The sequence below is a fragment of the Streptomyces sp. NPDC004051 genome (assembly GCF_053604275.1).
Genome location: NZ_JBSGHG010000010.1, coordinates 113,852 through 170,198 on the forward strand (window position 1 = coordinate 113,852; position 56,347 = coordinate 170,198).

Annotated in this window: 49 protein-coding genes and 1 pseudogene (2 of these 50 cut by a window edge); 19 read left to right on the plus strand and 31 right to left on the minus strand. The window is 72.6% G+C overall.

The window, feature by feature from the left end; all coding sequences use genetic code 11:
* The 3 genes from ACWEQO_RS13905 to ACWEQO_RS13915 form a co-directional block, all read left to right on the plus strand.
* Window positions 1-32, plus strand: the final stretch of a protein-coding gene (locus ACWEQO_RS13905; RefSeq protein ID WP_452982506.1) for a response regulator. 631 nt of this gene lie to the left of the window's left edge; 32 of the gene's 663 nt are visible here — the last part of the coding sequence; its start codon lies off the left edge, out of view; its stop codon occupies window positions 30-32.
* A gap of 488 nt (window positions 33-520) precedes the next feature.
* Window positions 521-1,039 carry an SRPBCC family protein gene (locus ACWEQO_RS13910; protein ID WP_452982509.1) on the plus strand — a complete coding sequence of 173 codons (519 nt, stop codon included), beginning with the start codon at window positions 521-523 and terminating at the stop codon, window positions 1,037-1,039.
* Between the two features lie 57 nt (window positions 1,040-1,096).
* On the plus strand, window positions 1,097-3,394 hold the full coding sequence (locus tag ACWEQO_RS13915) for an FdhF/YdeP family oxidoreductase (protein WP_452982512.1): 2,298 nt from the start codon (window positions 1,097-1,099) through the stop codon (window positions 3,392-3,394).
* Here ACWEQO_RS13915 and ACWEQO_RS13920 read toward each other — a convergent pair.
* From ACWEQO_RS13920 to ACWEQO_RS13980, 13 genes are all read right to left on the minus strand, one after another.
* Complete coding sequence (locus tag ACWEQO_RS13920) at window positions 3,387-4,727, minus strand: amidohydrolase (protein WP_452982515.1); 1,341 nt, start codon at window positions 4,725-4,727, stop codon at window positions 3,387-3,389. The two genes, ACWEQO_RS13915 and ACWEQO_RS13920, sit on opposite strands and share 8 nt — an antisense overlap.
* Window positions 4,728-4,787: 60 nt before the next feature.
* Entirely contained in the window at window positions 4,788-6,746 is a 1,959-nt protein-coding gene (locus ACWEQO_RS13925) for a TOMM precursor leader peptide-binding protein (protein ID WP_452982518.1), read from the minus strand.
* On the minus strand, window positions 6,743-7,498 hold the full coding sequence (locus ACWEQO_RS13930; RefSeq protein WP_452982521.1) for an ABC transporter permease: 756 nt from the start codon (window positions 7,496-7,498) through the stop codon (window positions 6,743-6,745). Before ACWEQO_RS13930 ends, ACWEQO_RS13925 begins: the two co-directional genes overlap by 4 nt.
* Complete coding sequence (locus ACWEQO_RS13935) at window positions 7,495-8,466, minus strand: ATP-binding cassette domain-containing protein (protein WP_452982524.1); 972 nt, start codon at window positions 8,464-8,466, stop codon at window positions 7,495-7,497. Before ACWEQO_RS13935 ends, ACWEQO_RS13930 begins: the two co-directional genes overlap by 4 nt.
* Window positions 8,467-8,511: 45 nt before the next feature.
* Window positions 8,512-9,657, minus strand: a complete 1,146-nt coding sequence (locus tag ACWEQO_RS13940) for a peptidase M50 (RefSeq protein WP_452982527.1) — start codon at window positions 9,655-9,657, stop codon at window positions 8,512-8,514.
* Window positions 9,654-10,787, minus strand: a complete 1,134-nt coding sequence (locus tag ACWEQO_RS13945; protein WP_361458415.1) for a lantibiotic dehydratase C-terminal domain-containing protein — start codon at window positions 10,785-10,787, stop codon at window positions 9,654-9,656. The genes ACWEQO_RS13940 and ACWEQO_RS13945 overlap by 4 nt, the downstream gene beginning before the upstream one ends.
* Complete coding sequence (locus ACWEQO_RS13950; protein ID WP_452982530.1) at window positions 10,775-13,627, minus strand: lantibiotic dehydratase; 2,853 nt, start codon at window positions 13,625-13,627, stop codon at window positions 10,775-10,777. Before ACWEQO_RS13950 ends, ACWEQO_RS13945 begins: the two co-directional genes overlap by 13 nt.
* 19 nt (window positions 13,628-13,646) lie before the next feature.
* Window positions 13,647-15,293, minus strand: a complete 1,647-nt coding sequence (locus tag ACWEQO_RS13955) for a nitroreductase family protein (protein WP_452982533.1) — start codon at window positions 15,291-15,293, stop codon at window positions 13,647-13,649.
* Window positions 15,294-15,353: 60 nt separating this feature from the next.
* Window positions 15,354-17,309 (minus strand): TOMM precursor leader peptide-binding protein, encoded by a 1,956-nt coding sequence (locus tag ACWEQO_RS13960; RefSeq protein ID WP_452982536.1) that lies wholly within the window; start codon window positions 17,307-17,309, stop codon window positions 15,354-15,356.
* The gene (locus ACWEQO_RS13965; protein ID WP_452982539.1) at window positions 17,299-19,554 is read right to left on the minus strand and encodes a TOMM precursor leader peptide-binding protein; all 2,256 of its coding nucleotides are present in this window, start codon (window positions 19,552-19,554) and stop codon (window positions 17,299-17,301) included. The genes ACWEQO_RS13960 and ACWEQO_RS13965 overlap by 11 nt, the downstream gene beginning before the upstream one ends.
* Window positions 19,555-19,698: 144 nt before the next feature.
* On the minus strand, window positions 19,699-21,612 hold the full coding sequence (locus ACWEQO_RS13970; protein ID WP_452982542.1) for a BTAD domain-containing putative transcriptional regulator: 1,914 nt from the start codon (window positions 21,610-21,612) through the stop codon (window positions 19,699-19,701).
* A 526-nt stretch (window positions 21,613-22,138) separates the two neighbouring features.
* Entirely contained in the window at window positions 22,139-22,309 is a 171-nt protein-coding gene (locus tag ACWEQO_RS13975; protein WP_031128743.1) for a thiazolylpeptide-type bacteriocin, read from the minus strand.
* A 324-nt stretch (window positions 22,310-22,633) separates the two neighbouring features.
* Window positions 22,634-23,695, minus strand: coding sequence for a LacI family DNA-binding transcriptional regulator (locus ACWEQO_RS13980; protein ID WP_361458425.1), 1,062 nt, complete (start codon window positions 23,693-23,695; stop codon window positions 22,634-22,636).
* Window positions 23,696-23,928: 233 nt separating this feature from the next.
* Here ACWEQO_RS13980 and ACWEQO_RS13985 point away from each other — a divergent pair, with 233 nt between their 5' ends.
* From ACWEQO_RS13985 to ACWEQO_RS14020, 8 genes are all read left to right on the plus strand, one after another.
* A complete protein-coding gene (locus tag ACWEQO_RS13985) occupies window positions 23,929-24,924 on the plus strand; it encodes an asparaginase (RefSeq protein WP_452982546.1) in 996 nt (331 codons plus the stop codon).
* A 107-nt stretch (window positions 24,925-25,031) separates the two neighbouring features.
* Entirely contained in the window at window positions 25,032-25,925 is an 894-nt protein-coding gene (locus ACWEQO_RS13990; protein ID WP_361458429.1) for a polysaccharide deacetylase family protein, read from the plus strand.
* Window positions 25,922-27,313: an MFS transporter gene (locus ACWEQO_RS13995; protein WP_452982550.1), complete on the plus strand. Its 1,392-nt coding sequence runs from the start codon at window positions 25,922-25,924 to the stop codon at window positions 27,311-27,313. Before ACWEQO_RS13990 ends, ACWEQO_RS13995 begins: the two co-directional genes overlap by 4 nt.
* An 80-nt stretch (window positions 27,314-27,393) precedes the next feature.
* On the plus strand, window positions 27,394-28,197 hold the full coding sequence (locus tag ACWEQO_RS14000) for an SDR family NAD(P)-dependent oxidoreductase (RefSeq protein WP_361458433.1): 804 nt from the start codon (window positions 27,394-27,396) through the stop codon (window positions 28,195-28,197).
* Window positions 28,198-28,301: 104 nt separating this feature from the next.
* Window positions 28,302-29,051 (plus strand): SDR family NAD(P)-dependent oxidoreductase, encoded by a 750-nt coding sequence (locus ACWEQO_RS14005; RefSeq protein WP_452982554.1) that lies wholly within the window; start codon window positions 28,302-28,304, stop codon window positions 29,049-29,051.
* Between the two features lie 50 nt (window positions 29,052-29,101).
* Entirely contained in the window at window positions 29,102-29,704 is a 603-nt protein-coding gene (locus ACWEQO_RS14010; protein WP_452982557.1) for a hypothetical protein, read from the plus strand.
* A gap of 146 nt (window positions 29,705-29,850) precedes the next feature.
* A complete protein-coding gene (locus ACWEQO_RS14015; protein ID WP_361458439.1) occupies window positions 29,851-30,435 on the plus strand; it encodes a TerD family protein in 585 nt (194 codons plus the stop codon).
* Window positions 30,436-30,661: 226 nt separating this feature from the next.
* Window positions 30,662-31,915 (plus strand): helix-hairpin-helix domain-containing protein, encoded by a 1,254-nt coding sequence (locus ACWEQO_RS14020; RefSeq protein WP_452982560.1) that lies wholly within the window; start codon window positions 30,662-30,664, stop codon window positions 31,913-31,915.
* On the opposite strand, the gene ACWEQO_RS14025 is transcribed toward ACWEQO_RS14020, so the two are convergent.
* The 9 genes from ACWEQO_RS14025 to ACWEQO_RS14065 all read right to left on the minus strand — a co-directional run bounded on the left by ACWEQO_RS14025 (window position 31,843) and on the right by ACWEQO_RS14065 (window position 39,156).
* Complete coding sequence (locus ACWEQO_RS14025; protein ID WP_452982563.1) at window positions 31,843-32,229, minus strand: ASCH domain-containing protein; 387 nt, start codon at window positions 32,227-32,229, stop codon at window positions 31,843-31,845. The two genes, ACWEQO_RS14020 and ACWEQO_RS14025, sit on opposite strands and share 73 nt — an antisense overlap.
* 114 nt (window positions 32,230-32,343) lie before the next feature.
* Entirely contained in the window at window positions 32,344-32,709 is a 366-nt protein-coding gene (locus ACWEQO_RS14030; protein ID WP_452982566.1) for a hypothetical protein, read from the minus strand.
* Window positions 32,710-32,848: 139 nt separating this feature from the next.
* Window positions 32,849-33,637: an ABC transporter ATP-binding protein gene (locus ACWEQO_RS14035; RefSeq protein ID WP_452982569.1), complete on the minus strand. Its 789-nt coding sequence runs from the start codon at window positions 33,635-33,637 to the stop codon at window positions 32,849-32,851.
* Window positions 33,634-34,434 (minus strand): ABC transporter ATP-binding protein, encoded by an 801-nt coding sequence (locus tag ACWEQO_RS14040; protein ID WP_452982572.1) that lies wholly within the window; start codon window positions 34,432-34,434, stop codon window positions 33,634-33,636. The genes ACWEQO_RS14035 and ACWEQO_RS14040 overlap by 4 nt, the downstream gene beginning before the upstream one ends.
* The gene (locus tag ACWEQO_RS14045; protein ID WP_452982575.1) at window positions 34,431-35,276 is read right to left on the minus strand and encodes an ABC transporter permease; all 846 of its coding nucleotides are present in this window, start codon (window positions 35,274-35,276) and stop codon (window positions 34,431-34,433) included. Before ACWEQO_RS14045 ends, ACWEQO_RS14040 begins: the two co-directional genes overlap by 4 nt.
* Window positions 35,273-36,238, minus strand: a complete 966-nt coding sequence (locus tag ACWEQO_RS14050; RefSeq protein ID WP_361458453.1) for an ABC transporter permease — start codon at window positions 36,236-36,238, stop codon at window positions 35,273-35,275. The genes ACWEQO_RS14045 and ACWEQO_RS14050 overlap by 4 nt, the downstream gene beginning before the upstream one ends.
* The gene (locus ACWEQO_RS14055) at window positions 36,238-37,758 is read right to left on the minus strand and encodes an ABC transporter substrate-binding protein (protein ID WP_452982579.1); all 1,521 of its coding nucleotides are present in this window, start codon (window positions 37,756-37,758) and stop codon (window positions 36,238-36,240) included. The genes ACWEQO_RS14050 and ACWEQO_RS14055 overlap by 1 nt, the downstream gene beginning before the upstream one ends.
* A 62-nt stretch (window positions 37,759-37,820) precedes the next feature.
* Window positions 37,821-38,567: a DUF1684 domain-containing protein gene (locus ACWEQO_RS14060; RefSeq protein WP_361458457.1), complete on the minus strand. Its 747-nt coding sequence runs from the start codon at window positions 38,565-38,567 to the stop codon at window positions 37,821-37,823.
* 232 nt (window positions 38,568-38,799) lie between these two features.
* Window positions 38,800-39,156: an ArsR/SmtB family transcription factor gene (locus ACWEQO_RS14065; RefSeq protein WP_452982582.1), complete on the minus strand. Its 357-nt coding sequence runs from the start codon at window positions 39,154-39,156 to the stop codon at window positions 38,800-38,802.
* Between the two features lie 165 nt (window positions 39,157-39,321).
* Here ACWEQO_RS14065 and ACWEQO_RS14070 point away from each other — a divergent pair, with 165 nt between their 5' ends.
* Window positions 39,322-40,446, plus strand: a complete 1,125-nt coding sequence (locus ACWEQO_RS14070) for an oxidoreductase (RefSeq protein WP_452982585.1) — start codon at window positions 39,322-39,324, stop codon at window positions 40,444-40,446.
* A 60-nt stretch (window positions 40,447-40,506) separates the two neighbouring features.
* Here ACWEQO_RS14070 and ACWEQO_RS14075 read toward each other — a convergent pair whose 3' ends face one another.
* The gene (locus ACWEQO_RS14075) at window positions 40,507-41,433 is read right to left on the minus strand and encodes a LysR family transcriptional regulator (RefSeq protein WP_452982588.1); all 927 of its coding nucleotides are present in this window, start codon (window positions 41,431-41,433) and stop codon (window positions 40,507-40,509) included.
* Between the two features lie 48 nt (window positions 41,434-41,481).
* On the opposite strand from ACWEQO_RS14075, the gene ACWEQO_RS14080 reads away from it, so the two are divergent.
* Together ACWEQO_RS14080 and ACWEQO_RS14085 are read left to right on the plus strand one after the other, a co-directional pair.
* Window positions 41,482-42,441: a nitrilase-related carbon-nitrogen hydrolase gene (locus tag ACWEQO_RS14080; protein WP_452982591.1), complete on the plus strand. Its 960-nt coding sequence runs from the start codon at window positions 41,482-41,484 to the stop codon at window positions 42,439-42,441.
* Between the two features lie 158 nt (window positions 42,442-42,599).
* Complete coding sequence (locus ACWEQO_RS14085) at window positions 42,600-43,805, plus strand: cysteine desulfurase-like protein (RefSeq protein ID WP_452982594.1); 1,206 nt, start codon at window positions 42,600-42,602, stop codon at window positions 43,803-43,805.
* A gap of 9 nt (window positions 43,806-43,814) precedes the next feature.
* Here ACWEQO_RS14085 and ACWEQO_RS14090 read toward each other — a convergent pair whose 3' ends face one another.
* Window positions 43,815-44,627: a GMC oxidoreductase gene (locus tag ACWEQO_RS14090; RefSeq protein WP_452982597.1), complete on the minus strand. Its 813-nt coding sequence runs from the start codon at window positions 44,625-44,627 to the stop codon at window positions 43,815-43,817.
* Window positions 44,628-44,630: 3 nt separating this feature from the next.
* Between ACWEQO_RS14090 and ACWEQO_RS14095 the strand changes: the two are divergent.
* A pseudogene (locus ACWEQO_RS14095) lies at window positions 44,631-44,975 on the plus strand (P1 family peptidase); the annotation flags it as partial.
* Window positions 44,976-45,047: 72 nt separating this feature from the next.
* Here ACWEQO_RS14095 and ACWEQO_RS14100 read toward each other — a convergent pair.
* The 6 genes from ACWEQO_RS14100 to ACWEQO_RS14125 form a co-directional block, all read right to left on the minus strand.
* Window positions 45,048-45,332, minus strand: coding sequence for an MGMT family protein (locus ACWEQO_RS14100; RefSeq protein WP_452982600.1), 285 nt, complete (start codon window positions 45,330-45,332; stop codon window positions 45,048-45,050).
* Window positions 45,333-45,339: 7 nt separating this feature from the next.
* The gene (locus ACWEQO_RS14105) at window positions 45,340-45,867 is read right to left on the minus strand and encodes a DUF488 domain-containing protein (protein ID WP_452982603.1); all 528 of its coding nucleotides are present in this window, start codon (window positions 45,865-45,867) and stop codon (window positions 45,340-45,342) included.
* Between the two features lie 80 nt (window positions 45,868-45,947).
* Entirely contained in the window at window positions 45,948-46,157 is a 210-nt protein-coding gene (locus ACWEQO_RS14110; protein WP_361461286.1) for a hypervirulence associated TUDOR domain-containing protein, read from the minus strand.
* 14 nt (window positions 46,158-46,171) lie between these two features.
* On the minus strand, window positions 46,172-48,043 hold the full coding sequence (locus tag ACWEQO_RS14115; RefSeq protein ID WP_452982606.1) for a SpoIIE family protein phosphatase: 1,872 nt from the start codon (window positions 48,041-48,043) through the stop codon (window positions 46,172-46,174).
* A gap of 645 nt (window positions 48,044-48,688) precedes the next feature.
* Window positions 48,689-49,174 carry an Asp23/Gls24 family envelope stress response protein gene (locus ACWEQO_RS14120; RefSeq protein WP_361461291.1) on the minus strand — a complete coding sequence of 162 codons (486 nt, stop codon included), beginning with the start codon at window positions 49,172-49,174 and terminating at the stop codon, window positions 48,689-48,691.
* Between the two features lie 110 nt (window positions 49,175-49,284).
* Entirely contained in the window at window positions 49,285-50,526 is a 1,242-nt protein-coding gene (locus tag ACWEQO_RS14125) for a PP2C family protein-serine/threonine phosphatase (protein WP_452982609.1), read from the minus strand.
* A gap of 274 nt (window positions 50,527-50,800) precedes the next feature.
* On the opposite strand from ACWEQO_RS14125, the gene ACWEQO_RS14130 reads away from it, so the two are divergent.
* The 4 genes from ACWEQO_RS14130 (at window position 50,801) to ACWEQO_RS14145 (ending at window position 56,033) form a co-directional block, all read left to right on the plus strand.
* Complete coding sequence (locus ACWEQO_RS14130) at window positions 50,801-51,895, plus strand: carboxylate-amine ligase (RefSeq protein WP_361461296.1); 1,095 nt, start codon at window positions 50,801-50,803, stop codon at window positions 51,893-51,895.
* Between the two features lie 618 nt (window positions 51,896-52,513).
* A complete protein-coding gene (locus tag ACWEQO_RS14135; RefSeq protein WP_452982613.1) occupies window positions 52,514-53,740 on the plus strand; it encodes an FAD-dependent oxidoreductase in 1,227 nt (408 codons plus the stop codon).
* Window positions 53,737-54,468 carry a methyltransferase domain-containing protein gene (locus tag ACWEQO_RS14140; protein WP_452982616.1) on the plus strand — a complete coding sequence of 244 codons (732 nt, stop codon included), beginning with the start codon at window positions 53,737-53,739 and terminating at the stop codon, window positions 54,466-54,468. Before ACWEQO_RS14135 ends, ACWEQO_RS14140 begins: the two co-directional genes overlap by 4 nt.
* A 56-nt stretch (window positions 54,469-54,524) precedes the next feature.
* Entirely contained in the window at window positions 54,525-56,033 is a 1,509-nt protein-coding gene (locus ACWEQO_RS14145; protein WP_361461322.1) for an FAD-dependent oxidoreductase, read from the plus strand.
* Between the two features lie 9 nt (window positions 56,034-56,042).
* Here the strand turns inward: ACWEQO_RS14145 and ACWEQO_RS14150 are convergent, their stop codons facing one another.
* Window positions 56,043-56,347: the 3' portion of a DUF5914 domain-containing protein gene (locus ACWEQO_RS14150; protein ID WP_452982619.1), read on the minus strand. 700 nt of this gene lie beyond the right edge of the window; the window shows 305 of its 1,005 coding nt (coding positions 701-1,005); its start codon lies off the right edge, out of view; the stop codon is at window positions 56,043-56,045.

The window sequence follows — 56,347 nt, forward strand, 5'->3', positions numbered from 1 at the left end:
AATCAGGCCTGGTAGCCCCACGTAGCCCTTGAACACGCGTTACGTACACCAAGGCCGTCCCGAGCGGCAAGGGTGCGCTCGACGTCTCCACCTGCCCTGGGATCCCGAGCATCTGTGCCCCTGGAGCCGTCAGCAGGCCGCCGGACGCCTTGGCCGGGGTGCCGTCGTTTCCCGTGGACATCGAACACGATGGGGTTCGAGCGCCTCCCGAAGAACCGGACACCCGCTGTCGCCACCCGTGAACGGAGCCGGCCGGGACGACACCGACGGCACGGTCCGCACGGGAACCGACGGAGTGCCGTTGCCGCTGTTCTTCGACACCACGCCGGGTGGTGCGGGCGACACGATCCGTGTCGAAGAGCATCCCGGAGCTGTTGCGCGGGAGGCGCCCAGCAGGGTCGACGCCCGTGAGTGCGGAGCGGAAAGCAGCCGCTCCGCACCGCCGTGGAGCAAGCCGTGTGGCGGGCTGTCGGGTGGGCAGTGAGACTGGGAGGGAGCGGCGTCTGGAGATGGGTGGGTCATGCGCACCGTCGAGGAGACGATCGAGGTCGCGGTCCCGGTGCGGACCGCGTACGACGCGTGGACGCAGTTCAAGAGCTTTCCCCGGTTCATGGCCGGGGTGCGGCGGGTCGACCAGATCAGGCCGGCCGTCCCCCGGTGGGTCGTCGGCACCGGACCCGTGCGCCGTGAGGTCGGGATCGAGATCGTCGAGCAGGTGCCCGACTCGCATCTGGCCTGGCAAAGCCTCGAGCGGCGGCCCTCCCACCGCGGCGAGGTGTCGTTCCGGAGCACCCTGACGGGCACGACGGAGATCACCGTGCGGGTGCGGACCGAAGCGCACGGCGCCGCCGGTGTGCTCGCCGCCGCACCCGGGGTGACCCGCCGGGTGGTGCGGTCCGGGCTCCGGCAGTTCAAGACGTACATCGAGGGGATGGGGGACGCGGTCGGAGCCTGGCGCGGGACCATCCGCAACGGACACGTGCAGCCCATGGAACCGAAACCGCCCAGAAGCCGGGTGCCCTGCTGGCCCGTCGGCTGAATCCACCGACCCCCACCGAATCCACGGGTGGGAACAGTCCACGCGAGAGGCGAGCCGATGAAGAAGCCCCCCGGCGAAGAGCCGAAGGAGGCGCTCACCACGACCCCGCCCCAGAAGTGGGCCGCGGGAGTCCCCGCGGTGGTGCACGCCCTGGAGTACTCCCTGGAGCAGACGTCCCCCGGACGCGTCGGCGAGACGCTGCTGACCATGAACCAGGTCGACGGCATCGACTGCCCCGGCTGCGCCTGGGCCGACCCCGCCCCGGGGAAACGGCACCGCAACGAGTACTGCGAGAACGGTGCCAAGCACATCACCGACGAGGCGACGGGGCGGCGGATCACCGCCGACTTCTTCCGCACCCACCCGGTCTCCGAGCTGGGCCGGCGCTCCGACATGTGGCTCAACCAGCAGGGCCGGCTCACAGAACCGATGGTCAAACGGCCGGGATCCGACACCTACGAGCCGATCAGCTGGCATGACGCCCTCGGCCTGCTCGCCGACGAGCTGACCGCGCTCGACTCCCCCGACGAGGCCGTCTTCTACACCTCGGGCCGGGCCAGTAACGAGGCCGCCTTCGTCCTACAGCTCTTCGCCAGGGCGTTCGGCACCAACAACCTGCCCGACTGCAGCAACCTGTGCCACGAGTCCAGCGGCTTCGCCCTGCACGAGACGCTGGGCACGGGCAAGGGAACGGTCAGCCTCCACGACCTCCACCACACCGACCTGATCTTCCTGGTGGGCCAGAATCCCGGCTCCAACCACCCGCGCATGCTGTCCGCACTGGAGGAGGCCAAACGCAACGGTGCCCGCATCATCGCGGTGAACCCGCTGCCGGAGACCGGACTGAGGCGGTTCAAGAACCCGCAGAAAGCGCGCGGGATCATCGGCCCCGGTACCCAGATCGCCGACCGTTTCCTGCACATCCGCCTCGGCGGCGACATGGCCCTGTTCCAAGGACTGAACCGGCTGCTGCTCGAGGCCGAGGACGCCCGCCCGGGGGAGGTGCTGGACCACGACTTCATCCACGCCCACACCACCGGCTTCGACGAGTTCGCCGCACACGTGCGCGCCGTCGACTGGCAGGACGTCGCCACCGCGACCGGTCTGATGCGCGAGGAGATCGAGCAGGTCCGGGACGAGGTGCTGCGCAGCCGGCGCGTCATCGTCTGCTGGGCCATGGGCATCACCCAGCACAAGCACGCCGTCCCCACCATCCGAGAGTTCGTGAACTTCCTGATGCTGCGCGGAAACCTGGGCAGGTCGGGCACCGGCGCCTGCCCCGTCCGGGGACACAGCAACGTGCAGGGCGACCGCACCGTGGGCATCTGGGAGCAGATGCCGGACTCGTTCCTCGACGCGCTCCAGCAGGAGTTCGGCTTCGACCCGCCGCGCGCCCACGGACTGGACTCCGTGGACGCGATCAGGGCGATGCGCGAGGGCCGCATCAAGGTCTTTCTCGGCCTGGCCGGGAACTTCGTCCGGGCCGCCCCGGACAGCGCGGTCACCGAGGACGCCCTGCGCAGGTGCCGGCTGACCGCCCACATCTCGACCAAGCTCAACAGGTCGCACACCGTGTGCGGCGACACCGCGCTGATCCTGCCGACCCTCGGCCGCACCGAACGGGACATCCAGGTCCACGGGGAGCAGTTCGTCACCGTCGAGAACTCGATGAGCGAGGTGCACACCTCCAGGGGCCGCCTGAGGCCGGCCTCCCCCCTGCTGCTCAGCGAGGTCGCCATCCTGTGCCGGCTCGCCCGCCGCACCCTCGACGACCGCGTCGACGTCCCCTGGGAGCAGTTCGAGGGGGACTACGGGACCATCCGTGACCGCATCTCCCGCATCGTGCCGGGACTGCACGACTACAACCGGCGCGTGGTCCGTCCCGGCGGCATCCAACTGCCGAACCCGGTCAACGAGGGCGTGTTCCACACCGCCACCGGCAAGGCCCTGTTCACCCGCAACACCGGAGAAACGCCGGGCGTCCCCGAAGGGCACCTGCTGCTGCAGACCCTGCGCTCGCACGACCAGTGGAACACCGTCCCCTACACCACCGACGACCGCTACCGGGGCATCCGCGGAAGCCGCCGGGTGGTCCTGGTCAACCCGCGCGACCTGGCGGAACTCGGCCTGACCGAAGGACAGCGGGTGGACCTGGTCGGCGTGTGGACGGACGACACCGAGCGCCGCGCCGAGGGCTTCAAGGTGGTCCCGTACCCGAGCGCACGGGGCTGTGCCGCCGCGTACTACCCGGAGACCCAGGTCCTGGTGCCGCTCGACAGCGTCGCCGAGGTCAGCAACCAGCCGGCGTCGAAGGCCGTCGTCGTCCGCCTGGAGCCCACCACGGCGCTCACGTGACGGCGAACCGGTCGAGTGCCGCGACCGCCAGCGCGGCGATCGCCGGGCGCAGGGCGCTGCCGATGTGCGGGGCGAAGTGCGGGGAGTGGTTCGGGGCCGGGGGTGGTGCGGCGTCCGGGCCGTCGGACGTCCTCCGGCGCCAGGTGTCCGGGTCCGCCACGCCCAGCATCCAGTAGACCAGCGGGATCCCGCGCTCCCCGTGGATCGCGGCTCCGGCGTCCCCGAACAGGGGGAAGTCCTCCGTGGCCATCGACCCCGGCCAGGGCAGCACCCGCGCGGGACCCAGGAGCCCCGTGTGGGCCCGCCGTACCGAACCGGTGGTGTGCGGGTCGCACAGCAGGGCCGCCGAGCGGGAGACGACGGTCACCTCGGGTTCCCGGGGCGCGCCCGCCGCGGCGCTCTCGGCATGCACGATGCGGCGCACCGCTGCCAGCGCCCGGTCCAGGGACGCCTCGACGGCGGCGCGGACCGCGATGCCGAGCACGGCGTGGTCCGGTATGACGTTGGCGGCCGTTCCGGCCCGCACGGTCCCCACGGTCAGCGTCACCTGGTCGGCGGGTGCGGTCTCGCGGGCGACGACGCTCTGGAGCCGGGTGACGACGGCCGCCGCGGCGACGACCGGATCCACCGCCAGGTGCGGGGTGGCGACGTGACCGCCCCGTCCGTGCAGCACCACGTCGAGCACCGCGCCGGCCGCCGCCATCGGTGCCTGCTCCGCCGCGTGCGCGACGGTGCCGGAGGGCATCGGCGCGGCATGCTGGGCGAGGACGACGTCAGGTCTGCCGAACCGTTCGTACAGGCCGTCCCGCAGCATGGCCTCGGCCCCGGCCAGCGTCTCCTCGGCCGGCTGCCCCACCACCAGCAGGGTGCCCCGCCACCGGTCGGACAGCCGGGCGAGCAGGTCAGCGGCACCGGCCGCCGCGGCCAGGTGCAGGTCGTGGCCGCACGCGTGCATGGCGTCGTTGCGGCTGGCGTACGGCAGCCCGGACCGCTCGCGCATCGGGAGCGCGTCCAGCTCGGCCCGCAGCCAGACGCGGGGGCCGTCCCCGTTGCGGAGCACCCCGACGACGCCGTGGCCGCCCACCCCGTGGGTGAGCTCGCAGCCGGCCGCCGCGAGGCGCCGGCCGAAGCGGTCCGCGGTGCGGGCCTCCTCCCCGGACACCTCCGGGTGCGCGTGCAGGTCCAGGTAGTGCGTGAGGGCGGGCCGCAGCACCTCCCCCACTCGGGTGAGGAGGTGCTCGGCGCCCGGCGGCAGCGAGCCCTGACCGGGTGCCGGCGGGGCCTCGGGGCCGGCCGGTGCCGGGTGCGGGGCATGGTGGGACGGTGAGGTCATGGACGTGCTCCGGGAAACGGCCGGGCCTCCGCCGCGGCGCGGGGAGGCCCGGGGACGGACTCACGGGAAGGGGTGCGGGGCCCGGCGGATCTCCGCGTCGGTGAGGTCGCGGTCCCGGTGCCCGCCACGCCGCAGCGCGGTGCGCAGCCGGGGCATCAGCAGGGCCCGCTGCCGGTTCCAGCCGAAGTCGATCGGCAGCAGTCCCGGCACCACCGTGCTCACCGTCCGCAGCCCCATCCGTTCCTGCTCGGGCGAGGTCTGGTCGACGACGATGACGTCGTGGCCCGCCCGCACCAGTTCGTCCCGGACCACGGCGACGTCGTCGCGCAGGTCGCCGGTGCGGGGGCGGCCGTGGCTCTCCCAGTCCCGGTACACCTCGTCGAAGGGGCGGGCCTCGGACGGCTCCAGATAGCTTTGCGCGTACGCGGCCATGCGGGGCAGCCCGTAGAGCTGCGGGTGGTCCTTCAGATGGCGCACCAGGAAGAAGTCGTCGGCCATGGCCTCCAGTTCGCCGCGGCGTTCGGCGGTCTGCCGGGCCAGGTGCGGGATGTAGCTCAGCACTTCGGACAGGGCGCCCTCGACGGCGGACCTCGGGTCCAGTGAGGCCGCGGCCGCGAAGGACAGGGTGCCCGGGCCCCCGTCCCGGCGGACGCCGACCACGGTGACGGCCGGGATCGCCAGGTCGATCCGGTTGTCGAAGGCGTGGACGTCGTAGCCCTGCAGGGCGGCCCGCTCGGCCATGGCGACCGCCGTGGGACCGCCGACCGTCTCCAGGTCGATGCGAGGCAGCCGGGCCGCGCCGTACCAGCCGTTCAGGAAGGAGTCCCGCTCGACGAGTTCGAGCAGGCCGCCCAGGACGGCCTCCTCCAGGCCCCCGCCGATGGCGCAGCCGTTGGAGCACTCGAAGACGAAGTTGTCGTCGGCCAGCGGGATGCTGTAGTAGACCAGCCGCGAGGGCACCAGGACGGCACGCTCGTCCCGCAGCGACCAGCCCCACTCCCAGGGGATGGGCCGGCCCGGGTCGAAGGGCTCGACCGAGGGGTCGTCCCGGTAGGTCTCCGGGCTGTACAGGCCGCACACCGCCGGGTCGACCGCATCGGATCCCAGTTCGTCGTACGAGCCGACCACCGGTGCCGAGCCGCCGCGCCGGTGGGTTCCCGCGTACCGTTCCAGCCCTTCGAGGAACGCGAGCCGGCGGCTGGTGGCGAAGGAGTTCTCCTGCCCGCTCCAGGTGACGTCGTGGAGCCCCGCGTACCCCCGTACGAACGCGCTGCCGGCCACCGGGGCGGTGGTGGACGAGGTGACGTCCGTCCAGGTCCCGGCGCCCAGGGCGCCGCACACCGGGTTGGCCAGGGCGTCCGTGGGCAGCGGGTACGCGAAGGCCGAGCGCAGCCGGTAGGCGCCGGGATCCGGCTTGGGACGCGGAGCGAGGGTGAGCGGCTCGACCTCGTCCGCCGCCCGGGGCCGGGCACGGGGGCCGCAGTCCGGGCACATCGGGTCGGCGAGCAGCGGATACGTCCTGACCGTCAGGTTCGCCAGGTCCAGCCGGGTCACCTGGGGCAGGGCGCGGTCCGCCGGGTGCTCGGCGGGAGGCACCGGGCGCGGTCCGTGCAGCAGGGCCTCGCACAGCGCGGCCACGGTGTCGTGGACGTGACCGGTGAGCAGCGGCCAGGCGCCGGCCGGGCGGGGCCCGTCGGCGCCGCCGGTCTCCAGGGCGTTGCGCTCACTGCGGCTGCGCAGCCGCTGCCACCGCAGGGCGAGGCAGCGGCCGCAGGCGGGAGCCCCGCCGTCGCCTCCCCAGGGGCCGAGCAGGATCGCCGAGGCACTGACGTGCACCAGCGCCGTCGGACGCTGTGCGGCCCACGGGTCCCGGGCCCCGGCGTCCCCGCCGCCCGCGCCGACGGCGCCGACCGGCACGACCCGTGGGGCGTCGGCGCCGAAGCGGCCGTCCAGGAAAGCCTGGAGGGTGTCTCGGGCCTGCTCCATCGGATGCGGAAGCGGGCGGGTCGCGGTGGTCATGAGCTCTTCGTCCAGCGGAAGGTGCGCGCCGCGATCGCCCCGAAGACGACGGCGAACGCGACGAGCCCGAGAGAGCCCATGCCGATGTCGGAGAGGTCGCCGCGGCCGATCAGGGCGGCCGACACCGCGTCGTTGAGATAGCGCAGCGGCATGACCAGCGAGACCTTCTGCAGCCAGTCCGGCATGGCGTCCAGCGGGAAGAACGATCCGGACAGGAAGGCCATCGGCAGCATCAGGAAGTTGGCGATGCCGGCCACCGACTCCGGGGTGTCGGCGATGCTGCCGACGATCACCCCGAGCAGCAGGAAGGTGGTGATGCCGAGGGCCATGACGGGGATCAGCAGGGGCCACCGGGACGCGGGCACCAGGTCGAACCCGGGGAGCATCGCCACCCCGACGAACAGGACCGACTGGACGAGTCCCACGCCCAGGGCCAGCACGTAGCGGGAGCCGATGACGGAGGACAGCGGGGCCGGCGACATGCGGATCATCCGCAGGATGTCGTCCGCGCGCCACTGCATCAGCGTGAACCCGATGCCGAAGACGGCGGCGTTGGCGACGCCCCAGGAGAGCACTCCGGCGGCGGTGTAGGAGAGGTAGGAGAAGCCGCTCTCCTCGACGTCCTGGCCCCGGAAGATGAGTCCGAAGACGATGAGGAAGATCAGCGGGAAGGCGAAGGTGAAGAAGACGGTCGTCTTGTCCCGTACCTGGGCGCGGTAGCCCGCCGCGGTCAGCGCGGTGTAGGCGCTCATGCCTGGTGCTCCTGGTCGTTCGTGGTGAGGGGGGTCTGCGGGTTCTGCCGGGCGGTGATGTCGAGGTAGACGTCCTCGAGGCTGGGGGTGCGGGTCTGCACACCGTCCAGACCGGTGACGGCGTCGAGGGCGGCGAGGACCCTGCCGGTGGCGCGGGTCTCCAGGACGAGGTGCCCGCCCTGCACGGTGACGGCGTCCACGCCGGGGAGGGACGCGGCCTTCTGCTCGTCGATCCGCCCGAGCGGTACCAGCATCCGGCTGGTGGCGCCGAAGGTTCCGATCAGGTGCTGCGGTTCGTCGGTGACCACGAGCCGGCCGGCCACCAGGATGCCGACGCGGTCGCAGAGCGCCTCCGCCTCGTCCAGGTGGTGGGTGGTGTACACGATGGTCCGGCCCTGCGCCTTGAGGCCCCGCAGGACCTCCCACAGGGCGCGCCGGCCCTCCGGGTCGAGCGCGGCGGTCGGCTCGTCCAGGAAGATCAGCTCGGGTCCGTGGACCAGCGCGGAGGCGATGGCGAGCCGCTGCCGCTGGCCGCCGGAGAGGTCGTCGACCCGGACGTGGTGCCGCCCGCCGAGACCCACGGCGTCCAGAGTGGCGTCGACGGCGGCGCGCTCCGCGCCGAACAGGGCCGCCACCGTCCGCAGGTGCTCGTGGACGGTCTGCCGCACGAAGAACGCCGACGACTGGGTCTGCACGCCCATGCGCGGCAGCAGAGCGGTGTTGCGCGGCCAGGGCGACTCGCCGAACACCGTGACCGAGCCGGAGTCGGCCTTGCGCAGCCCTTCCATGATCTCCACCAGGGTGGACTTCCCGGCGCCGTTGGGACCGAGCAACCCGAAGAACTCGCCGCGCCGGACGTCCAGGGAGACCCCGTCGACGGCCCGCCGGTCGCCGTAACTCTTGGTCACGTCGCCGACCGAGACGGCCGGCCCGGCTCCGTGCTCTGGGGTGGGGGAGGGGGAGGTCATAGGTGTACCTCATTCATGAGTTGCGTGATCTTTCGGGGTGGGACGTCATCGGAGCAGCAGGAGGACGGCGGCGGTGCCGGTTCCGGCCACCGCGAGCAGGACGAGAGCGGCGGCCGTGACGGCGTAGGAGGTGTAGAGGCGGCGGGCGCGCCGCGGGTAGGCGGCGACGGCGTCCCGCCCCTGCCTGCGCAGGGTCAGGTAAGTGCCCGTCTCCGGGGCGAGGTTGGCGGCGCCCACGGTGTGGCCGAGCATGCGGTACCCGTCCAGCGGCGGCAGCGGGACCAGGTTGCTCAGGGCCTGCACGACGCCGACGAAGAGCATCCCGGTGAGCACCGGGCGGCCCGGGTCGGCCGGGTCCAGCAGCGCCCACCACAGTGCGAAGGGCAGCAGGAGCACCAGGTTGACGTACGCGCCCGCGGCGGCGACCACCAGCTTCGCCCGCAGGCCGGGCAGGAACAGGTAGTTGTCGACCGTGCAGTACATCATCATGGCCGGAAACCGCCAGCGCAGCCCGATCTCGGTGACCACACCGCCGTAGTGCCGGGCGGCGATCCCGTGGGCGAGTTCGTGCAGGCAGATGCTGAACCAGAGGAAGACCGCGAACGGGACCAGCACCAGCGGACGGGTCAGCAGCTCCCACGTTCCGCCGAGGGCGGCCACCGGATCCGCGAGCACGGCGACGACCAGCACCAGTACGGCGGCCACCAGCGGAAGTTGGGCCCAGGGGCGGAGTAGCGGACGCAGCAGCCGGTGGAGGCGTCCGGTGGTGCCGTGCGCGTCGGCGACGGTCCGCCGGCTGCCCTTCCAGAAGGTTCCGGTGCGGGCCGGAGCAGGCTCGGGCGGAGCGGGGTCCGGGGACCCGGCGAGCAGCCCGCGGGTGCCGAGCAGGCCGAGCAGCCGGGTCCACTGCTCCTCGGGGAGCCGGAGGCGGAACCGGGCCGCGTACTCGGCCACGACGTCGTCGACGTTCCGGGTCCCGTCGAGCCGGCTGATGACGAAGTGCTCCTTGGGGCCCACCTCGAACGCGGCACCGCTGACCGGGTGCTTGATGAGGTGGACGGTACGCGGACCGCGCAACAGGGGCGGACCGATCAGCACGCCCGGACGCAGCGCGGGGCGGTACGCGCGGGCGGCGGAGGCGCGGTCGCCGACGGCGGAGTGGTCGGTGGGCGACTGTTCGGTGGCGCTCATGAGACCGCCTGCCGTCCGTCGGCCGGCTCGCGCAGCACCCGGCCCAGGATGAAGGCCAGGTACGCCTCGTCCCGGATCGTCACATGCAACCGGTTGTTGGTCATGTGCATGTACGGGGAGAGCAGGCGGGGCAGCACCGCGGGCGGGTGGGTGACGGTCACCAGGGGAGCCGCGTCGGGGTCCTCGGCGCGCTCCTGGCCGGTGTCCTCGCGAGCCGGACCGTCCCAGGCCGGGAAGGCGAGTTCGCCGCGCTCGGTGAGGTCCACCACGCGCTCGCGCAGCTCCAGGCAGTGCTCGGCCCAGTGCCGCAGGAACGCCGGCAGCCGGGACAGGTCGCCGCTCGCCACGGCCTGCCTGATCTGCGCGAACCGGGCGCCGAGGGTCGGCGCCATGCGCTCGTAGGTGCGTTCGTACTCGGTGGACCCGATGAAGTCGGTGCCGGGGAACAGCCGGTGCCAGAAGGCGTAGTAGGCGTCGAGGTAGTCCGCGAGCCGTTCCTCCTCGGGCAGGAAGCAGCTCGCCATCACCATCATCAGCTGGGCGGAGGTGCCGAGCAGCACCGTCCGCAGGTGCAGGTTCATGCTCCGGTACGCCTCCAGGACCAGGTCGCTGGAGTGGCGGAAGTGCCATTCGGCGAGGTCCACCCCGGCCGGTCCGCCGTACTTGGCGTACTCGGGGGCGTAGACCTCGTAGGAGAAGGAGTTGTTCGGCCTGAGGTTCATCAGGCCGTCCGGGCCCATGTACCTGGCCCGGTCCTCGCCGGGGAACTCGATGTCGAAGAGGGAGTTGTAGAAGTCCTTGAGGAAACCGGAGTCGACCTCGTAGAGGGCGGGTCGGGCCTTCAGGAAGCCGTTGACCGCCTCCTCGGTGCGGCGGCGCACCTCGGCCTCGGCGTCGGGGCCGCTCGGGCGCAGGCGCAGCCTGATGTGCGGCCCCTCCAACCAGTAGTTGATGAAGAAGTAGCCGGACAGCAGCCCGTCCTCGGTGAGCCGGTCGACCAGCGGGCGGACGCACTTCACCAGCAGCGGCTGGGGGTTGGCGGCGTAGAAGACGTGCAGGGCCAGCCAGGGCGAGGGGCCGGTGCCCTCGGGGTCCGGCCGGAAGGCCGCGGGTTCGGTCAGTTCGGGCATGACGGGGCGGCCTCCGGTTCGGACTGCGGCAGTCGGCGGGTGGTGAAGGTCTCCACGGCGAGCTCGGCCACGTGCCGGCCGCGGTGGGAGGTGAGGTGGAGCCCGTCCTCGGCGGGGAGCATCTCCCGGAAGGTCACCCGGGTGCCCGGCCTGCGCTCCACCAGGGCGTCGAACACGGACAGGGAGAGCGGGCTGTCGAAGTCGACGTGGACGGGCTTGGCCCCGATCGGTCCCTGGTCGGTGTGGGAGACCGTGGCGAAGCAGCGGTCGGGCAGGCCGTGGACGCGCTGCCAGCGCCGGTACTCCAGGTAGTACTCCTCCTCCCCGGCCCCGGGGCCCCGGCTCGGCAGGTACCCCGCGTCCGCGGTCCAGCTGCGCCGGCCGACCACCACGTCTCCGTGCCGGACCCGGGGCCTGCGGGTGACCCCGTTCCGGGCCTCGCCCTCGGGCACCCCCGCCCACACGTCGAAGGGGGCCATGGTGCTGGGGGAGAGGAGCAGCAGGGTGCGCGGGATCTCGGGGAGCGCGATCGGCACGAGGTAGCCGAGATAGACCGGCACGACCTCACGGCCGAGGCGGCGGGAGCGCAGGACCAGGCGGCCGGCCCGCTCGTCATGCCGGATGTAGAGGTCGTCGAGATGGATCCGGGCGTCCTCGGGCACGGTGCTGGTCTCGCCCGGGCAGACGATCTGGTGGTCGGTCAGCCGGCCGTGCAGGTTCAGGTTGCTGCTGACCGGTCCTCCGGTGACCTCCGCGAACACGGCGCCCTCCGGCCGGCGGGCCGCCATCTCCTCGCGCAGGGTGTCGGAGAAGCCGGGTGCCGCCGGGTCCGTGTCCGCTCCGGCGCCGTCGTAGAGGTGGGTGAACCGGCTGAAGGGGAAGGCCAGTCCGCCGTAGGACTTGTTGAGGACGACCAGCGGCCGGCCGCCGGGCGGCCGGGACAGCTGGATGTGATGGCTCTGCGGTGTGAAGTCGCTTGTGATCGGGGCGAGTTCACCGGCGGTCTCGGCGAGCAGCCGCTCCGGCAGCTCGATCTCCTCGGCGTCGGCCGCCGTGCCGTGCCGCCGCCACAGGTCCTTCATGCCCTCGTGGAAGTGGCGGCGGGCCCGGTCCAGGGCCTTCATCTCGCTCTGCCCGAGCCAGTTCTCCTCGGGCAGGTAGGTGCCGTCCTCGTCGTAGGAGGCGCGTCGGGAGGTGAAGGAGACGTACTGGTCGAAGAAGTCCTCGTGGAAGTCGTGGACCAGGCCGAGCAGGTCGTCGCAGCGGCCGCCGCGGCCGTAGCGGGCGGTGAAGAAGCCCAGCAGGGTGATGCGTTGGGGCAGGGTCAGGTCGAAGAGCGGCAGGATGCCCTCGACGGCTTGCAGGGCCCGGCCGGTCTCCCCGCCCAGTACGGCGGGCCCGCAGGTCAGGTCGTCGCCGGTGTCCACGTCCTCGTACACCAGGGTCTGCGGAAGGGCCGGCTCGGCCGCCCCCAGTTCCCGCTGCGCGTCGAGCAGTTGACCGCGCAGGGTGCTCAGCAGCGTGCGGCGTTCCCCGATGCCGGCCCCGGGGTAGCGGGCGAGGCAGTCGGCCGGGCCGTCCAGCAGACGGGCCAGCCGGTCGGCCCAGGGCGCACCGAGGGAACGCAGGGCCTCCTGGTAGGAGCGGAGCGGGTCCTGATCGTGCACGTCCGCACGGAGCACCGGAACCTGCACCATGCCGAGGTCCAGGAGGGCCGACGCGTACCGTTCGCACTCCTCGCGCCCGGCGTCGTGCCCGGTCTCCAGCCAGGCCACCAGGTCCCGGTGGCGCACCGGCGCGTCCTGGGCGCCGAGCCATTCCAGGAGCCGTTCCAGGGTGCCGCTGCTGCGCAGGTAGAACAGCCGGTCGCGGACTGCGTCGAAGGTGACGGCGGCGCTGTCGTCGCCCGCGGTCATCACATGGCGTACGTAGCGGATGCGGTCGGCGTCGCGTCCCCAGCCCGGGGAGAGGACCACCGGCAGGTCCTGACGGCGGCCGGGGTCGGCGGTGATCAGCTCGGTCAGCCGGGCCAGCGCCACCACGTTGAGCCGTACGTGGCTCACCCAGTCCTCGCCGGTGCGCAGCGCTGCCCCGTCGTCCGACGGGTCGCCCGCGAAGGCGCCGGGGCCGATACCGGTGAAGGTGCTGAAGGGGCTGGTCTTGCAGGCCGTGCGGTACAGGTAGGTCAGCGCGGAACGCTCGATCTTGCGCAGCCGGTTGCCGGGCCGGGGGCTGGTGTCACGCAGATAGGCGTCCAGCCGGCCGTCGAGGGCGGGCGAGGCGAGCAGCAGGCCGAGGCGCAGCCGGTCGTCGGCCAGGACCTCGCGCAACACCCGCCGGTTCTCCTGGAGTTCACCGGCGAGCAGGTCCGCTCCGGTGGCCCGCAGCTCCTCGAGGCGGACCCGGTCGTGCAGCCACTGGGCGGTGCGCCGGCCGGTCTCGGGATCCTGCTCCGTCACCAGCTGGACGGCGGCCCCGGTGTCGGCGGGCAGCCGGTTGTTGAAGACCTGCCGGCGCAGGTTGATCAGCCCGCGGCGCACGGCGGCGTCGCCCGGGTCCTCCTCGGGGCCGGTGGTCGACTTGACCAGGGTGTGCAGCAGGTCGCTGAGGGCCGCCCCGGCGGCGGTCAGCCGTTCCTCCTCGGCCAGCACGGCGTCGGCCCAGCGGCGGGTGCCGGGGCAGCGCAGGCCGTGCACCGTCTCGATGGGCAGGCCGGCCGCGCGGAGCATGAAGCGCCGGCCGAGCTCCCAGCGGGTGCCGGGCTCCGTGGCGGCGCCCGGCCCGGTGTCCGTGGGGGCGCCCGCCGCTGTGGTCGTGGCGCCGGACTCTGTGGGTGTCATGGGGAATCCTCTGCGGCCGTCAGGCGATCTCGTGGCGGAAGTCGGCGGGCTGGGGCCGTTCGTGACCGAGGGCCATGATGAGCAGCGGGGCCTCGTCGCCGTCCGCCAGCCCGAGCCGCTCGACGAACGAGACGTTGTCGAAGCCCAGCGCCACACCGGCGCCCAGGCCCAGGGCGGAGGCCGCGACGTAGAAGCTCTGCGCGACGGCTCCGGCGGTGCCGACGGCGAGCCGGTAGCCGCGGTCGCCGAGGGCGTCCAGGACGGCGGTGGTGCGTACGGTGGGCACCAGGACCGCACCGGCCTGCTCCAGGTTGTAGTTGGCCAGGAAGTAGTTCTGCTGGAGGAAGGAGCCCTGGGGGCCCGGGGCGACCGGGCACAGCTCGTCACGGTCGGGGTCGTACGCGTACGCCCCCTGCTCCACGCCCTCCACGTGGTTGACGAAGGCGTACAGCTTGGCGAGCCGGACCTCGCCGGACGGATCGGTGTCGCCGGCCGACCGGGTTTCGGCACAGGCGGCGAGCACCGCCGACAGGTCCCCGGCGCCGACCGGACGGCGGGCGTCGAACCTGCCGAAGCTGGAACGGCGGTCGCGCAGGGCGCGGCGGACGCCGGTGTCCGGGAAGACCGGCTCGGGCAGGGCCACCCGGACGGTGCCGGCGGCGGGATCGGTGGTGGGAAGGGCCGCGGCTGCGGTCAGCGCCCCGGGGGCGGGCCGGTCGGCGGCGCCCTCCAGGGTGGCCGTGTGCATCCCGCTCAGCGCGGTGAAGTCCAGCAGGGTGCGCGAGCGTTCGACGTCCCGGTGCCGGACGGCCGGCCGGTGGCGCGGGTCCGTGCGGGGGGTGACCGCGCGGGCGGCGGCGTCCGGGCGGGGTGCCGGCGCGTCCCAGTGCAGCGGCACGACGGCGAACACCGTCTCCTCCTCGCCGGCCGTCCCGAGGAGTTCGTTCAGCCGGGGCTCGTCGAACCACAGCACGGGGGCGATCCGCAGGCCCCGGGCGGCGGACCAGATCCGCCAGGTCTGCACGAGGGTGCCGACATCGGTGCTGACCACGTGGAACGAGAAGCTGTTGTACTTGAAGGAGTTCTGCCAGTACTTGACGCCGAGCAGCAGGTACTGGTCGGTCTCGAGGGCCTCGGCGGGCGCGTCCGCGCCGAGCGCCTCCCGGACCCTGTTGGTGACGTCACCGGCCAGCAGCCGCTGCAGGGCGTGCCGGTGGATGTCGTAGTAGTGCAGACCCGGGGTGAGGGGGCCGGAGGGGCCGGACGCCCAGTGGATGCTCACCGGGTAGAGCCCACCGCCGCCCGCGGTGCCGCGCGACCAGTTCGCGTGGGTGTAGTACGGCAGTCCGGGCAGGTCGGTGTTGGCCTGGATGCCGAGCCGGCGCCCGGTCAGCCCGTAGGAGTCCCGGAGCATCGCTGACAGCAGCGGGAGGCCGAAGCCGGGCGAGCCGTCTGCGTCCCGGACCCGGGCGGTGCCGGGCAGCAGACCCGGCGCGACCGGGACGTCGGCGAGGTCCTCGGCGCCGGGCAGGGCGAACGCCTCGGCGTTTGGGTAGTACTTGCCCTTGCGCGGGCCGTCGTCCCAGTTCACGACATGGTCGGTGGGCTCCATCGGGACGCGGCCGCGGTGCAGGACGGCGTGCGCGTACTCATGGGCGTACCCCATGGGATCCCCCTTTCGTCAGTTCCTCGGTGCTCTCGGGGTGCTCGGTGTTCTTGCGGCCGGTCATGGGAACGGGTGCGGGCCGGGATTGAGGTCGGCCCCGGTCAGGTCGTCCGGCCGCAGGCCCGCCTCGCGCAGCGCCGTGCGCATCCGGGGCATGTGCCGGGCACGCTGCCGGGTCCAGCCGAAGTCGAGCGGGAGCAGGCCGGGCACCAGCACCTTCACCGTGTGCAGACCGAGAGCACGCTGCTCGGGCGAGGTCTGGTCGACGACGACCACGTCGAATCCGGCGGACGTCACGGCGTCCACCGCGGCGAGCAGATCCTCGCGCACGTCCGGCCCCGAGCCGTCGGCGCGGGCCCAGCGCAGGTCGGCCACGCCCGACGGCTCGGGGGGCGAGGAGCGGCGGAGCAGGAAGTCGGCGTAGCGGCCCATCTCCGGCACCGCGTAGACCAGCGGATGGTCGTGCAGGCTGGTGATCTTCCCGTGGCCCTCGGCCATGGCGCGGTACCCGGCCTCGTCGCGCCGGAACCGCTGGAGGAGCTGCACCGAGTCGGTGGCGATCTCGCACAGGGCCGCGGCGAGCGCGGCCTCGGGGTCGAGGGCGGCTCCGGCCCCGAAGCACATCCGGGCGGGGCCGCCGTCGAACCGCTCGGCGACCGCGGTGACCACGGGGACCGGGAAGGTGATCCGGGTGTCGAAGAACCTGGCCCGGTACCCGTACATGGCCATGCGGTCCACCATGACCCGGGTGTGCGGGTCGGCGCTGGTCGCCGGATCGATCTCGGGGAGTGGCTGCATGCCGTGCCAGGCGAGCAGGAAGGCGTCCCGTTCCAGGACCTCCATCAGGCCGCCGAGCACGGCCTCCTCCAGACTGCCCCCGGAGGCGCAGCCGTTGGAGCTCTCCTGGACGAACCGGTGCTCGATCCCGGGCTTGTGGTAGTAGGCGAGGATCTCAGGGACGGGGCGGGGGCGCGCGTCCCGCAGCGACCAGCCCCACACCCAGGGGACCGGACGGTCCGGGGCGAAGGGCGGCACCCAGGGGTTCGCCCGGTGGAAGTCGTCCGTGTACAGGCCGGTCTCGCGCGGGTCGACGGCGTCCGGCCCGAGATCGTCCAGGGCGGCGGTCAGGGTGAGGGCGCGGCCCCGGGCGCGCATCCCGGCGTGGCGCTCCAGCCCCTCCAGCACACCGATGAGGGTGCTGGCGTGGTAGGTGTCGGCGTGACCGCCCCAGAACGTCTCCCGCAGATAGTCGCCGGAGCGGCTGGAGAAGCAGCCCACGGTGGCGGAGGTGGTCGGCGAGGTGACGTCGCACACCACCGACGGCCCGACGGCGCCCCAGTGGGGGTTGGCGAACGCGTCCACCTGGAGGCCGTACGCGTCCACCGGCCGGACCCGGCTGACGCCCGGCCGGTACTTGGGCGCGGGCCGCAGGGTGAGGGCGGCCGACTCGGCGGTCACCGGCTCCGGTGTGCCGCAGCCGGGGCAGTCCGGCTCGGGCACCAGCGGATGGTGTCGGACCGTCGACTTCTCCAGGTCCACCAGCCACACGTCGGGGAAGGGCCGTCCGGCGTCGGGGGGAGCGGCGTCGAGCCGGGCGATCAGCGAGGCGACGGCCTGCGCGGCGAACGGCACCGAGTAGGGCCACGGCCCCACCTCCCGTGTGCTGCCCCGCAGTTCGAGGCCCTCCCGCAGGCCGACCGAGCGCACCCCCTGCCAACGGCGCCGCAGACACGTGCCGCAGCCGGCCCTTCCCGCCACGGGCCGGGGGCCGACCAGCACATGCCGGCCGTACAGGTGCACGGGGAGCGCGGAGCGCGGCGCCTCCTCGGTGGGGCCGGGGGCGGTGAAGGCGTCCCGCACCCCGAGGGCGAGCACCGCGACCTCGGGCACCGGGCGGCCCGGCTCGAACGGCAAATCCGCCAGTGCGCGGCGGAGTTCCTCCGCGAAGAGACGGCACGCCCCGTCCCGCGGCTCCTCGGCCCCGCCGACGGGGGCCCGGGCGAGGTCAGCGGTCATCGTCGGCCGCCTCGGTGAGCAGGACCCGGACGGTGCGGATCCCGGCGGCCGGCAGGTCGGCCGCGTGCGTGGGCACGACGAAGGCGTCACGCCCGGCGGCGTCCAGCCGCTCCAGGACCTCGGTCCAGGTCACCGGGACCGGCCCGGCGTCCGGCCCGGCCGCGCCGTCCTCGGCCGTGACCGGTACCAGGGCCGCGTCGAGGTCGACCAGCAGCGGGTCACCGGTGTCGGGTGTGCCCAGCACCCCCTCCGCGGCGAGCTGGGCGGTGCCGAGCAGGTCGCGCAGCGCGTCGGTGGCCGCGGCCGTCCGGTCCAGGGCGGAGCCGGTGGCCCAGTGGCCCGGTCCGCCGCCCTCCGCCGGACGGCTTCTGGCCAGCACGACGGAGACCCCGGTGCGGTCCGCCTCCCCGAGGTCGAGGAGCTCGACGTCCAGCCCCAGATGTCCGGCGGAACGCAGCAGGAAGGTCGCCTCCACGTCGTCGGCGAACGCGGTCCGGGGGATCACCGCGGTCCGCCCGGCCCCGCGCACGGCCCGCCGCAGCGCGTCGTGGGCGAGCGCGGACAGCAGGCCGGCCGCCGCGGCCTCCGGCAGGCCGTCGCCCGCACCGGCTCCGGCGCGGGACGGCTCGAACCGGCGGTCCTGGTTGTCCGGCCCGAAGGGCCGCACCGCACCGGCCGGCACCAGCGTCCGCTCCTTGGTCAGCAGCGACACGGCCGGGGTCCAGGAAGCGACCGGATCGCCCCCGGCGCCGGTGGCGGTGGTCAGCGCGTCCGGGTTCACCCTCGGCAGCGCGTCGCCGTCGGAGGCGTCGTCCGGGGCGGGGGACCCGGGCACCACGTGCTCGGCGTAGACCTCGGCGGCGGCGTCGAGGGCCCGCAGACGGGCGCCCGCGGTGTGCTGGACGTCGAACGCGACGACGGTCCGGGTCCCGGCGGCGCCCAGAGCGACCTCCACGGCGCCGACCTTCAGCGGGGTCTGGGTGACCGGCTCGTCCGCGTACCGGGTGAAGACCCCGACGGACGGACGGAGCGCGAGCGAGCGGCGGTCGAGGTCGGCGAGCGGACCCTCGGTCGCGTCGTCGTCCGGAGCGGCGGCGACGACCGGTTCGAAGGCGGGCCGTCCGGGGGCCGCGGTCAGGTCGACGGGATCGGGCGCGCCGGGCCGGGTCCGGCAGAACGGGCACCGCGGATGGGGCAGCAGCCGCTCCGCCAGGACATCGAACGAGGCCATGTCCTGGAGCAGCACCTGCCCCCGGGTCTCGGCCGGCAGCGCCTCGGTGACCAGCCGGAACACCTCGTAGCCGAGCAGGTTGCCGAGCATCGCGGCGAGCGGGCCGCGCGGCCCGGGGCCGGGGGAGCCCCCCAGGGCCAGACCGCTCCAGAGGCCGGCCGCGACCGCCGCGTCCCCCGTCGCGCCGAGGCGCAGCGCCGCGCAGGCCAGGCATCCCTCGGAGTCCGGGCCGCTGACCGGCCCGACCACCGCCCGGTCGCCGAAGGTCCAGGCGGGGAGCAGGAGGCGGCCGTCCGGAACGCCGTGGCGGAGCATGGCGATCGAGGTCCGGAACGCGTCGCGGCCGCAGGCGGCGACCACCACGTCGTACCCCTCGTACGCCGTCCAGTCGCCCGCCGGACCGGCCCCGGGCAGTACCGTCACCTCGGCCGGACTGCCCTGTGCGGTGAACTCCGCCGCCTCGGCCCGCAGTTCGCCGAACTCTGCGGCGGTGGCGGGGCCTTCGGCCAGCGCGGCCTCCACGGCGACGGAGGCGCAGCCGTTGCGGATCAGGGAGAGCGCGCACCAGCGGGCGACCGGACCGTCGCCGAGCACGGCGACACGGGTGCCGCGGAACGCGGCGAACCTGCTGTCGGCGCCGTCGGCGTAGTGGTCGAGGTAGGCGATCTGCGGCGCGAAGCGCGCGGCGACCGCCGGCTGCACGGTCGCGTCCGGCCCCGGTTCGCCGGGGGCCGGCACGGGCCGGGCGAACCCGCGGGCGTAGAGCGCCTTGACCAGACCGCCCACCATCGCCTTCTGCTGGTCCTTGAAGCCCGCGCAGATCTCCGCCACGGTCCGGCTCCCGTCCAGGTGCGGGACGAGGAGGGTCGCGAACCGGTAGGCGGACGGGGAGCTGAGCTGGAAACCACCGTCGGCGTTGTGGAAGATCACGCCGGTGGGCGTCTCGGTGAACAGCACGTCGCGGCGCACCCTGGGACGGGTGTCCGAGGTCTCCTCGTACGGGGTCGTGGGCATACGGAGTCGCACCTCCGGGTCGGGCCTGACGGCCACTCGGGTCTGAAGAAGTAGAAAAAGTCAGGGGAAAGCGAGGAAAGGGGAGGATGTTCGGGTGTCCGGCCCACCGGGCCGGGCCGCGTTCCGGGCCGCAGTCCCGGTCCGTCAGGTGGCCCCGGACGGAAGGGCGTGCCGGGCCGTGGCGACGACGGCCTGCGGGATGTCGCCGGTCCGGGCGGACCTGTGCAGCGCGTGGGCGCGGAACAGGGTGTTCATGCGGAGCGTCCCGGGTTGTTCCTCGTCGAGGAGCCCGGTGTCGAGGAGCCGCTCGAGCAGCTCCTCGGCGTGGGTCTCGGGGACGGAGAGGGCACCGGCCGCGGCCGGTGCGGTGATCTGCCCGTCCAGCCGTGCCAGGCGCAGGTGCGCGTCGGCCACCGGGGCGGGCAGCCGGTCCAGGGCGCCGTCGAGGGTCAGGGGAACGGACATCCGGGCGTCGTCGGGCAGCGCCAGCCGGGCGGGCAGGTCCCGCCGCAGCCATGCGGCGTGGTCCGCCAGGCGCAGCTTCGGCCGGGTCAGCAGCCGGGCCGCGACGATCCGCAGGGCCAGCGGGACGTGCCCGCACGTCTCGGTGAGGGCGTGTGCCGCCGGGGCCTCGGCCGCCACCCGCTCATGCCCGAGGACGGCGACGAGGAGCGCGTGGGACTCCTGCGGCGGCAGGGCGCCCAGTTGCAGTACCGCCGGACCGTGCGTGGCGACCAGAGCGGCCAGTCGCATACGGCTGGTGACGACGAAGGCGCCGCAGCCCGGCATGTCGAGCAGCCCGCGGACCTGGTCCGGGTGCACGACATCGTCGAGTATCACCAGGCACGATCCGGGGGAAGCGCCGGAGGGGAGTGCGGAGCGCAGCTCGGCGGCCGCCTCGCCGGCGGACCGCGGCGTGCCGTCGGGCCCGGTCAGCGGCAGCAGTACACCCCCCGCGGGGTACCGGTCCGCCACCAGTTGCGCGGTGTGCAGGGCCAGTGCGGTCTTTCCCATCCCCGGGCCCCCGGAGATCACCGCGATCGCCGGGCCGGTGTCCGTCCGCCCGTCCCTGCGGCCCTCGCCGCTCAGGTGACTCACCAGGTCGGCGGTCTCCCGGGTGCGGCCGGTGAAGCCGGGGACATGGGGCAGCCTGGGACCCGGCGGACGAACCGGACCCGAGGGCGGGCGGCCGTCGCCGGGGAGGACGGGCCCGCCGGAAGGGGTGTTCTCGCCCCGGGGCGCAGAGGTGTCGGGCAGGGCGTCGGCCACCGCGGGCGCCGCGTGCGGGGCGAGGGTGAGCGGCGCGGCCTCCAGGGCCGGGCCACGGGGCTCGTCGCCCCGCAGGATGGCCAGTTCCAGACCCTGCAGTTCCGCGCCGGGATCGACGCCGAGCTCCTCCCGGAGGTGCGTCCTGATCCTCCGGTACTCGGCCAGCGCCTCGATCTGCCGCCCCGCCCGGTACAGCGCCCGCATCAACTGGGCGGCGAGGCCTTCGTGCTGGGGGTGGGTGCGGGTGGCCTCCCAGAGGTCCACCAGGACCTCGCGGGACTGTCCCCGGGCCAGCTGGATCTCGCAGACGCGCTCCAGGACGCGCAGGCGCTCCTCGACCAGCCGGGGCACCTCGTCGCGGTGCAGCAGTTCGGAGGGGACATTGGCGAGAAGCGGCCCTTGCCACAGGTCGAGTGCCGTGCGCAGCAAGGGGAGTTCGGACTCGCCCGCCCCGGCGGCCTCCGCCACCAGGCCACGGAAGTGCAGCAGGTCCAGGGTGTCGCCGTCGGCCGGGAGGCGGTAACCCCCGGCGACCGCGACCACCGACTGTTCCTCTATGTCGTACTTCGCGAAGAGGCGGCGCAGCCGCAGGACGCAGCTCTGCAGGGCCGCCTTCGCCGTCGCCGGCTGCTCGTCGCCCCAGACGGCCTGCCGGAGACGCTGCGTCGGGACCACCTCACCGGGGCGGATCAGCAGGGCCGCCAGCAGTGACGTCGGTTTGGCCGGCGGGAGGACGGCCACCTCGCAACCGTCGGTGATGCTGAGTGGGCCGAGCAGTTGAAAACGCACGAGATTCCCCCGTTGACCCTCGAAGATCCGCCGAACCGGCTTGTCATGGCCCGCTTCGAGAAGCGGTGTCCTGGCACCGTGTCCGCCCGCGATCGGGAGGGTGATCGGTACAGAACCTCTGCCCGCACTCTGACGAGGGCGGGTACGAGCACATGTGAAGTCGGTGAGCACGGCGTCAATCGGCCTTGTGGCAGTGGTGAGTGTCTACTGGCGTAGACCGACGGTCAAGAGGAGGTTCTGAAGAGCTCCCAAGACGGATCGCTGACACTGAGGGGAAGTCAAATACCGCTAAAGACAGCCTTGTTGCTGGTAAACGGTGCTGTCGCGGCCGGCCCGGAACGGACGCTTCCGGCAAAGCGAGCACGCGGTTGTAGGGGTTCACCTACATGAGGTTTGCGGCGACCGTCACCGCCCTGGCAGCGCAGGTGTCCGGCCGCGCGGCCGGGCGGGCACGGCGAAAACCCGGCCGGAGCCCGCCCCTTGAGGGGAGGGGCGCCGACCGGGCGTCTGCTGTGCCGGACGTGCGTCAGGCGGAGCAGGAGGTGGTGCTGCAGGTGGAGCTGGAGGTCGAGGTGGAGCTGGTGCTGGTGCAGCCGGCCAGCACGACCTCGCTGGCGTCCGAGTAGTCGGAGATCTCGAAGGTCTCGGCCTCGAGCTCGAGGATCTCGTCCGCGAGGGTGCTCAGGTCCTTGTTCATGGTGACTCCCGATGGGTCGGGGCGGACCGCCGTGGCCGGCTGCCTCCGCCGTGTGGGTACGGGACCATTCCAGCGGCCCCCGCTCACCGTTCGGCATGTCTCCCGCTGGCATCCCGCTGGCGTTCTGCTGTCACGCGCCGCCAGTGGCCGGTGCGGGCTGCCCCGGCCTCCGTTCCGGACGGTCCGGCTCGCCCGGGGCCCGGGGCCGACTTCCGGCGGGGCGGCTCCGGCTCCCGGCTGCGACGACCGCTGGGGCCCTGCCCGAAGAGGCCGGCGGGGTGCGTGCCGCATCCCGCGCCTGCGGCATGATCCGCCGGACCGGTCCTACTCCCGGGGGGCGACGCCGAGGGTCGAGGCGCGGGCCACGAGGGTGGGGCGCAGGCGCCGGGAGCGGCCGGGCTTGTCCTCGAGCATGTTCACCAGCGTCGTCGCCGCCAGTTCGCCCATCCGGTACATCGGGGAGCGCACGGAGGTCAGGGGCACCGGGAGGGCCGCCGCCAGCGCGACGTCGTTGTAGCCCACGACCGCGACGTCCCGGCCGACGGTCAGGCCGGCGTCCCGGACCGCCGCCATCACGCCGACCGCCGCGAAGTCGTTGACCGCGAAGACCGCGGTGGGCATCGGCCGCAGGCTCAGCAGGTGCTCGGCGGCGGCCCGGCCGCCGGGCACGTCGAAGCGGGAGTGGACGACATGGCTCTCCGGTATCGGCAGACCTGCCTCGGCGAAGGCCTCGAGGAAGCCCCGGGTGCGTTCGACCCCGGTGCTGGCGTAGGGCTCTCCGGCCACCACCGCGGCCCGCCGGTGACCGAGGCCGAGCAGGTGCTCGCCGGCCAGCCGTCCGCCGCGGACGTCGTCGGTGGTCACCGACACCCTGCCCGGCAGCCGGCGGGACACCAGCACCAGGGGAATGCGCCGACCGGCCAGCTCGGCCACGAGGTCGGAGTCGGAGCGGGCGTCCCCGAGCACCAGGCCGTCCACGCGCCGGGCGAGCAGCGCGTCGACCCGGCGCCGCTGCATCTCGCAGTCGTCGCCGGTGTTGGCGACCACGGTGTGGTAGCCGGCGGCCGCGGCGGCCGCGTCGATCCCCTCGTACACGGTGGCCAGCACGATGTCGGTCAACCGGGGCACGAGCACCCCCAGCATCCGGGAGCGGCCGGTGCGCAGCGCGGCCCCGGCGGGGTCCCGCTGGTAACCGAGTTCCTCGGCGAGCGCCCGGATCTGCGTGGCGGTCCCGCTGGCCACCCCGCCCCGCACGCTGTCGTCCTGGCTCAGCGCCCGTGACACCGTGGAGACGTGGACGCCCGCCTGCCGGGCTATCTGGGCGAGGGTGACCGGGGCACGACCGGTCTGCGCACCGGCCCCCGCCCGTGCTCCGTTTCGCTCCACTCCCGCTGCCCCTCTTCTCGAAACCTGATCGGATTCCGCCCGGACGTCCTCGGATCCTGTTGGCCCCTGTTCGCATCCGCTCGACGCGGAGGACTGTTCGCCGTCCTGGCGCCCTTGAGCCTCGCACATCCCCGAACACTCCGGCCAGACAAGTGTCCGACAACCATTGACCAAAGCACAATCGTTTGCGTAGCCTCACCGCAATCGTTTGCAACGCGGCGAAGAGAGGGTTCATGCGTCGAATCCAGGTCGTGGCCACCGGCGGCACCATCGCGAGCCGGGGCGGGGCGGAGGGCCGCCGGGCGACCGTGCTCGCGAAGGAGCTGGTCGCGTCGGTCGGTCCGCTGCCGGCCGGCGCGGAGGTGGCCACGCGGGACGTGGTCACCCGGGGCAGTTACGCCTTCGGCACCGCGGACCTTCTGGCGCTGGCCCGCGAGGTGCGCGACGCGCTGCACGGCGGGGCCGACGGGGTGGTGATGACGCACGGCACCGACACCATGGAGGAGACCGCCTTCCTGCTGGACCTGGCGTTCGACGACCCGCGGCCGATCGTGCTGACCGGTGCCCAGCGCCCCTTCGACGACCGCGCCGCGGACGGTCCGGTCAACCTGGGTGACGCCCTGGCCGTGGCCGCCGACGACGCGGCCCGGGGGCTGGGCACGCTGCTGGTCTTCGACGGCTTCGCCTTCCCCGCCCGCGGGGTGCGCAAGAGCGACACCATGTCGGCGCACGCCTTCACCGCGCCCGGACGCGGACCGGCGCTCCGCATCGTGGACGGGCGCGTGGTGCCGCTGTCACAGCCGGGGGCCCGCCCGCGGTTCCCCCTCGACCTCGACCTCCCCGACCTGCCCCGGGTGGACGTGGTGCCGGTCTACCCCGGCGCGGACGGGCTGTTCGTCCGGGCCAGCCTGGACGCCGGCGCCGCGGGGGTCGTGGTGGCGGCGGTCGGCGCGGGCAACGCCGGGCCGGAAATGGTCGAGGCGGTCGCCGAGGCGGTGTCCTCGGGCCACCCGGTGCTGATCTGCTCACGGGTGCACTCCGGCCCCGTCGCACCCCTCTACGCGGGCGGCGGCACCGAACTCCACCGGGCCGGCGCCGTGTTCGCCGACGACCTCAGCCCCTGGCAGGCCCGGCTGCTGCTGGCCGCCGCGAGCGCCGTACCGGGCCGTTCCCCGGAAGCCCTGGTCCGCGCCTGGCTCGCCGGAGAGGACCCGCCGCCCGGCTCCTGAGCCGAGGGCCGCGCACCACCCGACCCGATCCGGCTTACTGACACCCCCTCACCCAACCACCCATCCCATCCCATCCCATCCTCAGAACGTCATCAAAGGAGATGTCGATGACCAAGGAAATCCTTGTCGGCTTCGGAGTGGACGTCGACGCAGTCGGCGGCTGGCTCGGCTCCTACGGAGGCGAGGACTCGCCCGACGACATTTCCCGCGGTCTGTTCGCGGGCGAGGTCGGCGTACCGCGCCTGCTGGAACTGTTCCGACGCCGCGGCCTGACCCAGACGTTCTTCTGGCCCGGCCACTCCGTCGAGACCTTCCCGGAGGAGTTCGACGCCTGTGTCGCCGCCGGCCACGAGATCGGCGTGCACGGCTACAGCCACGAGAACCCGATCGCCATGAGCCGGGAGCAGGAGGCCGCGGTCCTGGACCGCTGCATCGAGCTGATCGAGACCCGCTCCGGCCGCCGTCCGACCGGCTATGTGGCGCCCTGGTGGGAGTTCAGCCCGGTCACCAACGAGCTGCTGCTCGAGCGAGGCATCAAGTACGACCACTCCCTGATGCACCGCGACTTCGAGCCGTACTACGTACGGGTCGGCGACACCTGGACGAAGATCGACTACAGCAAGCCGGCCGACCAGTGGATGAAGCCGCTGGTGCGCGGCCAGGAGACCGACCTCATCGAGATCCCGGCCAACTGGTACCTCGACGACCTGCCTCCGATGATGTTCATCAAGGCCAGCCCGAACAGCCACGGCTTCGTCAACCCCCGTGACATCGAGGAGATGTGGCGCGACCAGTTCGACTGGGTGTACCGGGAGATGGACCAGGCGGCCTTCACCATGACCATCCACCCCGACGTGGCCGGCCGCCCCCAGGTGCTGCTGATGCTGGAGCGGCTGATCGACCACATCAACTCCCACGAAGGCGTCCGCTGGGTGACCTTCGACCAGATCGCGGACGACTTCGCCGCCCGCAACCCGCGCCAGAAGGGGGACAGCAGATGACCACCGTGCAGCAGACCGACATAGCCCACGAGAACGAATGGCCGCGCAGCGGAGCACCCTCGGACGAGGTCCTGTTCAAGGGCCCCCCGACGCTCAGCCGGCGCACCATCACGACCACCACCGTGGTCTGTTTCCTGGCCTGGGTCTTCTCCGTCTACGACTTCGTGCTCTTCGGCACCCTGCTGCCGAAGATCTCCGAGTCGTTCGGCTGGAGCACCGGGCAGGCCACGGCGATCGCCACCGGCGTGACCATCGGCACCTTCGTCGTGTCCCTGCTGGTCGGACCGATGCTGGACCGCTGGGGCCGCAAGCCGAGCCTGATCGTCACCACGGCGGGCGCCGCGCTCTCCTCCGGCCTCACGGCCCTGGTCGGCGGTGCCGCCTCGCTGATCGGAGCGCGGGCCGTCTCCGGCCTCGGCTACTCCGAGGAGGTCGTCAACGGCGTCTACCTCAACGAGATGTACGGCAAGAGCCGGCGCCGCGGCTTCATGTTCAGCCTGGTGCAGAGCGGCTGGCCGGTCGGCGCCCTGCTGGCCGCGGCGTTCGCTGCCGTGCTGCTGCCGGTCATGAGCTGGCGCTGGATCTTCCTCCTCGCCACCTTCCCGGTCGTCGTCATCCTCGTCGCCGGGTCCAAGCTCCGTGAGTCGCCCTCCTTCGTCGCCCTCAAGCGGACGCGCGAACTGCGCAAGGAGGGACGCGACGCCGACGCGACCGAGCTGGCGAAGCTGTACGACCTCGACATCAGCCGGGACGACGAGTCCGGTCTGCGCCAGCTCTTCGCCCCGGACCTGCGCCGGCACACCCTGTGCCTGTCCGGAGCGTGGCTGTTCAACTGGATGGGAATCCAGGTCTTCTCGGTGCTGGGCACCACCATCCTCACCGACGGCAAGGGCGTCTCGTTCTCCAGCGCTCTGGTCGTGCTCATCCTGGCCAACCTGGCCGGCTTCCTCGGCTACCTCGCCCACGGGTACCTCGGTGACCGGATCGGCCGGCGGACGACCATCATCGTCGGCTGGACCATCGGCGGCGTCATCATGACGGCGATGCTCTTCGGACCGAACAGCGCCGCGTACGTCATCCCGATGTACGCCCTGGGGCTGTTCTTCCTCCTCGGCCCGTACTCCGCCATGGTGTTCTACATGGGCGAGTCGTTCCCGGCCCGGGTCCGCGGCATCGGCTCCAACACCGCCCACGTGATGGGCCCCGCGGGCGCGGTCGCCGGCTCGGCACTGCTCAGCGCGGTCATCGGCCTCGGAGCGAGCGCCACCACGGCCGCGTTCGTCGCGGGCGCCCTGGGGATGTTCCTCTCCGGCGTGCTGATGCTCGGCGCCAACAAGGTCAGCCAGGACACGGACGACGAGCCCGCGCCCGCGGCCGCGGCGAACTGAGCCGACCGCTTCCCCTCCCCCTTCCCGGTGCGTGGCGGCCCGCACCCGCCACGCACCGGGAACTCCACGAAAGGCAGGACATGTCCTCCACCGAGCTCACCGCGCCGGCCCGCGACGACGGGCTGGCCGGCAAGGTCGCCGTCATCACCGGCGGTGCGAGCGGCATCGGCCGCGCCCTGGCCGTCGCCTACGCCCGTGCCGGGGCCCACAGCGTCGTCGGTTTCTACCCCAAGGACCCGCACAGCGCCGACGAGACCGTCCGGCAGGTCGAAGCCGCAGGCGGCCGCTGCACCGCCGTCGCGGTCGACGTCCGGGACAGCGGGCAGGTCGACGCCCTCGCCCGGGCCGCCGTCGAGACGTACGGGCGGCTGGACATCGCGGTGGCAGGGGCCGGCGTCCTGCGCCGGGCCGCCCTGGCGGACCTCGACGACGACGCCTGGAACGACATGCTCTCGGTCGACCTGACCGGTGTGCTGCGCACCTTCCGCTCCGCCGCCGCCGTGATGACCGGCCCCGGCTCCATGGTGGCGGTCTCCTCCATCGCCGGCGGGGTGTACGGCTGGGACGACCACGCCCACTACGCCGCAGCCAAGAGCGGGGTACTGGGACTGTGCCGGTCGCTGGCGACCGAACTCGCCCCGCGCGGCATCCGGGTCAACACCGTCATTCCCGGGCTGATCGAGACCCCGCAGTCGCTGGACGAGAAGAACTCACTGGGACCCGCCGGGCTCGAAAAGGCCGGCCGGAGCATCCCCGCGGGCCGGGTGGGCGAGGCCGACGAGGTGGCCCGCGCGATCCGCTTCCTCACCAGTGACGACGCCGCGTACATCACCGGCCAGGAGCTGATCGTGGACGGCGGTCTCACGGTCCGCTGGCCGGAGTGACCGACTGACGGCGGGCCGGGCGGCGGCGGGCCGAGCGGCAGGACATCAGGCAGCAGTGAACGAAAACGGCAGCGGACAGGGCCGCGGCGAGAAAGGTGAACGGCATGGGAGTCCTCGAACAACAGGTCGCGCTGGTGACGGGCGCGGCGAGCGGCATCGGGTCGGCGATCGCCGAGGCCTACGCGGCCGAGGGCGCTCGGCTCTTCCTGGCCGACCGCGACGCCGACCGGCTCTCCGCACTCGCCGAGCGCCTCACGGCGCAGGGCACGGAGACGGCCACCGCGGTCGTCGACGTGACCGACGCGGAGCAGACCCGGCAGATGGTGGAGAGCTGCGTGACCGCCCTGGGCGCGCCCGACGTCCTGGTCAACTCCGCGGGCATCCTCACCGAGGTACCGCTGGTCGAGATGGACGTCGAGACCTGGGACGAGATGATAGCCATCGACCTGCGCAGCGTCTTCCTGTGCTGCCGCTGGACGGTGCCGCACATGGTCGCCCGCGGCAGCGGCCGGGTCATCAACATCGCCAGCCAGCTCGGCCTCAAGGGCGGCGAGGGCCTGGTGCACTACTCGGCGGCCAAGGCCGGCGTCATCGGCCTGACCAAGGCGCTGGCCAGGGAGGTCGGCCCGAAGGGGGTGCTGGTCAACGCGATCGCACCCGGCCCGGTGTTCACCCCGCTGGTGGACGGCATCAGCGAGGACTGGAAGAGGGCCAAGCAGGCCGAACTGCCCCTCGGCCGCTTCGGGGTCCCGACGGAGGTCGCCCCCACCGCCGTCCTGCTGGCCAGTGACCCGGGTGGCAACCTCTACGTGGGGCAGACCCTCGGCCCCAACAGCGGCGACGTCATGCCGTGAGTGCGGCGGGTGCCCTGCGTTCCGAGTCCGTGAGAGGCGGGTGAGTTCCGATGTGCGGAGCCTGCGGCGGTGGCCGTTCCGCGCCGCGCTGGGAGGACGTGCTGGCCCCGCCCACCCGGCCGGTCCTCGCCGACCGGGCGGCACGGACCGGACAGCTCCTGGACCCCGGAGCCGGACTGCGGGTCAAGTCCTGGCTCTCCGCGGGATATCTGCTCAGCGACCGGGTCGGCCGCACCGTGCACGCGGCCGACCTGGACACGCTGTGGCGGGCGGCGGCAGAACGCGGCGCGCGGCCCAGGGGCTGGCGGCCACTGAGCGGTGCGGACACCACCGTCTCCGTCGAGCTGCCCGGCGGCTGGGACCTGGCCGCGGCGGCGGTCTGGTGCGCCGCCGCGGCCAGGGCGGCACCGGACGCCTCCCTGCACGTCACCCTGCCCGACCCCGCGGGAGACCGCGTCCTCGGCATCACCCTCGCCTCCGGCGCCGTGCGGGCGACGGTGCTGCACGGCGCCGGGAGCCCTCCCGGCGACAGCGTGCCGGACGGCCGGGCGCCCGGGGGCGCGGTGCTGATCAGCGGGGCCGGCGCGGCCGAGGCGGCCCGTCATCTGCGCGGCCACCACGACGTGACGCGCGCCCCGGCCGACCGGGGTTGACCAAAGCGGGCATCGCGACCGGGCCGGAGGCCGAAGAGCGGTCGAGAGAGGTCATATGTGCCTGTAGGGGACCCCTCACCGGGAACCACCGGGGCACCAGGCAGACTCTGTGGTTGTAATCCCTCTTCGCAAAGGATGACCCAGGCATGATCACGCTCACGAAGGAAGACGGCCCGGCGGACCTGGACGGAGTGACCCACCTGTCCATCGGAGCCTCCTGGGACCCCACCGCGGGCAGCAGCGGCGGGCTGTTGGGCAAGCTGCGCCACAAGACCGGCACCGACCTCGACCTGATCGCCATCGCCATGCACGGCGGGGACCCGGTGCGCCTCGCCGGCCTCGACTCGCTCGACCCCATGGGCAACGGCTCCCTGGTGCACAGCGGCGACAACCAGACCGGGCACGGGGACGGCGACGACGAGACCGTGACCGTCGAGTTCGCCCGGATCCCGCCCCACATCACGTCGATCGTGTTCATCGCCGCCGCCTACAAGAAGGGGAGTTCCTTCCAGAAGGCACGCAACATCAGCTTCAAGGTCTACGACGCGACCGGAGGCAGTTCCCAGCAGGTCGCCGACATCTGGCCGAGCATGCTCACCCAGGACAACGGCTGCGCCGTCGCCAAGGCGATCCGGGTCGGCAGCACGTGGAAGCTCGAAGTGATCAATGAGACGGGCAAGATCAAGCAGGGCGACGAGCACGCCCTGATGCGCTTCGCCGTCAGCAAGTAGCCCGCCCCCGGGGCCCGGGACCCGAGGGGTGCCCGGGCCCCGGGACACGGCCCGCACCGTCGGCTGCGCGAAAGGGCCCGATGTCCTTCGTGACGCCGAATTGCCGGGAGCAGGAAGGAAGGAGAGCCGTACGGTTGCCCGTTCGGGTTCTTTCCGGTTCGGCCCGCTGCGACGCAGACTGACCCTCCCCGGGGCGGACCCCGGAGAGGACACAGGGGGTGACCGCATGCGGTACGCGCACTTCTTCCGATGGCTCCTGGTCGGCGGCCTGACGCTGATCGCGAGCTCCCTCGGTGTTTACGCCGCTGCTCCGGAGTACCCCGAAACCCAGCAGATCGATTTGACCGTGCTCGACGAGAAGCCCGACGGGCAGTGCACGGTCCGGTGGACGGATCCCTTCGAACACCGACAGCGTGAAGCGCCGTACCTGTGCGATGCCGAGCGGGACCCGATCCTCAAGGCACCGCACTACGACACGGATTCCGGCCACGGCTGGGAGTCCGGATTCGTGATCGTCGAAGGCGCGGACAAGGGCGAGCTGTACTCACTGGAGCAGGGCGACGAGATCGGGGAGCGGATCGGGCTCTCCGACGCGCTGGTGACCGTCGGGTTGCTGCTGACGATCGTCGCCCTCGTCGGCGGGAACGTCGACGCGATGAACCGGGGACGCGGTGCGGACCCGAAGGTCGTCCGCGCGGCGACGCGGCTGAGGGGGGCCGCCGCGCTGGTGGCCCAGGACCATGGGCGGGCCGTGGAAGCGGTGCGGACGGCCTGGGCCCCGCTGCACCGGGAACTGGTGGACGGTGAGCTGAGCCGGATCCCGGTTGCCCGGCTCCCGAGGACGGCCGGAGTGCGGGCGCGCGCCAAGGACTTGGAGAAGGGCGGGGTCCGCACCGTGCGGGACGTGCTGGACGCCGGGGTGTGGCGGCTGGCGCAGATTCCCGGCGTGGGACGACCGGCTGCGGGGCAGATCGTGGCCGCCGCCCGGCGGATCGCCGATGAGGTGCACGAGGCGGCGGCGGTACGGATCGATGCGGGGCGACCCGAGCCGCGGACCACGGCACTGGTCGTCGCTCTACGGGTGCTGGTGGAGGCAGGGCCGACGGTACGGCACGCGGCCGAGGCCGGCAGGGAACTGACCGCGCGACTGGATCCGGTACTGGCCGCCGCCGCACCGGCGTCCGGCTGGAAGCAGATGCTGAGGGCGGGGAGGGAAGAGCGCCAGGAAGCCCGGGACGCGGTGGCCGAGCTGCGTGTGCTGCTGGCCGAGGCCGAACAGGTGGGCATGGCACGGCAGTTCGCCCAGGCCTCCGTCGACCTGTTGCGAGGACCGGACAGTGGTCCGGACGGGCTGTCCGCGTGGGTGGACTTCGAGACCCGGCCCAGGGAGTACTACCGCCGGCTCACTCAAGCCATGAGCGGCCCCGAACGTGTCGGGACAACGCGGAAAGCCAGGCAGACGACGGGCGTGTCGTCCTGAACCGGAGTGCCCTCGCGCTCCCAGAAACGGCGGTGCCCGGCGCGCCACTCCTCCAGGGAGGCGTCTCCCTCGCCCTCGGCGGCGGCGTGTTCCCAGGTGACCTCGCTGAAGGAGGTCAGTTCCACCCCGGTGATCTCGATGGTGGCGACGGCACGGCCGCCGTTGTCCACAAGGGCCAACCGCTCACCGACGAACTCCAGACCCTCGGTCTCCTCGACGTACTCCGCCAACAGACCGGTCGTGGCGGTCTTCCGGCCGGCCAGGACGAGGGAGTTCAGTTCGGTCCGCAGGTCATCGGGGGTACCGAGTTCCATCGCGCGCATACCGTCGACACGTGGCCACACTGCCGCATCGCCTCACTTGATCACCCGCGTCGGTCGCGGTCCGCTCCGGGGCGATCATTATGGCCCGGAGCCTGGGCGACCCCCTCAGGCCCGGTCCGTCAACTCCTCCGCGTAGACCTGGGACAGCGGCTGGGGACCGACGTACTGCCGGCAGTTGCACTCCCCGGCCTCGTAACGCAACGGTTTCTTGTTCTCGTCCCAAGCCGTCGGTATCTCGACGCGTTCGTGGCACCGCCCCTGTTTGTCGTGCTTGGCGAGGTGGTGGGTGCACCCGCACACCGGTTCCGGGGGCTTGTGCGCCGCTTCGACGGCCAGTCGTTCCTGCTTCGCCGCCTCCAGCAGTTCGAGCTTGCGCTCGTGCCGGTTGCGCAGCGCGGTGCGGACGTTGTCGGCGGCCCACGCGAAACCGCCCGTCCAGAAGAGGACGAGTACCCACCAGATCCAGTTCATCAGCCGACTTCCCCCTGTCCGGCGTGCGGCTGCCCCGGTGCCGGGTCTGCGCACCGGGCACGGGACCAGGACAGGCGGGAGCGCAAGGGAAGGCCGGAACGGGGATGCCGCGGTACCGGACCGGGCGGCTCCCCGCGTCTCACACGGGAAGCCGCGGCACGCTCTCGAGGAGCCGGCGGGTGTACGGGTGCGCGGGGGAGCCCAACACCTGTGCGGTGTCCCCCTGTTCGACGACCCGACCGCGTTCCAGGACGGCGGTGCGTTCGCACAGGGACGCCACGACCGACAGGTCGTGGGAGACCATGACCACGGTCAGCCCCTGTTCCCGCTGCAGTTCGGCGAGCAGATCGACCACGGCGACGCGCGTCGTGACGTCCAGCGCGCTGACGGGTTCGTCGGCCAGCAGCACCCGCGGACGGCACACCGTCGCCCGGGCGATCGCGATGCGCTGGCGCTGGCCGCCGGAGAACTCGTGCGGATAGCGCTCGGCCGCGTCCGCCGGAAGCCCCACCCGCTCCAGCGCCTCGGCCACCTTGGGGGCCGCGGTGGCCTTCGAGTCGAGGCCCAGGGAACGCAACGGCTCGGCGACGATGCCGCCGACGCGGCTGCGGGGGTCGAGCGAGGAGTACGGGTCCTGGAAGACGCACTGCACGCTGCGCCGGAAGTGCCGCATCTGCCGGCGGTCACGCACGTTCAGTCCGGCGCCGTCGAAGCCGACCGTGCCCCGGGTCGGCCGGGCCAGGCCCAGGAGCAGCCGCAGCAGAGTCGTCTTGCCCGCGCCGGACTCGCCGACGAGCGCGAGACTGCGGCCGGCCTCGACGGTGAGGGAGACGTCCCGCACGGCGGGCGTGGCGCTTCCCCGGTGGTGCAGGGAGACGTCCTTCAGCTCCAGGACCGGCGGCGGTGGCGGCAGTGGCGGCGGTGTCATTGGGCGACTCCCAGGTTCAGGGCGGACTCCAGTCGCCGGGCACTGCCCACCAGCGCCCTGGTGTAGGGGTGGTCCGGTGAGCGGACGAGGTCGAGGAGGGTGCCCTCCTCGACGGCGCGGCCCCCGCGCATGACCAGGGCACGGTCGGTGATCCTGGCGACGACGGCGAGGTCGTGGCTGACGAAGACGACGGCCATGCCGCGCTCCCGCACGAGGGTGTCGATCAGGTCGAGCATCTCGGCCTGCACGGACACGTCGAGTGCGGTGGTCGGCTCGTCCGCGATGAGCAGCTTCGGGTCACAGGCCAGTGCCATGGCGAGCGCGACCCGCTGGCGCTGGCCGCCGGACATCTCGTGCGGGAAGGACCGGGCGATACGGTCGGGTTCGGCCAGCCGTACCTGTTCCAGGGCGTCGACGACGGCCTTCCTCAGGGCGGCGCCCTTGAGTCCCCGCCGCCTGCGCAGGGGTTCGGCGACCTGCCTGCCCGCACGCATCAGCGGGTCCAGGGCGGTGAGCGGTTCCTGGAAGACGACGGCGGCGTCCCGCCCCCGCACGCGCGTGAGGTGCTCCTCGCGCGCGCCGACGATCTGGGTCCCGGCGAGCTCGACGCTGCCGGTGGCGGTGATGCCCTCCGGCAGGAGGCCGAGGACCGCCAGCGCGGTCAGCGACTTGCCGGAGCCCGACTCGCCGATGAGGCCGAGCCGTTCGCCGGGTGCGACGGACAGCGACAGGTCGTCGACGAGTGTGGTTCCGTCCGCGGTGCGCAGGGTGAGGCCGCGGATGTCGAGGAGGGTCATGCGCGCCTTCGCCGGGTCGTCGGGTCGAGGGTGTCGCGCAGGCCGTCCGCGACGAGGTTCACGCCCACGACCAGCACGACGAGCAGAACGCCGGGGGCGAGCGCGCCGGCCGGTGCGGTGGTGAAGGTGGCCTGCGCCTCCTGGAGCATGCGGCCCCACGACGCGTGGGGCGGCGGTGCGCCCAGCCCCAGGTAGGACAGGCCCGCCTCAGCCAGCACGGCGAGCCCGAACTGGAGGGCCAGGTTGACCGCGAGGGTCGGCCAGATGTTGGGCAGGACGTGCCGGGCCACGGTACGCGGCCAGGACGTGCCGGAGATACGGGCCGCGGTGATGTAGTCCTGGTTCAGGACCCGTTTGACCAGGATGCGGGTGAGCCGGGCCACGACCGCGCTCTGCGCGAGTCCGATCGCCAGCACGGCCGAACCGAGCGTCGCCGAGCGCGCGGCGACGATGAGCATCGCCAGCAGCAGGGTCGGGAAGGCGATCAGGATGTCGAGGAACGCGGAGAGGGTGTCGTCCAGCCAGCCCTGCGCGAAGGCCGCGAGCAGCCCCAGCAGGACTCCGAGGGTTGCCGCGATCAGGACCGAACCCAGCCCGGCCTCCACGGCGATCCGCGATCCGATCATCACCTGGGTGAACAGGTCGCGTCCGAGTTTGTCGGTGCCCAGCAGGTGGCCGGCCCCGGGAGCGGTGAGCCGGCCGCCGGAGGTGTCGTCGGCGTCGTACGGGGTCCACACCAGCGAGACGAGCGCGAGCAGTGCGATCAGACCCGCGAGCACGCACCCGGTGACCAGGGTGTACGAGCGCACCGGGCGGCGTCGTCCGACGGCGGCCCCGGTCATCGGGCACCTCCCGCGAGGCTGCCGCGCAGCCTCGGGTCGATGATCCGCTGGACGAGGTCGGCGGCGAAGCCGATGAGCAGGACGGCCAGGGTGGAGACGAACAGCACGCCCTGGACGACCGGGTAGTCGTGCTGGGCGATGCCGGTGACGAGCAGGGAGCCGAGGCCCGGCAGCGCGAACACGGACTCCACGACCACCGCGCCGAGCAGGGTGGACGCCAGCTCGATACCGAGGACGGAGACCACCGGAACGGAGGCGTTGCGCAGCCCGTGCCGCCACATGGCCTGTCCGAACGAGGAGCCCAGCGCCCGTGCCGTGCGCAGGTAGTCACTGCCCAGGACGTCCAGGGTCGCCGAGCGGACGTACCGGATCAGCGACGCGCTCATCACCAGCGCGATGGTCACCACGGGCAGCACCAGCGACCGGATCGCCTCGCCGGGCAGCGACCAGCCGTCCGGCGGGAAACCGCCGGCCGGCAGCCAGCCCGCGTTCAGCGCGAACACGGCGATGAGGATCATGCCGAGCCAGAACACCGGTACGGCGATGCCCAGTTGCGAGACACCGCTGAGCAGGCCGCCGTACCAGGTGTGCCGCTTGTACGCGGCCGTGAACCCGGCCGGCAGCGCGATCAGGACCGCGAGGACGAACGCGGCCAGCGTCAGCGGGACCGTCACGTGGAGCCGGGCGGCCACCTCGGGCCCGACCGGCAGCGTGCTGACGAACGAGGTTCCCAGATCCCCGCTCGCCAGCTGCCCGAGCCAGTGCGTGAACTGCTCGGGCAGCGGCTTGTCGGACCCGATGGACTGCCGGGCCGCAGCGATCTGCTCGGGGGTCGCGCCCACCGTGGTGAGCGCGTTGGCGGGGTCGCCGGGCAGCAGCCGCAGCAGCGCGAACAGCACCACGCTCGCGAGCGCCAGCGACACCAGCAGGAAGGCGAAGCGGCGCAGGAGGTACCGCGTCATCAGCTCTTCTTCTTGATGTCGTAGGCGAAGAACTGCGAGTTGAGACCGTTGAGCGGGTAGCCGGACAGCTTGGTGTTCGCCACGACGATCTGCGGGTAGAGGTAGAGCCACTCGCTCGCCGCGTCCTCGGCGGTCTTGCGGTTGACCTTCTTCAGCAGCTCGGTCTGCTCCGCCTCGGTGGCGGCCTCCTCGGCCTCCTCGACCCAGCGGGTGACCTGCTTGTCGTCGTAGCCCCAGTAGAAGTCGGGGTTGCCGTACCAGACCAGGTCGCGGTCGTTGACGTGCTCCTGGAGCGTGGCCGTGAAGTCGCGGTTCTGGTAGATCTTCGTGTACCACTCGTCCGACGTGATCGTGTTGATCTTGACGGTGATGCCGACCTTGGCCAGCTCCGACTTGATGAACGTCGCGGCGGTCGGGTGCGGGTCGTAGTTGGGGGTGTCGAGGGTGAAGGTGAAGCCGTCCGCGTGGCCGGCCTCCTTCAGCAGCTTCTTGGCCCGTGCGGGGTCGTGGGTGTCGACCTCGGTGAGGTCCTCGTACCACGGGTCGGTGGGCGGCACCATCGAGCCGATGAGCTTGCCGTAGCCGCCCCAGACGGATTCCAGCAGCTTCTTGTCGTCGATCGCGGCGGAGACGGCCTGCCGCACCTTGACGTCGGTGAAGGGCTCGGCCTTGTCGTTGAAGGCGAGCAGCAGCTTGGTGGTGGAGTTGCCGTCGTTGACCTTGTAGTTCGGGTTCGACGTGAACTGGTCCAGGGCGTCGGGCGACTGCTCGCTGGTGACGATGTCGACGGCGTTGGTCAGGAGCGCGTTGTTCAGCGCGGTCGCGTCCTTGTAGTAGTGGAAGACGACCTGCTTGTTGGCCGCCGCCTCACCCCAGTACCCGCCGAACCGGTCCAGGCTCAGGGCCGATCCGCGCGTCCACTTCTTCAGCCGGTACGGCCCCGTGCCGTCCTCGCTCGTCTTCAGGTCCTTCGCCTCGGAGTTGATGATCCAGACGTAGGAGAGGTTGTAGACGAAGGAGATCGACCGCTTCGACAGGGTGACCTTCACCGTCCGGGCGTCGGGGGCGGCGATGTCCTCGATCACCTCGAGGCTGCTCTTGCGGGAGGACTGCGATTCCTCGGCGAGCACCCGCTCCAGGCTGTACTTGACGTCCTGGCTGCTGAGCTGCTTGCCGCTGTGGAACGTCACACCGTCCCGGAGGGTGAAGGTGTAGGTGAGGCCGTCCTCGCTGACCTGGTGGTCCTCGGCGAGCAGCGGCTCGACCTCGCCGTCGTCGGCGAGCTTGAACAGCCCTTCGTAGACGTTGCCGTTGAGGGCCTCGGTGACGCCCTGGCCGCCACCCGCGGTGTTGTCCAGGTTCTGCGGCTCGTAGAGGGAGCCGATGTTGACGGTGGCGTCCTTGTCGTACGCGCCGCCCGCCGCGCCGCCACCCCCCGAACCACCCCCGCACGCGGAGAGGGCCAGGGCGAGCGTGACCGTGGTGGCGGTGCCGTACAGGGAGGACTTCTTGATGCTCATGACAGGGTGTGCCTTCGTGCTGCGGGGAGGAAGAGGAGGGTGAGGAAGGACAGCGGAGGTGATCAGCGCTGCGCCGGGAAGCCGTCGCGGAAGAGGGGGAGCTTCTCGCCGGCCTCGACGGGCAGGTGGAAGCGGTTCTGCCGCGGCGGCATCGGACAGTTGTACTGGTCGGAGAAGCCGCAGGGCGGGACGAAGGCGCGGTTGAAGTCGAGCACGACCCGGCGGTCGTCGTCCGCCGTCCGCCGCACGAACAGGAAACGCCCCGCTCCGTAGGTGGTGACGCCGTTGGTCGGGTCGCCGAAGACCAGCAGCAGGGTGCCATCGTCGTCGAAGGCGCTGAGGGTGTACGTGTGTCCGTCCAGCGTGAGCTCGATGTCCCCCGGGACCACCAGGTCACGGGTGCCACCGTTGTCGCGGATGTGCTCGAAGGGGACGCGCCGGGCGCCCGGCACCGGTGTGTAGGAGGCCTCCAGGACCCATGCCGGGTCATGGGGGAAGACGTCGGTGCCGTCGAAGTGGCGGAGGGCCGGTGCCGCGGAGTCCCAGAACCGGAGCCCGTACTCGGGCGTGCCGGTGACGCGGTCGGTGCGCTCCAGCGTGGTGACGGTCACCGTGTCCGGCTGCCCCGCCCGGGCCGCCTCGACATCGGGACGCTCACCGGCCGGAAGCCAGCGGGTCTCGACGAGGGCGAGGTTTCCCGTCGGCGAGATGAGCGCGCGACGGCGCTCGGCACGCCAGGCGTCCCATTCCGCCGCGGAATCGGCGGCGGGCGGGACGGGGACGGCGGGGTGGGACACGGTCTGACTCATTCACGTCGGGGTCGGGGGCGATCACGCCGTGCGCAGCACGTCGTATGAATAGATGCCCAAAGCATGAAATATATGATCCATAAGTCGACCTAATGTCAAATTGCGTACCGCCCCGTGAGGCCGCGCACACGCGGGGGTGATGCCGGCGCTCGCCGCCGACGCGGTGACCGTGCTGTTCCGTCGCCGTGCCCGGGTCGGTGCCGGTGCGGCACGGCAGGCGCGGCGCGGACTTTCAGTGCGTTTCCGCGGCCGCGGGCTCCTTCGCGGCCAGGATGGCGGTCAGCAGCCCGGGAAAACGCTGCTCCAGCTCCGTTTCGCGCAGTTCGCTGTAGCGCGAGGTGCCCTCCTCGTACTGCGAGATGACGCCGCTCTCCCGCAGGACCTTGAAGTGGTACGTCGAGGTCGACTTGGACACCGCCAGCCCGAACGCGCTGCAGTTCATGGGGTGGCCGGCCCGCGCGAGGGAGCGTGCGATGCCCAGCCGCAGCGGCTCGCAGAGGGCCCGCAGTACCAGCTCCACCGGGACCTCGTGCAGATCGGGGTGGGGGAGGGGCTTCTTGGCGGGCGCACGCCTGGCATGAGTGGACACGGGAGGAGTCTACGCCCCGTGGTACGTTGAATCTCGTAGTACGAAAAAATTCCGACAACGGTCCGCCGGTGATCCGCGATCGTGCGGGCACGCGTGACCACGCGCCCTGCCGGCCGGACCGAGTCGAGAACCGCCGCACCCGACCCAGGCGCAACGGAGAGACCCTTGACCGACCCCACCCCGCAGCCCGGCGCGACCGGCGACCTGCTGTACACGCCCTTCGACCTCGGCGGAGTCCGCCTGGGCAACCGCACCGCCCTGGCCCCCATGACGCGGATCAGCGCCACCGAGGACGGCATGGTCACCGACCGCAACGCGCGCTACTACACCGGGTTCGCCCGTGGCGGTTTCGCGCTGGTCATCACCGAGGGCGTCTACCCCGACACGGAGCACAGTCAGGGGTACCTGTACCAGCCGGGGCTCGCGACAGCGGCCCAGGGCGAGGCATGGCGGCCGGTGGTCGAGGCCGTGCACGCCGCGGGCAGCGCCATGTTCGCCCAGCTCATGCACGCGGGCGCACAGTCCCAGGGGAACCGCTTCCGCCAGGGAACGGTCGGCCCCTCCGCCGTGGCCCCGCGCGGCGAGCAGCTCTCCTTCTACCGGGGCAGCGGCCCCTACGCCACGCCGAGGGCCCTGGACGTCCGTGAGCTCGCCGACATCCGCCGGGGCTTCGCGGACGCGGCCCGCCGCGCGAGGGCAGCGGGCTTCGACGGCGTGGAGGTGCACGGCGCGAACGGCTATCTGCTCGACCAGTTCCTCACCGACTACCTCAACCGGCGCGAGGACGGACACGGCGGCAGCGTCGAGAACCGCGTACGCCTGGCGGCCGAGGTCGTGGACGAGGTGCTCCAGGCCGTGGGATCCGAGATCGCGGTCGGCATCCGCGTCTCCCAGTCCAAGGTCAGCGACTTCCACCACCGCTGGGCCGGCGGAGCCGAGGAGGCCGAGATCATCTTCACCACCCTGGCCCGCACCGGCGTCCACTTCCTGCACACCACCGAGCACAAGGCGCTCGAGCCCGCCTTCCCCACCGGTACGGAGACCCTGGCCGAGCTCGCGAAGAAGTTCAGCGGGCTGCCGGTGATCGCCAACGGAGATCTGGGAGACCCTGAGTCCGCCCGTACCGTACTGGGTTCAGGGGCCGCCGACGTCGTCGCGCTCGGCAAGGGCGCCCTCGCGCAGCGGGACTGGCCCCACCGGGTGCGCGACGGTCTCGAGGTCGCGACCGAGATGCGTCCCGACACCCTCGGGCCGCTCGCCGACGTCAAGGACTGGGAACTGGCCCCGTGACCACGCCGGCCCGACCGGCGCGTGGCCGTCCGCGGCCCGCCCACCCCGACGGCGCCCGGCTCAGGACCGCCGGGCCCCGCGGGCCGCGTCCTCGACGAGGCGGCGGAGCCACAGATGGGCGGGATCGTCGGTGAGGGTGCCGTGCCAGATCGAGCTGACCGTGTAGTCGGGCATCGGCAGGGGCGGCGGGGAGGCGGTCAGACCCAGGGCCCCGGCGTAGACGGCGGCCGCGTGGGAGGGGAGCGTGGCCAGGGCGGGCAGGGCGGGAAGGTGGAGAACGGCTCCGGCGAAGTGGGTGGTGGAGGCGATCACCCGGCGTTCCAGTCCCCGTGCCTCCAGGATGTCGTCGACGATGCCGCGCCGGCCGTCGTAGGAGATCAGCAGGTGCGGGTGGGCCAGATAGTCCTCCAGGGTGATCGGGGTCCCCAGGGGCAGCAGGCGCTGGTCGAACAGACAGGTGTAGCCGGAGTCGAACAGGTCGTGGCTGCGGTGATCGGCCCCGTGGGCGGGGGCGGCGGACACACCGAGGTCGATCTCACCCCGGTCGATCATGCCGGTGACGGTGTTCCGGTTGGCCTGCCGTACGGCGATCCGGACGCCCCGCAATCCGGCGGTGGCGGCCAGCAGCCCGGGCATGAGTGCCGCCTCCAGGTCGTCCGACATGCCCAGGGTGAAGACGCGCCGGGCCGTGCGGGGGTCGAAGCGGTCCCGGTCGGTGACCACGCCGTGGATCAGCCCGAGAGCCGGCTCGATACGGCGGGCCAGTTCGACGGCGCGCGGTGTGGGCTCGACACCGCCACCGGTGCGGGTGAACAACTCGTCGTCGAACAGCCCGCGGAGCCGGCCCAGGGCGGCGCTGGTCGCACTCTGGCTCAGATGCAGGGCGGCGGCGGCCCGGGTGACGCTGCGCTCCCGCATCAGAGCGGAGAAGACGACCAGCAGGTTCAGGTCGGCCTTGCGGAATTCGGTCTCATAGATGTCGATCATCGTAAAGATGAGTTTGCCGGAGGGGGCGAGGGTTCCTACGGTCGACGCATGACCGCTGCCGCCCCCGTCGCGCCTGCCCTGCCCCGTCGCACCGTGACCGTCGCCGTCGTCCAGGCGGCGGCCCCCCTGTTCGACACGCCCACCGCGCTGATGCGGGCGGAGGAACTCATCCGTGAGGCCGCCGGCCGGGGCGCCCGAGTGATCGTGCTGCCCGAGGCGTACCTCGGCGGCTACCCCAAGGGACTGGACTTCGGCATCACGGTCGGCAGCCGCACCCCGGCGGGCCGCGACCTCTTCCGCCGCTACCACGCCGCGGCCGTCGACGTTCCCGGACCGGAGGTCGAGACACTGGCCGCCGTCACCCGGGAACTCGGCTGCCACGCCGTGGTCGGCGCGGTCGAGCGCAGCGGCGGCACCCTCTACTGCGTCGCGCTCTTCTTCGGCCCCGAGGGCTACCTGGGCCTGCACCGCAAACTGATGCCCACGGCGGCCGAACGCTACCTGTGGGGGCAGGGGGACGGCTCCACCCTTCCCGTCGTCGACACCGGCACGGCCCGCCTCGGCGCGGCCATCTGCTGGGAGAACTACATGCCGCTGCTGCGCACCGCCATGTACGCCAAGGGCGTCGACCTGTGGTGCGCGCCGACGGTGGACGACCGCGAGGCATGGCAGTCCACCATGCGTCATGTCGCCCTGGAGGGCCGCTGCTTCGTCCTCAGCGCCTGCCAGTACCTGCGCCGCGACGCCCTGCCGGCCGACCTCCACCCCGTCCAGGGCGACGCGCCGGACACGGTCCTGATCGGTGGCGGCTCGGTCATCGTCTCCCCGCTCGGCGACGTCCTGGCCGGACCGCTCCGCGACGGCGAGGGCATCCTGACGGCCGAACTCGACCTCGACGACCTCGCCAGGGCGCGCTTCGACTTCGACCCCGTCGGCCACTACGCCCGCCCCGACGTCTTCACGCTCCACGTCGACGAGTCGCCCCGTCCGCCCGTGACCGGGGGCTGATCGAGCCCGGCGGCCGCCGGATGAGACCCTCGTCAGTGTCCATGAGGCTGTGATTCACCGGTTCACCGATTCGCCGGTTCACCGATTTGCCGACTCGTCGATTCATCGACCACCGATGGCCACACCACCTTCGCGCAAGTGACCGAACGGGAGTTCTCGTGACGTACGACATCGACGCCATCCGCGCGCAGTTCCCCGCGCTGGCCGCCGGGATCGCCCACTTCGACGGCCCCGGTGGTTCACAGACACCCCGGCCCGTCATCCGGGCCATCGCCGACGCCCTGTCCCATCCGCTGTCGAACCGCGGCCACCGCGTGGCGGGTGAGCGCAACGCCGAGACCATCGTCACCGACAGCCGCCGGGCCATGGCCGACCTGCTGGCCGCCGATCCGGCGGGGATCGTCTTCGGGCGCAGCGCCACACAGCTCACCTACGACTTCTCCCGCGTCCTCGCCAGGACCTGGTCACCGGGGGACGAGGTGGTCGTGACCCGGCTGGACCACGACTCGAACATCCGGCCCTGGATCCAGGCGGCGGCCCGGGCGGGGGTCGCCGTCCGCTGGGCCGACTTCGATCCGGCCACCGGGGAACTGACCCCCGACGCCATCGCGGCCGTCCTGTCGGAGCGTACGCGGCTGGTCGCCGTGACCGCGGCCTCCAACCTCATCGGTACGCGTCCCCGGATCGCGGAGATCTCCCGTCTGGCGCACGACGCCGGTGCGCTCACGTACGTCGACGGCGTGCACTACACCGCCCATTCCCTGGTCGACGTGGCGCAGTTGGGCGCCGACTTCTTCACCTGCTCGCCCTACAAGTTCCTGGGTCCGCACCACGGCGTTCTCGCCGCCCGCCCCGAACTGCTGGAGACCCTGTACCCCGACAAGCTCCTGCCCTCCACGAACACGGTGCCGGAACGCTTCGAACTCGGCACGCTGCCCTATGAGTTCCTTGCCGGCACCCGCGCCGCCGTCGACTTCCTCGCCGGATTCGACACGGACGCCGAGGGAACCCGGCGCGAGCGGCTGGCCGCGGGGTTCGCGGCGCTCGAGGAGCACGAGGAAGCGCTGCGGGCCCGGTTGGACAAGGAGCTGAGCACCCTCGACGGCGTCACGGTCCACTCCAACGCCGCCGACCGCACCCCCACCCTGCTGCTGACCTTCGACGGCCGCAGCACGACGGACGCCTACGAGTTCCTGGCGGACCGCGGCGTCCACGCGCCCTCCGGATCCTTCTACGCCATCGAGGCCTCCCGGAAACTGGGCCTGGGCGACACCGGCGGCCTGCGCGTCGGCCTCGCGCCCTACACCCACGCCGGGGACGTCGACAGGTTGGTGGAGGGCCTGGCGGACTTCCTGCGCTCCTGACGCGGACCGTCAGCGCCGCATGGCGTCGGCGACGACCTCACCGATGAGGACGGCGGTGGCGGCGGGCCCCCGGTGAGGGGCGTCCGGCAGGATCGAGGTGTCCGCGACACCCAACCCCCGCACGCCGTGGACGCGTCCGAACTGGTCCACGGCGGCGTGCTCGGGGTCGTCGGCGGGGCCCATCGCAACCGTGCCGCAGGTGTGCTGGGCGGTGCCAAGGTGCTCGCGGATCCACCGGTCGAGGGCCCGGTCGTCGTCCAGGATCTTACGGCCGGGGCCGGCCGGCCCCCGGGCGACGTCGGCGAGGGGCGGACTTTCGAGGAGGGCCGCGGCGACGCGCACGCCCTCCCGGAGACGGCGGCGGTCGTCCGGGCGGCCGAGGTAGCCGTAGTCGACGCGCGGCGGAACGGCGGGGTCGGCCGAGCAGAGGCGCAGCCGGCCGGTGGGACGGGGGGCCATGGCGGACACGAGGAACGGCAGGGGGCCACCGGCCGTGCCCTCGCCCCCGGTCAGCCGGGACATGGGCACCAGCGACTGCAGGATCTCCAGATCGCCGGGGCCCTCCCCGCCGTCCGGCGCCACGGGCCCGCCGCCCGGCGAGGTGAGGTGCAGGCACCCACCGAGCCACGAACCGGACGGCGGGCCCCAGGCCTCGCGAGGAGTCCACTCCAGGACCACCTGCGGGTGGTCGCTGAAGCCGGAGCCCACGGCAGGGGCGTCCCGCACCAGGGGGATGCCGAGGCGTTCCAGGTCGGCGCACGGCCCGATGCCGGACAGGTGCAGAAGATGAGGGGTGGCCAGGGCGCCGGCGCAGAGCACCACCGCACCGGCGCCCCGGACGACGCCCGGCAGCTCACCCGTGTCGCACGGCGTGCGGTGTTCGCCCCGGCCCGTACGGGCGCGGCCCACAACCATGGCAGCGGCGACTACGCCGTGGCGTTCGGTACGCGACCCGGCACCGGCACCCCCGTGGCGGACGCCGAACCGGGACCGTTGTTCGAAGCGGTCCTCGACGGGGTCGAGGAGGCGGTGCTCGACTCACTGCTCGCCGCGACGACGACCACCGGTTTCAACGGCCGGACGGTACCGGCGCTCCCGGCGGACCGTCTGCTCGCCGCCCTCGCCGCCCTCGCCGCCCTCGCCGCCCCTGCGCCACCATGGGCATGCTGACAACCGACAGCGGCCGGACGGGACGCACCGCGGGCCGGCGGCCCGGACCTGCCGGACACACACCGGAAGGCGTCACGCGGTCCAGCGGTACCGTGCCCGCGGCATGTCCACGCGCCTGCCACGCATCGGAGTGGCCTCGTCGCCGAGCAGTTCCGGCGCCGTCCCGCCATGGCAGGAGGCGGGCGTCCCGTCCGCGTGGACGACGCGCCACCACGGCACACTCTCGTCGAGCAGGCTCATGGCGCGCCCCACCTGCCGCGGGCCGGCCCCGATCCTCCTGCCGATGTCCCCGTAGGAGGCGACGGAGCCGGCCGGAATGGCGAGGACCGCCTCCCGGACGTCGTCGACCAAGCCCATGGCGGCCTCAATCGGTCGGTGGATAGATCAGGTGCCCGTCGCGGACCCGGGCGTGCTCGTTCAGGACGGCCGGCCTCGACGTCGTGCCCGACAGGATGTGCACCACCTCCGCGCCGGCGACGAGCAGCGCGTCGGAGACCAGCCTGCGGTGGCACCGCCACGGCACCGCCTCGCTGCACATGATGGCCGGCCGTTCGCGCTCAGCCAGTTCGAGGAGTTCGTCCAGACCTTCCGCGAATTCGTCACCGGCCATGTGGTCGGCGTAATCACGGAATGCTTTCACTCGCCATGCACCGTTCTCGCTCGGTACGCCCTTGGGCGTGTACCGCCGGCCGCCGAGCCCGGCGATCCAGCGGTAGGCGACATCGGACGGCAGGGCATCGACGATCGCCGCCTGGTTCCACTGCGGATACTTCCTCGAGGACGGGTACGAGCGGACATCGACCAGACAGGTGACGCCGTTGTCCCGCAGCATCTGCAGCACTTCGTCGAATTCGCGTGTCGAGTGCCCGATGGTGTGGATGCGGTTCGTCATCTCGAGATCCCACCCGGATCGCACCGTTCTCCGGTCGTTCTGCCGCCCGGAGCGCGCCTCGAAGGCCCGAACACCGTTTCCTACCGCTTCGTCAACGCTCCCCCCTTGTGCATGGCGATGTGGCCGGTCCTGTCGCTCCTGATCTCGTATTGCGGATCGTCCTTCGAGCAGCGGCGCGTGTGCCCCTTGTACTCCACGTCATGCGTGTGCTTCTTGACGATGACGCCTTCCACGTGCCCGGCTTCCGAGTTCCACCGCACATGGTCTCCGACGTCGAACTGCTCGGCCATTTCGGTTCCCTTCCTTATTCCATGGGGAAGTCGTCCGGGAACTGCTCCCGGGCGCCGCGCGTGGGATCCTTCACCGGGGTGTCCAACTGGGCGGAGCCGGGGGCGGCCCGGTTCGGGGCGGCGGGACTGTACGGGGACTGCGGCGGCGGTGGCGGCCGGCTGTCGCCGGGCGCGCCCGCACCGGCCGGAGGCAGCCGCAGGGCGAGCAGGGCGACGTCGTCGCCGCTCGGGCCGATGCGGGCCAGCAGCTCGTCGCAGAAGTCGTCCACGGTGCGCCCGGTCGACACGGAGGCGTGGTGGCGGAGCTTGGCCATGCCGAGATCGATCGGGCGGCCCCTGCTCTCCACGAGGCCGTCGGTGTAGAGCAGCAGGGTGGAACTGGGGGGAAGCTCCGCATACGTGTCCGGCCACTCCAGCCCCAGGTGCAGGGCGGCGCTCATGCCGATCAGCGGTCCGTGGCTGGTCAGGAAACGCGTGTCCCCCTCGTCGGTGACCAGCAGCGGAGGTGGATGCCCGGCATTGGCCCAGTGCAGCTGCCAGGGCCCGCCCTCCGGTCCTTCGACCCGGGCGAAGACGAGCGTGGCCATGGGCGCGTCACTGGTGTTCGTCACCGCCTCGTCCAGGTCCTGCACGATCACGCTGGGCGGCTCCCGGCGGTTCCAGGCCAGGGCGCGCAGCATGTTGCGGACCTCGGCCATGTGGGAGGCCGCCTCGAGGTCGTGGCCGACCACGTCCCCGATCACCAGCGCCACGACGCCGTCGGAGAGCAGGAACGCGTCGTACCAGTCGCCGCCGACCTCCATGGCGCGCTGCGCCGGCAGATAGCGGGCGGCCATGCGCAGGTGGTCGATCTGGGGCAGGGGGGCGAGCAGTTGGCGCTGCATGGTCTCGGCGACGTTCCGCTGCTCGTGGTAGAGGCGGGCGTTGTCCAGCACCAGGGCCAGGCGCCGGCCGATGTCGGTGAGCAGCAGGCTCTCGCTGTCCGTGAGGCCGGGGGAGCCCCCGGCGCGGGCCACGGTCAGCATGCCGTAGTGGCGCCGCCGGGCACGCAGCGGTACCACGAGGGCCGAGTGGCCCCCGAGCCGGTCGAACAGCGGTCGATGGGTGGCGGCGAGCGGGGCGTCGGGGTCGCCGAGCACCTCGGCGGCACTCAGCAGCACGGTGTCGTCACCGTCCGTGGCACGTGCCCTTCCCGGACGGGATCCGGACGGCAGCGACGGCAGGGGGCCCTCAAGCCGCCGCGCCCGCCGAGGATGGGCCTCACTGCGCACGGCGACCCGCTCCAGCGCCCCGGTGGCCCTGTCCCGTTCGGAGCGCAGATCCACCGCGGCCCAGTCACCGAGCGCGGGAACCAGCAACCGCAGCAACCGGGCGATCCGAGTGGAAGCCGACGTGCCGGACATCAGCACCGACGAGACGTCCGCCACCAGGTTCAGCCGGGTGGTCAGGGCCTCCAGGGCCGCGGTGTGCGCCGCCGCCTGCTCCTCCGCGTCGCGATGCAGGCTGAAGTCGTTGAAGACGACCACCAGCCCCGCTCGGCGGCCCGCCAGCAGCAGGGGAGTGGTCGCCCAGATGATCGGCACGGTCGTGCCGTCTTCCCGCAGGAAGTACTCGTCGCTGCCCTCCTCGGCCGACCGGTCACCACGCAGAAGGGCCATGATCGCGCACTGGTCGCGCGGCACCGGGCCACCGTCGGGACGGCGGTGCAGCAGGTCGTGAGCGTCCTGGCCGATCATCCGGGCCGCAGGCCGGCCCAGCAGCCGCTCGGTCCACGGGTTGACGAACGTGATGCGCCCCGAGGTGTCGACGGTGAAGACGCCGGTGCCCAGGGCGTGCAGGACCGCGTGGGGGAAGCCCGGCTGCAGAGCCTCATCGGGCGCGCTCATGACCTCTCCCTCGCCGTCCGGACAGGTGTCCGATGTGCGTCCACGACGGCCGCCGTTCCCCCGGGCCGTCCCACACCTGAGTACCCCATCAGCCGGAACCGCGCGCTCCGGACGGTGCCGGACGGCGGGGAGCGCGCCGCCACGGCCTCGCGCCGACCGCCCGGCAGAACGCGCGTGCGGCGGACACCGCCCGAAACCTCTCCCCAGGGCATGACCGTTAGGCGAGCCGTACGGCGTCACCGCCTGCACCGGGTCTTCCCGATCCCCGACTCAGCGGAATCCGCGACGACGACGGAGTGATATGAGAGGCGACCAGCACAGACGCCCGGAACCCTTCCCGCCGCTCCCGGCCGCTCCCTGGCCGGACGGCCCCGACACCGACTGCCCGTGGTGCAGGCAACTCCTCCTGGCGGTCCCCGACCGTGCCGCGCACGACACACGAACCCCGGTGCCGAGCAAAATCGATTCCTCGTGTCGGTGGTGCCGCACGGCGTCCTGGCTCGATCGGATGCGCGTGCTGATGGTGCCGGTGGCGGCGGTGGTCACGGTGGTGGCCGCGGTCGTGACCGCGTGCTCGATCTGCCCCGGCCCCGGCGCGTGAACGAGCGGAGCCGCGGCGTCCGCGTCCCCCTTCCGCGCACCGCGTCACGCAACGCGCCTGCCGCTTTGCTCGGACTCCTCCTCCTCGTCCGGCAGCCGTACGTCGTCGACGGCGATGTTGACTTCCACGACCTCCAGACCGGTCATGCGCTCGATCGCGGTGATGACGTTGGTGCGCACGTCTGCGGCGGTGTCCGCGATGGCCGCGCCGTAATGGACGACGAGATCCAGGTCCACGGCGGTCTGGCGCTCACCCACCTCCACCTTCACTCCTTGGGTGACGCTGCTGCTCCCGCCGGGCACGCGTTCGCGCATCGCTCCGAACGCCCGGGCCACACCCGCGCCGAGGTTGTGGACCTCGGGAACCTCCCGGGCCGCCATGCTCGCGATCTTCGCCACGACGGTGTCCGCGATGGTGGTGCTGCCGCGGTTCTCCGCGGGGACGCCGGCGCCCCTGCGGCCCTGCCCTGTCGCCTTCTCCTGCTCGCCCGGTGTGGCAGCGGCGCTGCTGTGCTGTGTGCTGACTGACATGACCGTCACCTCGATCAGTACGGGAATCGACGAGCTGCCTCACATCCAACGTAGAGCAATGAGAACAATGGGGTGAAACGGGGCGAATGGGGCGAGAGTTCGCGATCGGGCTACAGGCGGATGACGATCAGGGCGACGTCGTCGCGTCCGCCGTCGGCCACGCCGAGGCGGGTGAGCAGGACGTCGGCCAGGCGGTCGGGGCTCAGACGGGCGTGGCGGACGAGGACGTCGGCGAGGCGCTGCAGCCCGGCGTCGATGTCCTCGCCGCGACGTTCGGTGAGCCCGTCGGTGTAGAGCACGAGGGTGTCGCCCGGGGTGTAGGCGACCATGGCCTGGGCGCGAGGGTGCCGGCCGATCGGGACGCCCAGCGGTGGCTCGGTGGCCCGGTCGAGCAGGACGACCGTGCCGTCCGTACGGGAGAGGACGGGCGGGGGGTGGCCGGCGCTGGTGTAGGTGATGCGCTGACGACGGGTGTCGATGACGGCTTTGACCGCGGTGGTCGCCAGGGCGCCCTCGAAGGTGCCGGCGTACCGGCTCAGGACGTCCATGGCCACGCCTGGTTCGTGGATGGCGCGTACGGCCGCGGACAGTGCGCTGCGGAGCATGCCCATGACGGCGGCGGCCTCCAGGCCGTGGCCCACCACGTCGCCGACCGCCACGGTGTACGTGTCCTCGGACAGATCCACCACGTCGTACCAGTCGCCGCAGACGTTGAGCGAGCGGGCGGCGGGCAGGTAGCGCACGGCGATCTCCCGGTGAGCGGCCAGGTCCGGGGAGTGCAGCATGGCCTCCTGCAGAGTGAGGGCGATGTGGCGTTCCCGGGCGTGCGCGTTGCGGAGTTCCTCGTTGAGGTGCTGGAGTTCCTGTGCCCGTACGTACAGTTCGGACTCCAGCGCCTTGTGCTCGCTCTCCGGATCCTCCGGTCTGGAGTGGAGGGGGCGGGTCAGTACGAACTCGGTCATGTCCTCCACCCGGTGGAGGAGCCATTCCACCTGCCCGTCGGGTCCGAGGAGGGGGGTGTTGACGGGGGACCACCACTTCTCCCGGAACACCCCGGGCTGTCCGGACACCGGGACGTCGTACTTCTGCACCGCCATCGTGTCGGGTTCCCTCGACCGCAGAACCCGCTGCAAGGAAGCGTTCAGATTGCGCACTCCGTCGGCGTCCGGATCCGCCGGATTGTCGGGGTGGACCTCGAAGAGGCGCCGGCCGATCATCTCCTCGCGGGTCCGGCCCGTGACCCGGAGATACGCCTGGTTGACATCGACGACCACCAGATCGGGATCCAGGACCAGGTAAGGGCTGGGCGACACAGCGAACAGCGCCCGGTAATCGATCCGTGATGTGGTCACACGTGCTCTCCCGTCACGTCCACCGGTTTTCGTCCCTCAGCTTCAACTATGCCCCGGGCCCGAAGCGGCGACCTGTCACCTGGTGGAGGCGACGCCGCCCGGGGCGAGCCACCCCAGGCGGCAGGGCGGCACAGTCGTGTTTGGCGCGCGGTTTTCATGGCACCCGGTGTGGGCATCCTTCGGTCGATCGGGGTGCCCTCGGGCGCGGTGGACAGGGCTGCAGCATGTGCCTCCCCTGCCGAAGCGGTTGGTCGCGGGAGCGGAAGGATCGGCGATGGCAACCGTCGGCATTGAAGAGGAGTACCTGCTGGTCGACCCGATCACCGGTCGGCTGGCCCCGCACGCGGAAAGGGTCAGGGCCGTTGCGGGCCTGCAGCCCTTCGTCGCCGGGGAAGAGATCCAGCCGGAGATCTCGCAGGCGCAGATCGAGGTGGCCACGCCCGTGTGCACCACGCTGGAGGAGGCCGGCGGCCACCTCCTGCGGCTGCGGCACGCCGTGGCCGGTGCGGCGGAGAAGAGCGGCTACCGGATCATGGCCAGCGGCACGCCGCCGTTCCGTGAGGACACACCCGTTCCGATCACCGACCAGACCCGTTACAAAACGATGCAGCGGCAGGCTCCGCAACTGGTGGCGGAGCAGATGGTCAGCGGCATGCACGTGCATGTGGGCGTCCCCGACCGACAGGCGGGGACGGAGGTGTTGAACCGGATCAGGGTGTGGCTGCCGTCCCTGACCGCCATGGCGGCGAACTCGCCGCTGTGGGAGGGGCGGGACACCGGCTTCGCCAGCTGGCGCACCGTCGTCTTCGGCCGGTGGCCGGTCAGCGGCGTCCCGCCGCGCTTCGCCGGCGCGGCGGACTACGAGGCACGAGTGCGTCGGCTGGTGTCGACCGGGGTGATCAGCGACGCCGGTCAGCTGTACTGGCAGATCCGGCTCTCCGAGAACTACCCCACAGTCGAGATCCGCTGTATGGACGTGCAGTTGCGCACGGACGACGCGGTCATGCTCGCCGGCCTGACCCGGGCGCTGGTCGACACCGCGCTGAACGAGGCACAGTCGGGCCGTCCGCCGGCGGAACCCGCTCCGGAGATGATGCGGGTGGCGATGTGGCAGGCGGCACGTCATGGGCTGAGCGGGGACCTGCTCGACCAGGCCGGCCGGCCTCGGCGCGCGGGCGATGTGGTGTACGGGCTGCTGGACCATGTGGGTCCTGCGCTGGACGCGTCCGGTGACACCCGCGAGGTGACCTCGCTCGTCCACCGTCTCCTGCAACAGGGCACGGGTGCGGACAAGCAGCGCCAGGTCTTCCTCGAAGACGGCCTCGACGCCGTCGTCGAGATGATCGTCGAAGTCGGCGGTACGCCCTGACGGACGCCCCCTGCCCGACAGCCGAACGGCGCGGTGGGGGACAGGACGCACGCGGGCGACGAAGGTGACGACCGGCTCCGCGCCGGCACGTCGCACCTCGGCCCGGTCGACGGCTCGTACGCCGTACAGCGCGGCGAACCCACCGAGATCTCCGGTGCCGCTGTCCACATGTCCGACGAGCACGGCCGACCCCCGCGCACTCCCGGGAACCGGTGGTGTCGGAGTGACGGCCCGCCGTCGTCGGCGCACTCACCCGTGGTGGCGTCTGGCATCCGCCGGTACGACGTGATCCGCTGGACGCACAACGCCTTGGAGGAGAACCGTGAGCGACCGTCAGCGCGGGGCACCGGACACCGTCGTGACCCTCCGCCCGCCCGCCGGTGCCCGCCTCGCCGTGACCCTCCGCCCGCCCGCCGGAGTCCTGAGACTGGAGACGCCGCCTGCCGAGGCCACCGCTCCGAAAGTGCCGCCGTCGCCCCGGGCGCTCGGTCGCACGCCCCGCTCCGGACCGGGCAGGCACGTGTGCGGTGACCACCGCGCGACCGGCTCGGTCCGGGGAACCCCGGCGCCCGCGGCCGCCGGTGTTCCCGGTGGCGCGAGCGCCGAACGGCGCGCCCGGTGAGCCGGCCTCCCGCACTTGTCGCCGACACGTCCGACGTGCTCATCGTCGGCGGCGGCGCGGCCGGCCTCAGCCTCGCGTACCGGCTGACGGAGACCGGCGCCACCACCGTGACCGTCGTCGAACCGCCGGACGGACCGACGCGTCCGCCCGAACGGACCTGGTGCTACTGGGACCAGGGCCCCGGCGACTTCGACGAGGTGATCACCGCCTCCTGGTCCCGGCTGCGCGTCCGCGGCGCCGACGGCAGCGAGGTCACCGTCGACCCGGCCCCCCTGCGCTACCGCATGCTGCGCTCCGCACCGTTCGAGCGTTGGATGCACTCCCGACTCACCCGCTCTCCCGGGGCGCACATGCTGCGCGCGACGGCGGACACGGTGCGCGACGTGTCCGACGGCGCGGAAGTCCGGTGCACGGCACCCGACGGACGGACTCTGACGCTGCGCGCCCGCCACGTGTTCGACTCCCGCCCCTTGCACGCCCTGCCACCGGCCCGGACGCACCTGCTGCAGCACTTCCGCGGTTGGTTCGTGCGCACCGACGACGACCGGTTCGACCCCGAGGTCGCCGACCTGATGGACTTCCGGGTGCCGCAACCGCGCCACGGCCTCGCCTTCGGCTACGTCCTCCCGCTGGCACCGGACCGGGCGCTCGTCGAGTACACCGAGTTCTCCCGGGTGCCGCTGTCCACCGAGGAGTACGAGGCGGCGCTCGGCCACTACGGCCGAGAGATCCTGAAGCTCGGCGCGTTCACGGTGGAGGCGGCGGAGCAGGGAGCGATCCCCATGACCGACGCGCGTTTCCCCCGGCGCCTGGGACCCGCCGTCTTCCGCATCGGGGCGGCGGGCGGCGCCACCCGCCCCGCCACGGGCTACACCTTCGCCGCGGTGCAGCGGCAGAGCAGGGCCATCGCCGCGGCCCTGCGTGACGGGCGCACGGCAGCAGTGCCCGCACCTCACGGACGCCGTGCGCTGGCCATGGACGCGGTCCTGCTGCGGGCCCTGGACACCGGACGGATCGACGGCCCCGACTTCTTCACCACCCTGTTCCGCCGTACGCCCCCGGAACGGCTGCTGCGCTTCCTCGACGGCGCCGCCTCACCCCTGGAGGAGTGGGGCATCGGACTGCGGACCCCGGTCGGCCCGATGCTCCGAACCGCCCTCGAGCTGCCCTTCCTGCCGCGTCGTGCCCGCCCCGCCCCACGATCCGAGGAGAGCCCTCGATGACACTGCTGCGCGACCACGACCTGGCACGCGCCTTCGACCACGCGTCGCACACCTACGACCGCCTCACGGCTCTCAACCCCGGCTACCGCGCCGATCTGCTCCGCTCGGCCCGGCGGCTCCGGCTGCCGGACGGCGGAGCGGGGCTGCACGTCCTCGACCTCGGCTGCGGCACCGGCGCCTCCACCCGGGCCCTGCTGCGGGCCGCACCCCGGGCCCGGATCACGGCCGTCGACGCCTCTTCGGGCATGCTGCGGCGCGCACGGGTCAAACCCTGGCCCGCTCGCGTGCGCTTCCTGCACCTGACCGCCGAAGACATGGCGAAGGCCGGGGAAGGCCCGCTCGACGCGGTGTTCGCCGCCTACCTGTTCCGCAACGTCACCCAACCGAACCAGGTCCTCGCCGCGGTCCGGAGTCTGCTGAGACCGGGCGGGCGCCTCGCCGTCCACGAGTACAGCCTCAGCGGCTCACCGGTGCACCGCGCCCTGTGGACGGCCGTGTGCCGAGGCGTGATCGTCCCGGCGGGCAGGCTCACCGGCGACCACGCCCTGTACCGCCACCTGTGGCGCAGCGTCCTCGCCTTCGACACCGCACCCGCCTTCGCCGACCGGCTGGCGCGGACCGGCTTCACGGGCGTGTGCGCCGCGCCCGTCGCCGGGTGGCAGACCGGCATCGTGCACACCTTCCTCGGGCGCAACGGCTCCACCACGGCAGGGGAGCGGGCCCGGTGAGCGCCCGCTCGCACGGGGGCGCCCGGCGGGGCCGCGACCGCAAGGCCGAAGTGCTGATGCCCGCACCCGGCCGGGACCGGTTCGAGCGGGCGGACGCGCCGTCGGTCGCCGTGGTCGGGGGCGGGATCGCCGGTCTCGCCGCAGCTGTTCTGCTGGCCGAGCGCGGTGCCCGGGTCACTCTCTACGAACAGGAGGAAGCACTCGGCGGCCGGCTCGCCGGACACCGGACCCGCCTGGCCGACGGCTCCGCGGCGACCATGAGCCGAGGCTTCCACGCCTTCTTCCGCCAGTACTACAACCTGCGAGGCCTGCTCCGGCGGACCGACCCCGATCTCGCGCGGCTCACCCCGCTGCCCGACTACCCCCTGCGGCACAGCGACGGCCTGAGCGACAGTTTCGCCAGGGTCCCGAGAACCCCGCCGCTCAGCGCACTCGGATTCGTCGCCCTGAGCCCCTCCTTCGGCTGGCGGGACCTCGCCACCATGGACGCCCGGGCGGCGCTGCCCCTCCTCGACGTCCGGGTGCCCGAGGTCTACGGACGTTTCGACGGCGTCAGCGCGACCACGTTCCTGAAAAGCGTCCGCTTCCCCGAGGCCGCGCACCACCTCGCGTTCGAGGTGTTCTCCCGCAGTTTCTTCGCCGACCCGCGCGAACTGTCCGCCGCGGAACTGCTGCTGATGTTCCACATCTACTTCCTCGGCTCGGCGGAGGGACTGCTCTTCGACGTGCCGAACGCCCCCTTCCCGCAGGCACTCTGGGAGCCGCTGGGCGACTACCTCCAGCGTCTCGGGGCCACCCTTCGCACCGGCACACCCGTGCACGGCGTCCAACCCCACGACACCGGGGGAGTGACGGTGCGGACCGACACCGCCGCACACCCCCACGAGGCAGCGGTGCTCGCCGTCGACCCCGGCGCGCTGCGCCGGCTCGTCGCAGCCTCACCCGGCCTGGGCACCGCCTCCTGGCGCGACGACATCGCCGCCCTCCGTACGGCACCGCCGTTCCTCGTCTCCCGGCTCTGGCTCGACCGGCCGGTCCGCGCCGACCGCCCCGGCTTCCTCGGCACCAGCGGATACGGCGGCCTGGACAACATCAGCGTCCTGGAACGCTACGAGGACGAGGCGGCGCGCTGGGCCGCCCGGAACCGGGGTTCGGTGGTGGAACTGCACGCCTACGCCCTCGCCGCCGGCGCCGCACCGGAGAAGGTGCGGAGCAGGCTCGTGGACCGTCTCCACGAGGTGTACCCGGAGACCCGCGAGGCGCGCATCGTCGACGCCCGGCACGAGTGGCGCTCGGACTGCCCGCTCTTCCCCGTCGGCTCCCACCACCGGCGCCCCACCGTGCGGACCCCCCACCCCCGGGTGACGCTGGCCGGCGACGCGATCCGCTGCGACCTCCCGGTCGCGCTCATGGAACGTGCCGCCACCACCGGCTTCCTGGCGGCAGGCGCGCTGCTCGCCGCCCGCGGTGTTCGTGGTCAGGTGCTGTGGACGGTCCCCCGGGCGGGCCGTTCCCCCGCGCTGCGGGCCCTCGGCGCACTCGCGGGGCGTCGCACGCGCCCGTGACCGACGGGCTCACCCCGGGAACCGGCCGGTGCTGCGCAGCGCCCAGCGCCGCTCGGCGTACGCCATGTCATCGCGCCACAGGCGCCCGGCCGTACGACGCATCAGCGGGCGCAGCACCGGGGCGGCCCTCCGGACCGGCCCGAAGCCGCGCCGCCCCGAGGTGGCGACGACCGCCTCGACCACGGCGGTCCGCGGCTGTCGGTCGGCCTCGCCGGTGAGCGGCGTGGCGTGGGTCTCCACCACGGACGTCGCCCCCTCGCCGTCGGTGATGCGCATGACGACCGTACGCGGACCGGGCGCGGTGAACTCGGCCC

Excerpts from the sequence above, each read along its gene's own strand:
- ACWEQO_RS14010 (WP_452982557.1), top strand. The coding sequence starts at position 29,102 with ATGTGCGGAGCCTGCGGCGGTGGCCGTTCCGCGCCGCGCTGGGAGGAC.
- ACWEQO_RS14005 (WP_452982554.1), top strand. The coding sequence starts at position 28,302 with ATGGGAGTCCTCGAACAACAGGTCGCGCTGGTGACGGGCGCGGCGAGC.
- ACWEQO_RS13965 (WP_452982539.1), bottom strand. The coding sequence starts at position 19,554 with ATGCCCACGACCCCGTACGAGGAGACCTCGGACACCCGTCCCAGGGTG.
- ACWEQO_RS14075 (WP_452982588.1), bottom strand. The coding sequence starts at position 41,433 with ATGATCGACATCTATGAGACCGAATTCCGCAAGGCCGACCTGAACCTG.
- ACWEQO_RS13920 (WP_452982515.1), bottom strand. The coding sequence starts at position 4,727 with ATGACCTCACCGTCCCACCATGCCCCGCACCCGGCACCGGCCGGCCCC.
- ACWEQO_RS13990 (WP_361458429.1), top strand. The coding sequence starts at position 25,032 with ATGACCAAGGAAATCCTTGTCGGCTTCGGAGTGGACGTCGACGCAGTC.
- ACWEQO_RS13960 (WP_452982536.1), bottom strand. The coding sequence starts at position 17,309 with ATGACCGCTGACCTCGCCCGGGCCCCCGTCGGCGGGGCCGAGGAGCCG.
- ACWEQO_RS13940 (WP_452982527.1), bottom strand. The coding sequence starts at position 9,657 with ATGAGCGCCACCGAACAGTCGCCCACCGACCACTCCGCCGTCGGCGAC.
- ACWEQO_RS14115 (WP_452982606.1), bottom strand. The coding sequence starts at position 48,043 with ATGAGCGCGCCCGATGAGGCTCTGCAGCCGGGCTTCCCCCACGCGGTC.
- ACWEQO_RS14130 (WP_361461296.1), top strand. The coding sequence starts at position 50,801 with ATGGCAACCGTCGGCATTGAAGAGGAGTACCTGCTGGTCGACCCGATC.
- ACWEQO_RS14060 (WP_361458457.1), bottom strand. The coding sequence starts at position 38,567 with ATGAGTCAGACCGTGTCCCACCCCGCCGTCCCCGTCCCGCCCGCCGCC.
- ACWEQO_RS13915 (WP_452982512.1), top strand. The coding sequence starts at position 1,097 with ATGAAGAAGCCCCCCGGCGAAGAGCCGAAGGAGGCGCTCACCACGACC.
- ACWEQO_RS13930 (WP_452982521.1), bottom strand. The coding sequence starts at position 7,498 with ATGAGCGCCTACACCGCGCTGACCGCGGCGGGCTACCGCGCCCAGGTA.
- ACWEQO_RS13975 (WP_031128743.1), bottom strand. The coding sequence starts at position 22,309 with ATGAACAAGGACCTGAGCACCCTCGCGGACGAGATCCTCGAGCTCGAG.
- ACWEQO_RS14040 (WP_452982572.1), bottom strand. The coding sequence starts at position 34,434 with ATGACCCTCCTCGACATCCGCGGCCTCACCCTGCGCACCGCGGACGGA.
- ACWEQO_RS14110 (WP_361461286.1), bottom strand. The coding sequence starts at position 46,157 with ATGGCCGAGCAGTTCGACGTCGGAGACCATGTGCGGTGGAACTCGGAA.
- ACWEQO_RS14020 (WP_452982560.1), top strand. The coding sequence starts at position 30,662 with ATGCGGTACGCGCACTTCTTCCGATGGCTCCTGGTCGGCGGCCTGACG.
- ACWEQO_RS13910 (WP_452982509.1), top strand. The coding sequence starts at position 521 with ATGCGCACCGTCGAGGAGACGATCGAGGTCGCGGTCCCGGTGCGGACC.
- ACWEQO_RS13935 (WP_452982524.1), bottom strand. The coding sequence starts at position 8,466 with ATGACCTCCCCCTCCCCCACCCCAGAGCACGGAGCCGGGCCGGCCGTC.
- ACWEQO_RS13950 (WP_452982530.1), bottom strand. The coding sequence starts at position 13,627 with ATGACACCCACAGAGTCCGGCGCCACGACCACAGCGGCGGGCGCCCCC.
- ACWEQO_RS14000 (WP_361458433.1), top strand. The coding sequence starts at position 27,394 with ATGTCCTCCACCGAGCTCACCGCGCCGGCCCGCGACGACGGGCTGGCC.
- ACWEQO_RS13995 (WP_452982550.1), top strand. The coding sequence starts at position 25,922 with ATGACCACCGTGCAGCAGACCGACATAGCCCACGAGAACGAATGGCCG.
- ACWEQO_RS14025 (WP_452982563.1), bottom strand. The coding sequence starts at position 32,229 with ATGGAACTCGGTACCCCCGATGACCTGCGGACCGAACTGAACTCCCTC.
- ACWEQO_RS14050 (WP_361458453.1), bottom strand. The coding sequence starts at position 36,238 with ATGACGCGGTACCTCCTGCGCCGCTTCGCCTTCCTGCTGGTGTCGCTG.
- ACWEQO_RS13945 (WP_361458415.1), bottom strand. The coding sequence starts at position 10,787 with ATGCCCGAACTGACCGAACCCGCGGCCTTCCGGCCGGACCCCGAGGGC.
- ACWEQO_RS13955 (WP_452982533.1), bottom strand. The coding sequence starts at position 15,293 with ATGGGGTACGCCCATGAGTACGCGCACGCCGTCCTGCACCGCGGCCGC.
- ACWEQO_RS14100 (WP_452982600.1), bottom strand. The coding sequence starts at position 45,332 with ATGGGCTTGGTCGACGACGTCCGGGAGGCGGTCCTCGCCATTCCGGCC.
- ACWEQO_RS14120 (WP_361461291.1), bottom strand. The coding sequence starts at position 49,174 with ATGTCAGTCAGCACACAGCACAGCAGCGCCGCTGCCACACCGGGCGAG.
- ACWEQO_RS14015 (WP_361458439.1), top strand. The coding sequence starts at position 29,851 with ATGATCACGCTCACGAAGGAAGACGGCCCGGCGGACCTGGACGGAGTG.
- ACWEQO_RS14045 (WP_452982575.1), bottom strand. The coding sequence starts at position 35,276 with ATGACCGGGGCCGCCGTCGGACGACGCCGCCCGGTGCGCTCGTACACC.
- ACWEQO_RS14030 (WP_452982566.1), bottom strand. The coding sequence starts at position 32,709 with ATGAACTGGATCTGGTGGGTACTCGTCCTCTTCTGGACGGGCGGTTTC.
- ACWEQO_RS13925 (WP_452982518.1), bottom strand. The coding sequence starts at position 6,746 with ATGACCACCGCGACCCGCCCGCTTCCGCATCCGATGGAGCAGGCCCGA.
- ACWEQO_RS14080 (WP_452982591.1), top strand. The coding sequence starts at position 41,482 with ATGACCGCTGCCGCCCCCGTCGCGCCTGCCCTGCCCCGTCGCACCGTG.
- ACWEQO_RS14140 (WP_452982616.1), top strand. The coding sequence starts at position 53,737 with ATGACACTGCTGCGCGACCACGACCTGGCACGCGCCTTCGACCACGCG.
- ACWEQO_RS14035 (WP_452982569.1), bottom strand. The coding sequence starts at position 33,637 with ATGACACCGCCGCCACTGCCGCCACCGCCGCCGGTCCTGGAGCTGAAG.
- ACWEQO_RS14055 (WP_452982579.1), bottom strand. The coding sequence starts at position 37,758 with ATGAGCATCAAGAAGTCCTCCCTGTACGGCACCGCCACCACGGTCACG.
- ACWEQO_RS14105 (WP_452982603.1), bottom strand. The coding sequence starts at position 45,867 with ATGACGAACCGCATCCACACCATCGGGCACTCGACACGCGAATTCGAC.
- ACWEQO_RS13985 (WP_452982546.1), top strand. The coding sequence starts at position 23,929 with ATGCGTCGAATCCAGGTCGTGGCCACCGGCGGCACCATCGCGAGCCGG.
- ACWEQO_RS14145 (WP_361461322.1), top strand. The coding sequence starts at position 54,525 with ATGCCCGCACCCGGCCGGGACCGGTTCGAGCGGGCGGACGCGCCGTCG.